Origin of the sequence: Hydrocarboniphaga sp., from assembly GCF_965279055.1 — a bacterium.
GTDB lineage: Bacteria > Pseudomonadota > Gammaproteobacteria > Nevskiales > Nevskiaceae > Hydrocarboniphaga.
Genome location: NZ_OZ257125.1, coordinates 112,741 through 168,681, shown reverse-complemented (window position 1 = coordinate 168,681; position 55,941 = coordinate 112,741). Strand labels below are relative to the sequence as shown.

Below are 55,941 nucleotides of genomic sequence, written 5' to 3'. Positions count from 1 at the left end.
TGGCCTGCGCCTTGTTGTTCTCGAGCCCGGCGCTGTAGGCGGCAAAGTCCTGCTGGCGCTTTTGGAACACCGCGTCGCTGTGCTGGCGGAATACGCTCCACAGGCGTTGATCCGCCTCGCGCGGTACCGGGCCCACGGTCCGCCACTGCTGCTGCAACTCCTTGATCGCGTCGATGGCCTTGCGACCGTCGTCGCTGGCGAGCAAAGCCTGGGCGCGCTCGATCAGCGCCTCCTTCTGCTTCAGGTTGCGCGCGTACTCCGCATCCAGACGAGCCTGCAGGCTGGCGAGCAGGGCCACGAACTTCTCCTGCTGCGGCTTGCCGGCAGCGCGGTCCACAGGCGAGCAGCGGCGCCATTGCTGTTTCATCTCGGGCAGCGCCCTGATGACGGCCCGCCAGTCCGGTCGCTCCCAGTCCTGTTCCGCCTCGAACGCGGTGAAACGGGCGATCAGGGCATCGCGCTGCCGCAGATTCTCCTCGCGAACCTGCGCCTGGGCGGCGAAATACTCGCTGCACGGCTGATACGCCTTCTGGGCTGCCTGCTGAAAGCCTTGCCAGTCGGCCTCGGCGTTCTCGCCGGCGCCCTTGCTCAGCGTGCGCCACTCGTCCTGCAGCGCCTTGATCTTCTCGGCGAGCGCCAGAGGCTCCAGGCCTGCGTCGACCAGCGACTCCATCGCCTCGATCAGCTCCGCGCGCTTGGGCGCCACGGAGAAACTCTTCCAGTCCCTTAACTCGTCGAGTTGCTTGTCGAGCTGTTGCAACTGGCTGACCAGGTTCGCCGGCAGGGGCGGAGCGCCCGCCCGCTTCTCCTCGATGGTCCGTCGCACGCCGGCCGCACGGGAGGTGCTGCCGTCGCTCAGCGCCGCCCGTGCCTTGCGTATCAATTCGGCAATCTGGCGAAACGGCAGCTGCTCGGCATCGTGCTTCTCGGCCAGCGCACGCTTGTGCTCCTCGAAAGCCTGCGCTTGCTCAGCCTCGGCCGCGGCGGATGCCTGTGCCTGCTGTTCGCGCAGTCGCCGTGCCTCTGCAGCCGCGTCCGCAGCGGCCTGCTGCTGCGATGCGCGAGCCGCAGACTCACGCAGATGTTCGGCAACGGTCTCCCGCGAGCGGGCTATCCATTGCCGGGCCTGGTCGCGCAGCTCCGCATCGGCCTGCGCCGCCACCGCATTCCAGCGACTCTCGAACTGATCCAGTCTCGCCGTGTACAGCACGTCGTAGGGGCGTCGGCTGTGGCGCTCCAGCGCTTCCGAAGCCGCATCGATCTCGGCGCGCAATTGATCGAGCTGGCGCGCCTGTTCGAGCAGCACATCGCGCTTGGATGTCAGGACCTTGTAGACGCTCTTGTCATTGCCGCCGCGCACATCGCGGATGAGTTGACGCAGCACATCCGGATCGTCGATGGCGTGAGCTGCCGCCTGGCGAAGCTTGGTCGATGTCCCCGCCACCACCAGCCGCGCCACGGTCTGGACATCCCGGGCATCGATGGCCGACTGCAAGGCCTTCTCCTCGGCAAGAGCGGCCAGCGCACGATCCACCGCTCGCGGCTTCGGATCGGAGGACGGCGGCCGGGCGACGGAGGATGCAGCGGGCGATAACGGTGGCGCCTTGGCAAACCAGCGCGAGAACAACGACATGATTGACCTGCACAGCAAAGGGGCCGGCACACATTCTATCGAATGCCTCGGTTCGCTGACCTGACACCTACACCGTGACCTGAGCGTTCAGCGCATCAAACCGTGGTCCGAGACAACGGCCCGACATCGCCCTGCAATCCGTGACGAAAAGCAGGGCGAGGTTCGTCGTTACGGGCTGCTATGCGCCCTCTGAGTGGTGTTGCCGTCAGCGTCCGTTTTGGTCACGGTGCGGGAGTAGCCTTCACTCTGGCTGCCACTGGCATTGACGCTGCGGCTAGCACCGCTGGCCGTGGTGGTGCCGGTGTCGCGGCTGTAGCTGCCGTTGCCGGCGCTGACCGATCCGTTGCGACTGCCGCCATAAGCGTTGTTGCCGGAGACATCGCGCTGATAACCACCGGACTGAGTGGCGCTGGCATTGACGCTGCGCGAGCCGCCGTTGGCGCCGTTGGTGCTGGACTGGCGGCTGTAGCCGTTGCCACCGCCCGCGCTGATGGCGCTGCTACGCGAACCGCCGTTGATGCCGCTGGTCTGCGCCGAACGCTGATAGCCCGCGCCCTGCGCAGCTTGCGCCTGTACGTTGCGATCCACATACGGACCGGAATGGCTGCGTGAGCGCTGGCCGGCTTCGGCCTGGGTGGCGATCAGCGAGGCGACGGCGAGGCTGCCGATGAGGATGAAACGCTTTTGCTTGTTCATGTGAATGACTCCATTGCGTGGTGTGCGTGATATGGGTGATGCAATCTGTTGGGTGGGCGACGTAAATCAGCCTGCGTCGAGGCCCCGTTCGGCGCGCTTGTGCAACAGGCTCTGCAGGCGCGTCAGCCTTGTGGCGAGAAAGTCGCGCATCTGTGCCTGCTGGGCCGGCGTGGCATCGGCGTAGAAAGTCGTGGCCATACTGCGAATGCGCTCGCGATCCGCTTTCGACTCCGCATCGGGTTCCGGCATCGCCATGCCGCCCAGGTCGGCTCCGGGCGTCTTCAGCGTCGTGATGGCGGAGGACAAGCGCCGGTCGGCACGCTGAAGGCCGTTGCGACGCGCCTGCGCCGTGGCGTCGATGATCTGCTGCCACTGCGCTTGCTGCTTGTCGCTCATGTGCATTGCTTCGCCCAGCTCGGTGAGCTGCTGGGTCGGATTAGCGCGCGAGAAGGCCTCGGCGCCGCCGTAGACTCCGAGGCCGGCCGCGGCAATGGCGACGATGGCCCAGGTTTTTTTGTTCATCGGGAAAACTCCTAGCGTTGGATGAATCGTTTGCGCAGTGCCGTTTGCGTCGGCGCCGTGCCGTGTTGTGGACGACCCCAAAGTAGCGCGCCGCAATCGGCGCAAGGTGAGCGCACCGACACATCAAATGAGCCTTGGTTAGCGCGCAGCCGATCTGTAACCAGCGCTAACAAAAGCGGCTCTGGCGCCCGTCACCGTCGCCGCGCTCTAATCTGCGGATGAATACAAACCGGCCCGCCGAGCGTTGCCCGCTGGTGTTCGTCGTTGACGACGACACCGAACTGCTGGCGATGCTCGACCAGTACCTCACGCGCCACGGCATGGAGGCGATGACCGCGGCCAGCGCTGACGAAGCCTTGAGGCGACTGCCGCGTCGGCGGCCCGATCTGATGGTGCTGGACCTGATGCTGCCCGGCACCGACGGCCTGACCGCGTTGCGGCGACTGCGTGCCGATGGCGATGATCTGCCGGTCATCGTGCTCACCGGCCGCGACGAGGACATCGATCGCATCCTCGGCCTGGAGATGGGCGCCGACGACTATCTGGGCAAGCCATTCAATCCGCGCGAGCTGCTGGCACGCATCCAGGCGGTGCTGCGCCGACGAGGCGGCCTGCCCGGTGGCACGCCGGTGGTGGACGGAGAACGCATCGCCATCGGCGGGGCGCTGCTGGACTCAGCCAGCCGCACGCTGATCCGCGGCGGCGTCACTCAGGCGTTGTCGACTGCGGATTTCGCGCTGCTGCAGGCATTGATCGGCCATGCCGGCCGACCACTGACGCGGGAACGCCTGATCGAGCTCACGCGCGGCAGTGCCGACGCCGACTGCACCGAGCGCGCCATCGATGTGCGCGTGCTGCGCCTGCGCCGGCTGATCGAGGACAATCCGCAATTGCCGCGGCTGATCCAGACGGTGCGCGGTATCGGCTACGTTTACGTGCCGGCTTCGGTGTGAGCGCCGCACCGTGGCGATGGAGGATCGGCCTGCCGCGCACGCTGGCCGGGCGACTGCTGCTGACCCTGACCCTGGCGCTGCTGAGCAGCTATGTGCTGCTGTTCCTGGTCTGGCGCGTGCAGGCCGATTCGACCGTCGCGCCGATCGCACAGGGCCTGCAACTGGTCGTGCACAGCCTGCGCGAGGATCTGCAGCGGCTGCCGCCCGAACAGCGCGCGGCCTGGATCGCGCAGCGCAACGCCAGCGGAGATTTGCAGCTGGAGCGCGATTACGCGCCGGGCGCGAACGCGCCGCATACGCCGCGCCTGCTGCTGGCGCGTGCGCTGGAACAGCAACTCAGGGACAGCCTGGGCGCCGACGTGGCAGTGAGTGTCCGATACCGCCCGACGCGCGCTCTGCGTCTGGGTTTCAGCGTCGCCGGCGAGCGGTATGCGGTCAACGTGCCGCTGTCGCGTTCGCAACGCGGCCTGCCGCTGCTGGCGCTGCTCATTTCATTGGGGGGCCTGCTGTGGGCGGCCTTGGCGTTCGTCATCTGGCAGGTCAATCGTCCGTTGCGGCAGGTCACCGCGGCGCTGGCGCTCAGCCGCGAGCGCGTCGAGCCGCTGACGATGCCGGCCGGCACGCCGGCGGAGTTTCGCGGCTTCGCCGACCAATACAACGCGATGGCCGGGCGGCTCGCCGCGCAGGAGCAGGAACGCCGCCTGCTGCTGGCCGGGATCTCGCACGACCTGCGCGCGCCGCTGACGCGACTGCGCCTGCGTGCCGAGTTGCTGGACGACACCGCAGCGGCAGCGGGGCTGGTCCGCGACACCGAGTCGATGCGCCGCATTATCGACCAGTTTCTGGACTACCACCGCGACCTGCGCATAACGCCGCGCGTCGATGTGGCGGCGCTGCTGGCGCGCGTGGTGCACAGCTTCGACGGGCTTGGCCACGCGGTCGCGGCGAGCGGCATAGAGGCGCCGCTCTATGCCGCCACTGATGCGCTGGCCCTGGAGCGCGTGCTTGGCAATTTGATCGACAACGCGCTGGCGCATGGCGCGCCGCCGGTAGAAGTGCAGCTGCGCCGCGAGGCATCCACGCTACACCTCAGGGTGCTTGATCATGGGCCCGGCATTGCCGATCACGAGATCGCGCGCCTGCTGCGGCCGTTCGAGCGCCTCGACAGCGCGCGCAGTGCCCAGGGCCATTGCGGGCTGGGGCTCGCGATCGTCGCGCGGCTGGTCGAGCAACTTCATGGAAACCTGCTGGTATCCAACGCCAAAGGTGGCGGTCTCAGCGTCACCGTGGAGTTGCCGCTTCCGGACTGATACTGATCCTCAGCGCAGCCGCGGCTGCGCCGACGATCCGGCAATGCCGCCTTGCTACGATTGAAGCAAAGGCGGCAACGCGGCTATCGCGCTCCCGGACCCCGCAACACACTCAAACCTGCCCATGGCGATGACATGACCACCCTCCGCTGCACGGCAAAGCTCGCCAAGGCAATGAAGCGCGAGTTACTCGCCAATCCGCCGCCGCCCAGTAACCGACTGGGCGAATGGACGGCCAACCTGATCCGCTTCGGCCGCAAGGCCCACATTTTGGCCGTGAATGAGCGCACCCGGCTGGGCCTGGTGGTGGACGCTGCGCCTTACAGCACTCTGCCGATTCGGTTCTCGGAGCATCTGTTCAAGAGCCTGCTGGCCTTGGGAGTGCCACCCGACCAGGCCGCAGCGGAGGCCGAAGCCTCGCGGCCCACGACGTTTGCCAAAAGCAATTCGGCTTCGGTGCTGGCCACCATCACCCGCTACTACTTCGATCTTGAGGCCATCGTCTACCACGACGGTCCTCAATCGGCCGCAGCCCTCAGCGCGCGACTACTCGACCAGATCGTCATAGACCCCAAGCACATCGGCTGCCCCGCCGATCGCGTGCGCGAAGCCTTTGGGCTGCCCTGCAAGCCGGCGCGCTTCTGGCGCCAGGCCTCCAACGACGCTCCGTAGCAACCGCGCTCGCGCGAAACCTTGCCTTTCCCGCGCCCCCCGGGATCACGCGAGCCATAAAAAAGACATGAAGCAATGATCACCGGGGAAATCAAAGTCGGGGCGATCGCATCTGGGATGCGTTCTGCAGCGGCGGCATCAGCAACCCAATGGAGGTTATCGAGCAGATGACCTACCTGCTGTTCATCAAGCGGCTCGACGAGCTGCACACCGTCAAAGAGAAAAAGGCCATCTCCGAAGCGCACTTTGCCCGCCTACCGCGAAATCACTGTAGGCCCGGTGACGTTCTCATTGGAACCCTTGGCGACCCGAACATCAGAGCCTGCATCCTGCCAAACTCAGTCGAAAAGGCATTGAACAAAGCAGACTGCATGCTATTGCGACCGAACACGGAAATCTGCACCGCCGAGTTTTTATGCGGCTTGCTGAACTGCCGCACTTTGATCGAATCAGCCAGCGGACTGGCGCTGGGCCAAACGCGTTTGCGCATCAGCTTGGGACGCTTGAAAGAACTCAGGATTCCCGTGCCCCCGATCAAGCTACAACAAGAGTTTTCGTTGGTGTGCACTCAGATTCATTCGCTGGTGCATCGATTGCTTCGACATACTGAATCGGTCGAGGGTTTGTTTTCGTCAATCCAAAAACAATCTTTTTGTGGCGCTCCTTAATCCTTCATCCCCGTCCGCTCCCTCGAAGACCTCTCACTCTTGCGCGAGTCGGTTGAACTCGAATGCAAGCTGGCGGCGGGCCACGACGGAACCGGCTCGGTGCCACAGGACTTCTGGCCCAGCTAACTCGCCTTCGCCGATATGGCGGCGGGCAGCGTGATGGTGCTGGGGCCACGCGAGAAGCAAGGCCAGTTCGAGGCCGCCGGTATTCAGAACGCGGGGCCGTGGGCCGATCGCCGTCCGCAACGTCCTGTTTCCGATCCCCGATTTCGCCCCGCCACTGCCCCGGCGGGCCACCGGATTTGGTCCAATTTAGCGATATTATCAAGTCTTTGTAATTTACCTAAACTGCCTATAAGCTCGCCGGCATGAACCCGATTACCAACCCCTACGCACCGGGTGCCGGCACGCCGCCGCCGGAGCTGGCCGGCCGTGATGCGCTGAGGGAGGCGGTCCATATTGCGGCCCAGCGGATCCGCGCCGGCCGCCCCGCCAAGAGCCTGTTGCTGGTGGGCTTGAGAGGCGTTGGCAAGACCGTGCTGCTCGACCGGATGCGCGACGATGCAGAGGCCGCTGGCCTGCACACGCTGCGGATCGAAGCGCCAGAAAGCCGCTCGCTGCCGGCCATTCTGGCGCCGCAACTGCGGCAGGCCCTGTTGCGCCTGTCGCGTACCGATGCGGCGCGGGAGCTTGGGCACCGCGCGCTGCGAGCGCTGGCGGGCTTTGCAAAGGCGCTGAAGCTCAAGTATCAGGACATCGAGGTGGGGCTGGACTTTGAGCCGGAGCCGGGGCTCGCCGACAACGGTGACCTGGAGCACGACCTGCAGGCCCTGCTGGAAGCGGCGGGCCAGGCCGCCCAGAAAGCCGGCACCGCGCTGATCCTGTTCATCGACGAGCTGCAATACGTGGAAGAAGAACAGCTGGCGGCCTTGATTACGGCCCTGCACCGCGCGGCGCAACGGCAGATGCCGGTGATGATGGTGGGAGCCGGTTTGCCGCAGTTGCCGGGCCGCATGGGGCGGGCAAAATCCTATGCCGAGCGGCTGTTCGACTATCCCGACGTGGGCCCCTTGAACGAAGCCGCCGCCCGGCTCGCGATCGAGAAGCCGGCGCAGGATCAGGGCGTGCAGTTCGTTCCCGCCGCACTGTCGCGCATCGTGCGGGAAACCCAGGGTTATCCCTACTTTTTGCAGGAGTGGGGCAAGCATGTCTGGGATGTGGCGGATGCCTCGCCCATTACCGAACAGCATGTGGAGGTGGCCTCGCGCGAGGCGACGGCCGCGCTGGACGAGAGCTTCTTCCGCGTGCGACTCGATCGCCTGACACCCGCCGAGAAGCGCTACCTGCGTGCGATGGCCGAGCTGGGGCCAGGCCCGCATCGCTCAGGTGATATTGCCGAGCAATTGCGGCGCAAGGTCACGGCCCTGGGGCCGACTCGCAATCAACTGATCGCCAAGGGCATGATCTGGAGCCCCAGCCATGGCGACACGGGATTTACGGTGCCGATGTTCGACGCTTTCATGAAACGCATCATGCCCGGCGACGATTGGCGGGCTGTCTAGCACTGCCAATGACATGACCTGTTGCTGCTTACACGGGATTGCCCCGTGTGCTGACTGAACGACTGACCGGCATTTGCGGTGGAATCCCACTCTTCATCAGCTTTTTACATGCGCTATTGCTGATCACCCGGGCTCGCGAAGAACTGCCCACAAATGATTAATTTTGCGTGAGCGTCAACACTCAACACGCTCGCCGGTCGCTTTGGCGCGCTGCTTGTCTTGGGAGACGAGGGCCTCAACGGTTTCCGTCCCGGTGCGAGTCTGGCCGCCGCACTACGTGGCCACCAAGATTTGGCGAAGCGAATACGGGTGGTACGAGTCACGTTTGACCGGATCGACGACGACTTCGTGCTAACCCGAAATGCTCCGGACCGCACCGCGCCTTTGGCGGACAAGCGTATTCACCTTATTGGCGCCGGTGCTGTTGGATCAACGCTTGCCGATCGCCTGGTGCAGGCCGGCGCGGGCAAGGGTCGAGGGCAGTTTCATATTTTCGATCCTGATCGACTGAATCCGGAAAACCTGGGAAGGCATCTCCTGGGTGTCACCTATCTTGGCCTGAATAAGGCGGAAGGCGTCGCGCATTATTTAAAACGTAATCGCCTCGCCATGAACGTCAAAGGCCATGCGCTCTCCGGCGCACAAGCTGATATGCATCGCGATGCAGACCTGGTCATTGACGCGACGTCAGCGCCTAACATTGGCGCGATGCTCGGCAACACCGCCAGAACTCTGCGACGCTGGTCCCTTATGTATGTGTTCGTCGAGGGCGAAGGCTGGGTAGCAGGCTCCTATCTCTATCGCGGCCGCGCAGGTGAGGCCTGCCGCAATTGTCTCGAGCCATGGATAGGCGGAACGGGATCACACGTACGAAAAACTTATGAGCCCAAACCGCGCGACAACGGCTGCGGTGGAAGCTATACGCCTTACCGCGCTGCCGCGGCAGATATCGCGGCCGCCTTGGCTAGCGAGCTGGCTTGCGACTGGGCGACGGATAGTGTTGTGAATCGGTATCGCTCGGTCAGACTTCCGAATGCACCTAAGCATGTCCGCGACGGCTACTACTCTTCGCCGCAATCAAAGGTCGATTGCATTTGTGGAGAGCCGCAAGCTAACTCAAGCGCAAAAAAGCCGTAAAAGTGTAGCTGCTGACACTGTCTTGACCAGACTGCTTATCGAGGAGGTGAGCAGCCTTGGCGCTGATTAATCGAGGACGATTAACCGCTTGGCCACATCCAGGCCGATTAACAGTCAACGAGCAGACCGACCTGGAAATGATTAATCCTGCGTCAGCGTCAACACCGCCGCCGCTCTTGTGGCGGTTTTTTTGGCTCTACCATTGTCACGAGACACGCCGAATCGGTCTGGGAATTGTCACCTGACGGGGTTAGCCATTGTCACGAGCGCGTTCCGGCGTTCGGGCTTCCCTCCGTAAAACCGCTTCTGGCGCTGTCACCTGTTAGGTGCCCCGACATTCGATGGCCGTGGTTTTGTTACGAGTTTTGCTAAAAAACTTACGAGTTTTACCAAAAACACCACTTGAATCGGCACCAACACCAACAACCGCTATTCCACCGTAACGCTCTTCGCGAGATTACGCGGCTGATCGACATCAGTCCCTCGAAGAACGGCGACGTGATAAGCCAGCAGCTGCAGGGGAATCGTGTAGATCAGCGGTGACTGCACCGGGTCGATGTGCTCGGGCATCAGCATCACTTCGACGCCGTCTTCTGCCTTGAAGCCGGTGTCCGGGTCGGCGAACACGAATAGCCTTCCGCCGCGGGCGCGCACTTCCTGAAGATTGCTTTTGAGTTTTTCCAGCAGCGCGTTGTTCGGTGCGATGGCGATTACCGGCATGTCGGCATCGACCAGGGCGAGCGGGCCGTGTTTGAGTTCGCCCGCTGGATAGGCTTCGGCGTGGATGTAGGAGATTTCCTTGAGCTTGAGCGCACCTTCTAGCGCGACCGGATAGGTCGGGCCGCGGCCCAGGAACAACGCGTGGCGCTTGTCGGCGAACTGCTTGGCCCACTCCTTGATCTGCGGCTCCAGCTTCAGCGTGTGCTCGACCATCTCGGGCACGTGCGCGATCTGGCGCACGTAGGCGGCCTCGGTGCTCGCGTCCATGCCGTTGTGTCGGGCGAGCACGATGCCGAGCAGGCTCAGCGCGGCGAGCTGCGTGGTGAAGGCCTTGGTCGACGCCACGCCGATTTCCGGGCCGGCCCGCGTCATCAGGCTCATGTCGGCTTCGCGCACCAGCGAGCTTTCCGGCACGTTGCAGATCGCGCACGTGGCGAGATAGCCGAGTTTGCGTGCTTCGCGCAGCGCGGCAAGCGTGTCGGCAGTTTCGCCGGACTGCGATATCGCGACGAACAGGGTGTTCGCCGGCACCACCGGGTTGCGATAGCGATATTCGCTGGCGACTTCTACCGTGCACGGCAGCTTGGCGCCCTGCTCGATGTAGTACCGCGCGATCAGCCCCGCGTGATAGCTGGTGCCGCAGGCGACGATATGCACATTGCGCACGCGCGGCAGCAGCAGCTCGGCTTTCGGGCCGAGCGCGGCCTCCAGCACGCGCTTGCCGGTGATGCGTTCGGCCAGGGTGTCGGCGATCGCGCGCGGCTGCTCGAAGATTTCCTTGAGCATGTAGTGCGCGTATTCGCCGCGCTCGACGCTCTCGGCCGACAGGCTGGATTCGCGCAGCGGGCGCTCGGCGGGCGCGCCACTCGCGTCGAAAATGCGAATGCCCTGCTGCGTGATTTCAGCAACGTCGCCTTCTTCCAGAAACTGGAAGCGGCGCGTCACCGGCAGCAGCGCCTGCACGTCGGAGGCGACGTAATTTTCGCCATCGCCATGGCCGACCACCACCGGCGCGCCGGCACGCGCGGCGACGATGCGGTCCGGATCGCGCGGCGACATCACCACGATCGCGTAGGCGCCATGCAGGCGCCTCACCGCGGTCTGCACCGCGGTCAGCAGGCTGCCGCTCTGCTTGAGGTATTCGTTGATCAGATGCGCGACGACTTCAGTGTCGGTTTCGCTGCTGAACTGGTAGCCCTTGGCGCGCAGTTCGGCGCGCAGCTCGTCGTGATTCTCGACGATGCCGTTGTGCACCAGCGCAACCTGGTCCTCGGAGAAATGCGGATGCGCATTGCGCTCGCTGGGCACGCCATGCGTGGCCCAGCGCGTGTGCGAGATGCCGCGAAAACCGGCGATCGGCTGCGCGCTGATCACATCGACCAGCTGCTGCACCTTGCCCTGGGCGCGGCGGCGTTCGAGCTTGCCGTCGGCGGTGATCAGCGCGACGCCGGCCGAATCGTAGCCGCGGTATTCGAGGCGACGCAGGCCCTCGACGAGGATGGGGGTCACGTCGCGCGCGGCGACCACTCCGACGATGCCGCACATGTCAGGAGGCCCGGCGGCGCGGCTGGGCGGCGACCGCCAGCACGGCAAGCAATGAATATGTCATGCGCGATTGTAGCGTGGCCGCCTGCGGCGCTTGCGGCGCCGGCCGCGGTGCTGGCCATGGCGCCGATCCGGCAAATCGAGCGCCAATCGATGGTGTCTAAGGAGCACAGCTCAATTGGCTCGTTGCCAACCGGCCCAAGGCTGGACCGCACCAGAATTTTTGGCTGTCCGGTCAAGGATGTAGCGCGAAAATCCTCTCGAAATTCCGAGCGCCTGGCGACCCGCTTCAGCCTGACCCTGGCCCGGCGCAAGGTGCCGGCGAGCATCGACCGCATGGAGCGCGACGGCTGGACCGGGCGCCGGTCCGAGCCTGACGTCCGCCGCAGCGGGTGATCGCCGAGATGTGGGCGCGCGCGGGCGCAGCGCTATCAGGACGTGGCGCAGCGCTAGCCCGGGCGTCGGTCATTCCCGCGAAGGCGGGAATCCAGAGATCAGGGCGCCGCGTTATCCGCACCGGATTCCCGCTTTCGCGGGAATGACGGCTGCCTTTATTTCGGCTGTTTTCGCGGCCGTTTCCAGCCCGCGATCGTCTTCTGATCACGCGCACGGCAGATCGCCAGCGCATCGTCGGCGACATTGCGGGTGATGGTCGATCCGGCGGCGACGAAGGCACGCGCGCCGATCGTGACCGGCGCGACCAGCTGCGTGTCGGTGCCGATGAAGGCGCCGTCGCCGATCGTCGTCACGTGCTTGTTGGCGCCGTCGTAATTGCAAGTGATCACGCCGGCGCCGATATTGACGTCGGCGCCGACCTGGGCGTCGCCGACATAGGCCAGGTGCCCGGCTTTGGTCAGCGCGCCGATGCGGCTTTTCTTGATCTCGACGAAGTTGCCGATATGCACCTCGTCGCCGAACTGCGTGTCCATGCGCACACGTGCGAACGGGCCGATGCGGCAAGCGGTGCCGGCATCGAGATTCTCCAGCACGCAGTGCGACAGCACTTCGCTACGAGCGCCGAGCTTGACGTTCTTCAGATGCGAATACGCGCCGACGCGCACGCCGTCGGCGAGCTCGACCTTGCCTTCGATGATCACACCGACATCGATGAACACGTCCTGCCCGGCGATCAGCTCGCCGCGCAGATCGAAGCGCGCCGGATCGGCCAGCTGCACGCCGGCGCGCATCAGCCGCTCGGCGTTGCGCAATTGCAACAGTCGCTCGGCGTGCGCCAGCTGCACGCGATCGTTGACACCTTCGACTTCGGCGGCGCTGGCCGCCGTCACCGTCCGCACGTCGACGCCTTCCGCCACGGCGAGCGCGACGATGTCGGTCAGATAGAACTCGGCCGCGGCGTTGTGGTTTTGCACTTGCGCGATCCAGCGCTTCAAGCTCGCAGCCGGCGCCGCGAGCAGGCCGGTGTTGATTTCGCGAATCGCGCGCTGCGGCTCGCTCGCATCTTTCTGCTCGACGATACCGGTCACGCGGCCGCTGGCGTCGCGCAGGATGCGGCCGTAGCCGGCCGGGTTTTCCAGCGTCACCGTGACCAGCGCCAGGCCGCTGGCCGCGGCGCCCTGCAACGCGGCCAGCGTCTGCGCGGACACCAGCGGCACGTCGCCATACAGCACGACGACCTGCGCCTCGTCCGGCACCGCCGGCAGTGCCTGCTGCACCGCGTGCGCGGTGCCGAGCTGCTCGGTCTGCAGCGCGACGGTCGGCGCGACGCCGGCCTGCTGCAGCCAGGCCTGCACCTGTTCGGCGCCATGCCCCAGCACCAGATGCTGCTGCGCGCCGAGCGCGCCCGCCGCGCGCAACACATGCGCCAGCATCGGCTGGCCGCCGACGGTGTGCAGCACCTTGGGCAGCGCACTGTTCATGCGCGTACCGCGGCCGGCGGCGAGGATGATGGCGTGAGTGTTCATGGCGTGGCGAGCTGTATTACCTTCAAGTGTCACTATTATGTCCCGGCGGCGCTGCCATATCAGGACAGGACGGCAATGGAAGATTTTCACCAGCAGCTGCTGCAATGGAATGCGTTTTTCTCGTCGACCGCGCAGGTCAGCGGAGGCCTCGTCGGCCTGGTGTTCGTCGCGCTGACGTTCAAGCCCGAGGCGATGGGCCTGTCCGGCGCCGACGGCGATATCGGTCTGCGCAAGCTGGCGCGGCAGACCTTTGCCGACTTCATCAACGTGCTGCTGGTGTCGCTGCTGATGCTGGTGCCCTACTCCGGCGTGCAGATCGGTTATTCGATGGCGCTGGTCGGCGGGCTCGGCCTGCAACGTGTCGTGCGCAGCGTCATCGCGGTGCTGCGCCATCGCGATGCGGCGAGCAAGCGCTCGGTGCTGCTGCGCTTCTGGCTATCGTTCCTCGGCAATACCGCGTTGACGCTCGCTGGCGTCGGCCTCGGCCTGGGACGCATCCGTGAGGACATTTTCTGGTCGCTGATGTTCGCCGCGCTGATCCTGCTGCTGATCTCCGGCGCACGCTCGGCATGGATGCTGGTGATGCACGACAGCGGCGACTGACAGCGCGGGCGCGGACTGCCCGCGCGGTCAGTCGTGCACTCAACTCAGCGCCTGCACCATGGCCCGGCGCCCGCCGGACTCGGCGCGCGCATCGAGCAGGCTGTCATCGGCGATCAGTTCGCGATTCGTCGCCGGCGCGGTGCGCTGCCAGTCGCGCAGCAGCACCAGGCAGGCGTGGTCGATGTAGCGCAGGCGTTCGGCGTCGAGGGTGAGCGTCGCGCCTTCCGGCACCGAGTCCAGCGCCTTTGCAATGCGCGGCACGCTGAGGAACGTCGCCGAGCCGACCAGGCGCAAGGTCCAGTGATTGTGCTGCTCGTCGTGCTGCTTCAGGTTGACGTGCAGCATCGCCGCGCGCAGCGACAGCCGCAGCAGCGACAGCGCCATGCCGGCGAGCACGCCCGTCAGCAGATCGGTGGCGACGATGACACCGGCGGTGGCGACGAACACCAGCACCGCGCCGCGGCCGTAGTCGGCGAACTCGCGCAGCTGCGCGGGGTTGATCATCTTCACGCCGGTGTAGACCAGGATGCCGGCCAGGCCGGCGATCGGCGTCATCCGCAGCAGCCACGGCAGCGCCAGCACGAACAGCAGCATCCAGCTGCCGTGCAGGATCGTCGACAGGCGCGAGGTCGCGCCGGCCTGCACGTTGGCGGCGCTGCGCACGATCACGCCAGTCATCGGCAGGCCACCGAACACGCCGCACAGCACATTGCCGATACCCTGTGCCGACAGCTCCTTGTCGTAGTGGGTGCGCGCGCCGTCGTGCAGACGATCGACCGCCGCCGCCGACAACAAGGTCTCGGCACTGGCGATGAATGCGAACGCGCCCGCCGCGATCAGCAGCGCCGGATCGAGCAGCAGCTTGAACGCGTCGCCGGTTATCGGCCTGATCGAGGCCAGCAGATCGGCCGGCAGATCGATACGCGCCACCGGCAGCGCCGCGAGCTGCGCCGTCAGCGTGACCGCGACCACCGCGAGCAGTGCGCCCGGCAGTAGTCGCAGCTTCGCAGGCCGCAACTTCTCCCAGGCGAGCATGATCGCGATCGTCGCCAGGCCGAGCGCGCCGGCGGTCATGCCGTCACCGTTGCTGATCGCGTTCCACACGCGGCCCGGCGCCGCCGCGAAGTTCTGCAGGCCGTTGGGCAAGGGCGCGGCGTCGAACATCACGTGCAGCTGCGAGCCGACGATCAGAATGCCGATGCCGGCGAGCATGCCGCTGACCACGCCCGGCGACACGCTGCGGAACCAGACGCCGAGCCTGGCGCGGCCGGCGATCCACTGGATCACGCCGGCCAGCACGATCACCGGGCCGAGCGCGATCAGGCCGTGATCGCGCACCAGATCGAACACCAGCACCGCCAGGCCCGCAGCCGGGCCGCTGACCAGCAGCGGCGAGCCCGAGAACAGGCCGACGATGACACCGCCGATGACGCCGGTGATCAGCCCCGCCACCGGCGGCACGCCGGAGGCGATCGCGATGCCCATGCACAGCGGCAGCGCGACCAGGAACACGACGATCGACGACAGCGTATTGCGCGCCAGGCCCGCGCGCGCGTCGCCGAACTTCTGCATGAGCGCGCTCATTGCAGCTCCTCCACGGTGTTGTGCAGGCGCGCCGGCGGCGTCGCCGACGGCCAGCCGGCGCTGTCGGCCATGACCTCTTCCAGCGGAACGAAATGGCGGCGCTGCGAGCAGTACGCCTTGATCGTGCCGGCCTCGATGTCATAGACCCAGCCGTGCAGGCCGAGCTGGCCACCGGCGATGCGCGCAGCGACCGAGGGATGCGTGCGCAGATGGTCGAGCTGCGCCACCACGTTCTCCTCGGTCAGCTTGCACAGCGTCTGCGCGGGATCTTCAAAGTGATAGTTGGTGTCGACCACCTGCTTGGCGACGTGGGCGTGACGCAGCCAGGCACTGACCGCGGGCAGCGCGTCGACCGCTGCCGGTTTCAGCGTGGCCTTCATCGCGCCGCAGTCGGAATGGCCGCAGACGACGATGTTGGCGACGCCGAGCACCGCCACCGCGTATTCGATCGCGGCTGACACGCCGCCGGTGAACTGCGCATAAGGCGGCACGATGTTGCCGACGTTGCGGCACACAAACAGCTCGCCGGGTTCGCTTTCGATGAACACTTCGGGCACCACGCGCGAATCGGCGCAGGTGATGATCATGGAGTGCGGATGCTGTGCGGCGGCGAGCTTTTCGAACAGCTCGCGCTTGTGAGGGAAAGAGACGCTGCGGAACTGCTGGAATCCCTGAATCAGGCGTTGCATGGCGGTTTACTCGTCTGGTTTGCGTTGAACGACATGCCGCGCGACGGGCGTCACGGCGGCAGCACAGCGGGCGGCGCGCATCGGCGCCGCGCTCGTTCAAACCAGGGTCGGAGGCCGCAACAAGGGCTTGGGTCCGCGGCCTCGCGGTTGGGGTGTGTCTCGGGGCAGACCCGGCGCGGTCAGCGGCGTGGCGCCGAAATCGCGCGTCGCGGTGTCGACGTCCTTGTCCAGATCGACGGAGGCCGGCTCGGCGTCGACGTCCCCGCCCGACGGTTCTGCTAATGCCACCTCCGGCAGGCCGGCGCTGCCGTCATCGCGCCGGGCCTGGCTGGAAGCCGCGATCAGCCAGACCGCCAAAGCGACCAGCAGCACGCCGCCGAGCATGCGACGCATCGCGTCGCGACCCAGGCCATCCATGGCTTGCGGGATGCAGAACATTGAAAGCAGTGACGAATTCCGTGACAGGTAATAAGTAGAACCGCTCATCGCGGCGCAAGTTCCGCCGAAAGTCCTGGCTTTTGCTGCACTGCGATTAAAGCGTACGAATAACGAACCGGAGTTGAACACAGCTGTACACATTTTGATCCGGACGCTTGCAATTTATTTCGTGTACGAAATATATTCTTCGCATACGCCGGCGTATTGCTTCGCCGGCGACATCCCCTCGGAGCCGCATCGCCATGACCTCGCACGCCATCGAATTCGCCGCTGTCGACGGCTATCGCCTGCACGGCACGCTGCACCGCCCCGCCGGCGCGGCGCGCGCGGCGGTGCTGATCCATCCGGCGACCGCCGTGCCGGAGCGGCTGTATCTGCCGTTCGCCGGCTATCTGGCCGAACAGGGCTTCGCCGTGCTGACTTACGACTACCGCGGCATCGGCCGCTCGGCGCCGAAACCGCTGCGCGAATCCAAGGCACGCATGCGCGACTGGATGGAGCTCGACGTCGGCGCCGCGACCGACTGGGCGCGCGCGCAATTCCCGCAACTGCCGTTGCTCGCGGTCGGCCACAGCGTCGGTGGCCACGCGCTCGGCATCAGCGACGCCACGCGCCATCTGCACGCGGCGGTGATGATCGCCAGCCACGCCGGCTACATCGGCAGCGTGACGCCGCGCAGCGAACGCCTGCGCGTGCGGCTGATGCTGCAGCTGGTCGGCCCGCTGGCGACGCGCCTGTTCGGCTACATGCCCGGCAGCCGGCTCGGCCTGGGCGAGGACATGCCCTCCGGCGTGATGCGGGAGTGGTGCGGTTGGTGCGCGAAGCCGCGCTATTTCTTCGACGATCCGTCGTTGCAGGCGCTGCGCCGTTTCGGCGAAAAGCAACTGCCGCTGCTCGCGATCGGCTTCAACGACGATCCCTGGGCGAACCCCGCCGCGATTTCCGCGCTGGTCAGGCACTTCACGCGTTGCGAGGTGCAGCGTCTGCAAATCGCGCCTCGCGAGGTCGGCGTAGAAGCCATCGGGCACATGGGATTTTTCCGCCGCGCGATGGCGCCGGTGCTGTGGCCGATGGTCGGCGAGTGGCTGTCGGCGCAGATCGAGCAGCGCGCCGCCGCGTGATGTTGGCCGATCTATCATGTCGCCATGCCCGCGCCCGATCGCCGTCTGTTCTTCCTGCTCAACGTCGGCCAGCGGCGCGTCAATCGCTGGATCGAATCGCGCTTCGGCGCCGAGGGCGGCGCCTCGGCGGCGCAGGCCGGCGCACTGTTCTATCTGGCGAAGAACGACGGCGCCTTGATCGGTGAAATCGCCGAGGCGCTGGATCTGGCGCCGTCGGCGATGACCGGCCTGGCCGATCGCATGAGCAAGGGCGGCCTGATCGAACGCCGCCGCGCCGAGCACGACGGCCGCTCCATGCACCTGCACCTGACCGACGCCGGCCGCGACAAGCTGCAGGCCGCGCGCCGCGGCCTGGAGCAGATCAACGCGAAAATCAGCGAAGGTTTCAGCGAGGCCGAGATGGAAGTCGTCGCGCGCTGGCTGGCGAGTCTGCAGACGCGGTTCGGCAACGACGACCGCGGCTGAGTCAGCTTCGCTCGCCGCATCAACCTAAGCCCGTTCGTCCCGAGTAGCGGGCTTGCCCGCGTATCGAGGGATCCGAACGGAGCGCCGTGACAAACAAAAAAGCCCCGGAAACCGGGGCTTTTTCTTTGCAAGCGCCGAACGCCTAGTGGTGTCCCGGCGCCTTCAGCTTGCGCACGAACTCGAGGCGGGCCGAGGCCTCGACCATTTCCTGCTGCGCCTTGGCCAGGTCCATTTCGGACGTGGCGCCGGCGAGCGCGGCTTCGGCGTTCTGCTTGGCTTTCAGCGCGGAGGCTTCGTCCGCATCCTTGGCGCGCAGCGCGGTGTCGGCCAGCACGGTGACCAGGTGCGGCTGCACTTCGAGAATGCCGCCGGAGACGAAGAACTGCAGCTCTTCGCCGCTGGGCGTGCGCACGCGCACTGCGCCCGGCTTCAGACGAGTCAGCAGCGGCGAGTGACGCGGCGCGATGCCGACTTCGCCCATCTCGGCCGGAGCGAAGACCATGCTGGCCTCGCCCTTGTGGATCTGGCCTTCCGCGGAAACGATGTCGACGTGGATCTGCGCCATGAATCTCTACCTCAATGTCTGCTTTCAAGTCCCCTCCCCCGCCTGCGGGGGAGGGCTAGGGTGGGGGCGGGACGACAGCGCCGCGCCTTCCGCCCCCATCCCGGCCTTCCCCCGCGAGCGGGGGAAGGAGACAAACTAGGCCGCCGCCATCTTGGCGCCCTTCTCGATGGCCTCGTCGATGGTGCCGACCATGTAGAACGCCTGCTCCGGCAGGTGATCGTACTGGCCGTCGACGATGCCGCGGAAGCCGCGGATGGTTTCCTTCAGCGAAACGTACTTGCCGGGCGAGCCGGTGAACACTTCGGCGACGTGGAAGGGCTGGCTCAGGAAGCGCTGGATCTTGCGCGCGCGGGCAACGACGCGCTTGTCGTCTTCGCTCAGTTCGTCCATGCCGAGGATCGCGATGATGTCCTTCAGTTCCTTGTAGCGCTGCAGCACGCCCTGCACGTCGCGGGCGGTGTTGTAGTGCTCGGCGCCGACCACGTCCGGGTCGAGCTGGCGGCTGGTGGAATCAAGCGGATCGACCGCCGGGTAGATACCCAGGCTGGCGATGTCACGCGACAGCGTCACGGTCGAATCCAAGTGCGCGAAGGTGGTCGCCGGCGACGGATCGGTGAGATCGTCCGCGGGAACGTAGACCGCCTGGATCGAGGTGATCGAGCCCTTCTTGGTCGAGGTGATGCGCTCCTGCAGCACGCCCATTTCTTCGGCGAGCGTCGGCTGGTAACCCACCGCCGACGGCATACGGCCGAGCAGCGCCGAGACTTCGGTACCGGCCAGCGTGTAGCGATAGATGTTGTCGACGAAGAACAGCACGTCGCGGCCTTCGTCGCGGAAGTATTCGGCCATCGTCAGGCCGCTCAGCGCGACGCGCAGACGGTTGCCCGGCGGCTCGTTCATCTGGCCGTAGACCATCGCCACTTTCGACTCCGACAGGTTGCCCTGCTGGATGACGCCGGCTTCGGACATTTCGTGATAGAAGTCGTTGCCTTCGCGGGTACGCTCACCGACGCCGGCGAACACCGACAGGCCGCTGTGCGCCTTGGCGATGTTGTTGATCAGCTCGAGCATGTTGACGGTCTTGCCGACGCCGGCGCCGCCGAACAGGCCGACCTTGCCGCCCTTGGCGAACGGGCACAGCAGGTCGATGACCTTGATGCCGGTTTCCAGCAGCTCGGTGGAGCCGGACTGGTCTTCATAGGTCGGCGCGTCGCGGTGGATCGACCAGCGCTCGCTGGTCTCGACCGGGCCGACTTCGTCGATCGGCTCGCCGAGCACGTTCATGATGCGGCCGAGCGTGCCCTTGCCCACCGGCACCGAAATCGGCGCGCCGGTGTTGTTGGCGACCAGGCCACGCTTCAGGCCTTCCGAGGAACCCAGCGCGATGCAGCGGACCACGCCGTCGCCGAGCTGCTGCTGCACTTCCAGCGTCAGCGCGGCGCCTTCGATGGTCAGCGCGTCGTAAATGTTGGGGATGGCGTCGCGCGGGAATTCCACGTCGACAACCGCGCCGATGATCTGAACAATCTTGCCGGTATTCATAGTCATTACTCTCAAAGCGGGGCCTGCGGCCCCGTCCTAAAAAATTGCACAAATTGTTGGAGCGTTCTTTCGTTTCTACGAAACGAAAAACGCTCTATACGGCTGCGGCGCCGCCGACGATCTCGGCGAGTTCCTTGGTGATGCTGGCCTGGCGCGCCTTGTTATAGGCGAGCTGCAGCCCTTGAATGATCTTGCCGGCGTTGTCGGTGGCGGCTTTCATCGCCACCATGCGCGCGGACTGCTCGGACGCGGTGTTCTCGATCACGGCCTGATAGACCTGCGACTCGAGATAACGCTGCAGCACGGTGTCGAGCAGCTCGGTGGCGCTCGGCTCGTAGATGTAGTCCCAGCTCTTGAGCAGGCCGTCGGCCGGCGTGGCTTCGATCGGCAGCAGCTGCTGCACGGTCGGGCGCTGCGTCATCGTGTTGACGAAGTTCGCGTAGACCACGTACACGCGATCAACGTCGCCGTTACGGAACGCGTCGGTGACGACCTTGATCGTGCCGAACACGCTCTCCAGCGTCGGCTTGTCGCCGAGACCGGACGCGGTCGCCAGCACCTTGCCGCCGATGCGCTTGAAGAAGCTGATGCCCTTGTTGCCGACGATCGCCAGATCGGCGTCGACGCCCTTGTCCTTCCATTCCTTGATCGAGCGGATCGTGGAGCGGAAGGTGTTGACGTTGATGCCGCCGGCCAGACCGCGGTCGGTGGAGATGATCAGGTAGGCGACGCGCTTGACCGGGCGATCGACCATGTACGAATGGCGATACTCGGGCTGCGCATTGGCCAGATGACCCATCGTGCGGCGGATCGCCTCGGCATAGGGACGCGCGGCCAGCATGCGTTCCTGCGCGCGGCGCATCTTCGACATCGCCACTTTTTCCATCGCACGCGTGATCTTCTGCGTGTTTTTCACGCTCTTGATCTTGGTGCGGATTTCCTTTGCGCCGGCCACGAGTGCTCCTGTTCTTCGCGACTACGCTTAGATCGCGCTCTGCTTCTTGAACGCTTCGAGCGCGGCTTTGAGCTCGCCTTCGATCGCGTCGTTCCAGTCGCCCTTGACGTTGATCTTGTCGACCAGCGGCTTGTAGGTGCTGGCCAGGAACTGCTGCATCGCGGCTTCCCAGGCGCCGACTTTCTCGACCGGCACGCTGTCGAGGTAGCCCTTTTCGGCGGCGTACAGCGAGGCGGCCATTTCGGCCACGCTCATCGGCGCGTACTGCTTCTGCTTCATCAGCTCGGTGACGCGCTGGCCACGCTCGAGCTGCGCACGGGTCGCGGCGTCGAGGTCGGAGGCGAACTGCGCGAACGCGGCGAGTTCACGATACTGCGCGAGCGCCAGCTTGGTGCCGCCCGAGAGCTTCTTGATGACCTTGGTCTGCGCGGCGCCACCGACGCGGCTGACCGAGATACCGGAGTTCACGGCCGGGCGGATGCCGGCGTTGAACAGATCGGTTTCAAGGAAGATCTGGCCGTCGGTGATCGAGATCACGTTGGTCGGAACGAAGGCGGAGACGTCGCCGGCCTGGGTTTCGATGATCGGCAGCGCGGTCAGCGAGCCGGTCTTGCCCTTGACTTCACCGTTGGTGAAGGCTTCGACGTAGTCGGCGTTGACGCGGGCCGCACGCTCGAGCAGACGGGAGTGGAGATAGAACACGTCGCCCGGATAGGCTTCGCGGCCCGGCGGGCGCTTCAGCAGCAGCGACACCTGGCGATAGGCAACCGCCTGCTTGGACAGATCGTCGTACACGATCAGCGCGTCTTCGCCACGGTCGCGGAAGTATTCGCCCATCGTGCAGCCGGAGTACGGCGCGATGAACTGCAGCGCGGCGGCTTCGGAGGCCGAGGCGGCGACGACGATGGTGTGCGCCAGCGCGTCGTTGGCCTCGAGCTTGCGCACGACGTTGGCGATCGACGACGCCTTCTGGCCGATGGCGACGTAGACGCACTTAATGCCGGTGGATTTCTGGTTGATGATCGCGTCGATCGCCAGCGCGGTCTTGCCGGTCTGACGGTCGCCGATGATCAGCTCGCGCTGGCCGCGGCCGACCGGGATCATCGCGTCGACGGCCTTGTAACCGGTCTGCACCGGCTGGTCGACCGACTGACGCGCGATGACGCCCGGCGCGATCTTTTCGATCGGGCTGGTGCCGGCGGCGACGATCGGGCCCTTGCCGTCGATCGGACGACCCAGCGCGTCGACGACGCGGCCGAGCAGGCCCGGGCCGATCGGCACTTCGAGGATGCGGCCGGTGGTCTTGACCGTGTCGCCTTCCTTCAGGTGCTTGTAGTCACCCAGAACCACGGCGCCCACCGAGTCGCGCTCCAGGTTCAGCGCCAGGCCGTAGGTCGGCGCGCCGGTCTTGTCGGCGCCGAACTCGAGCATTTCACCCTGCAGCGCATCCGACAGGCCGTGGACGCGGACGATGCCGTCCTGCAGCGAGACGATCGTGCCGGTGTTGCGGGCTTCGGTGGTCGCGTCGAAGTTCTGAATGCGGGCCTTGATCAGGTCGCTGATTTCGGAAGGGTTGAGTTGCATGGTTAATGCCCTGAGTGTCCGTAGGGACGCGGCGTTTTCCGCGTCCGGCTGATTCTTTACGGGCGCTTTCACGCCCGGCTTTTCTTTATTGCTTGAGCTTTACTGCGTCAGCGCGCTCTTCATGCGCTCGAGTTCGCCGCTGACCGAGCCGTCGATGACGAGATCGCCTGCGCGAACCACCGCGCCCGCGATCAGGCTCTCGTCCGTCTTCCAGTCGATCGCAACGATGCGCTTGAGGCGCTCGCCGATCGCCGCACCCAGGGCCGAACGCTGCGCGCCCGGCACTTCGGCAGCGGAGGTGATTTCGACGTCGACCCGCGACTCGGCCTCGGCACGCAGCGCCTCGAACTGTTCCGCGATCAGCGGCGCCAGCTTGAGACGGCCGTTTTCGGCGAGCAGCTGCGCCAGACCCTGGCCGTCATGGCCCAGCGATGCGCCCAAGGCTTTCGACAGCGCCTGCGACAACATCTGCCGCGTGACGCGCGGATGCCCGATCAGCGCAGCCGTTTCCGGCACCTGCACCGCGGCGGCGATCAACGCCAGCCGCTCGGACCAGTCCTTGAGCCCGCCGCTTTCGCGGCCGAGTTCGAAGACCGCCTTGGCGTAGGGACGAGCGAGGGTTTGCAGTTCGGCCATGAGCCCATCAGTCCCGTGTTAGATCCGCGCGGCCAGGTCTTGCAGGATGTCGGCGTGCGCGCTGGCGTTGACTTCACGCTTGAGGATGCGCGCCGCGCCCAGCACCGCCAGATCGGCGACCTGCTTGCGCAGCTCTTCCTTGGCGTGAGTCACCTGACGGGCGACTTCGCCGTTGGCATGCTCGACGATCTTCTCGGCTTCGTGCGTCGCGGTCAGCTTGGCGGCCTCGACCATCTGGGTCGCCTGCTTGTTCGCGGCCGTCAGAATCTCCTGGGCCTGAACGCGAGCGGCCTTGAGGGCCTCGTCGCTCTTGGCCGAAGCTTCCTTCAGCGAAGCCGCGCCACGCTCGGCAGCCGCCAGACCCTCGGCGATGCGCACGCGACGCTCTTCGAGCGCCTTGGTGATCGGCGGCCAGACGTACTTCATCGTGAACCACACGAAGATGAAGAACACGATCATCTGGCCAACGATGGAAGGGATACTTGCCTGCATCGCGATTCTCTTTAAAAACGAGTCAGTCGAACTTCGAAATCAAGACGCGGATCGCGTCTTAGCCGGCGGGCTGCAGAGCGGCCAGCAGCGGGTTCGCGAACATCATCAGCAGACCCATGGCGACGCCGATGATGGCGATAGCGTCGAGCAGGCCGGCGATGATGAACATGCGCGTCTGCAGCATGTTGGCCATTTCCGGCTGGCGGGCAGCGCCTTCCAGGAACTTGCCGCCCAGCAGGCCGAAGCCGATGGCGGTGCCCAGGGCAGCCAGACCAAAGATCAGGCCGATGGTGATGGCCGTGCTGGCCTGGATTGCTGCGATCAACTCCATGGGATGCTCCGTCTCTATATCTATTGCGGTGGTTTAGTAGCGGTTACGACGTACAGCGCACAACAAAATCGGTACAGCGGAAATCGGTCTGGCTTAGTGGTGCTCGTAGGCCATGCTGAGATACACGATCGTCAGCGTCATGAAGATGAAGGCCTGGAGCGTCACGACCAGCAAGTGGAACAGCATCCAGGCCAGGCCGGCGATGATCTGGCCGCCGAACAGGCCGATGCTCAGCGCGTTGGGGCCGCTCCAGGCCATGCCCAGCAGCGCGATCAGGATGAAGATCAGTTCACCGGCGTACATGTTGCCGAACAGTCGCAGTGCCAGCGACATCGGGCGGGCCAGGTATTCGACGACGTTGAGCAGCACGTTGGCCGGCAGCATGTACGGGCCGAACGGATGGGTCAGGAATTCCTTGGCAAAACCGCCAGCGCCCTTGCCCTTGAAGCTGTAGACGAAGATCAGGATGAACACCGAGATCGACAGCGCGAAGGTCGCGCTCATGTCGGCCGACGGCACCACGCGCAGGTAGGCGTGCGCCGGATCGTGGCCCATCGCCACGTTGATATAACCCCAGGCCAGCGGCAGCAGGTCGACCGGCAGGAAGTCCATGCAGTTCCACAGGAACACCCAGACGAAGATCGTCAGCGCCAGCGGCGCGATGAAGCTGCGGTCGCCGTGGAAAGCATCCTTGACCGAGTTGTCGACGAATTCGACGATCCACTCGATGGCGTTCTGCAGCTTGCCCGGAACACCGGCGGTGGCACGAACCGCAACGATGCGGAACAGCGTCAGGAAGATCAGGCCCAGGACCGTGGAGAACAGCAGTGTGTCGATGTGCCAGTTGTCCATCGTGATGAAGCCGCCGGCTTCGCCATGGACCAGATGGTGCAAATGGTGGGTGACGTATTCCGCTGGAGTCTGTGCCGCGCTCGCCATCACTCTTTCCAAAGCAGAGAGAACCAGTAAATTGAAATGGTCGCCAGATACGCCGTTATGAACGGCAGGAACTGGTGCCCGAATATTTTAATCGCCGCGACGAAAATCACGGCCGCCAGCCCATATTTCCAGGCCTGCGCGCGAAAGAAATCGGACAACATCGCGTGCGGGTCCTGATGCTTCCGCCCCAGCGCCTTGACGGCCGTATACCAGGTCAGAAGTCCGCTGGCGGCTCCTCCGGCGGCTGCGGCACAGGCGGCGTCGAAACCCGACCCCAGCCACCACAACACACCGACCCCCAGGCCGACCAGCAGCTGATACCAAGCGAGGCGCGTACCCAGTGACATCCGCGTTACCGTCTGCAAGGCATCAAGCCCATCAAGTATACGGGGCGATAAACGGTCAATTCAACTGTGAACGGTTACCAATGGAGTACGAACGGTTACAAAAACCGGTCATACGAGGGCACTGCTAGCGGCTCGCGATACGCCCGAGCAAAGCTTCCAGCTCCTTGGCGTTGCGGAAAACCACGGTCAGTTTGCCGCGGCCGGCCTGATTCTGGCTCAGCTTCACCGGAAGGCCGATCGTTTCACGTATCCGTGTTTCCAGCTCGGTGGCCGGCGGCGCCGTTTTGGCCGGCTGTTTCACCTCGCCGCGATTCTGCGCAGCCTGCACCAGGGCCTCGGTCTGGCGCACCGTCAGGTGCTCGTCGATGACCCGGTGCGCCAGCGCGGTCTGCGAGGATTTTGGCAGGCCGAGCAAGGCCTTGGCGTGGCCCAGCGTCAGCCGGTTTTCGCGCAGCCACTGCTGCACCTCGGCTTCCAGCTCCATCACCCGCAGCAGGTTGGTGATGCTGGCGCGCTTGCGGCCGACCGCGGTCGCCGCCTGCTCGTGGGTCAGGCCGCACTCCAGGATCAGCTTGTGCAGCGCCTCGGCTTCTTCCAGCGGGTTCAGGTCGGCGCGCTGGATGTTCTCGACCAGGGCCACGGCCATCGCGCCGCGCTCGTCGAGGTTGCGCACCACCGCCGGAATCGTCGCCAGGCCGGCCAGCTTGGCGGCCCGCCAGCGGCGTTCGCCGGCGACGATCTCGTAGCGGCCGTTGTCGGCCGGGCGCACCACGATCGGCTGGATCACGCCCTGGGCCTTGATCGAGCCGGCCAGTTCTTCCAGCGCCTCGTTGTCGAAGGCGCGACGCGGCTGGTGCTTGCCGGGCTGGCATTCGTCCAGCGCCAGCTGGCGCAGCTCTTCGCCGGCCTCGACCGGCGCGGCGACCGCATTGACGCTGCTCAGCAGCGAATCCAGCCCGCGTCCCAAACCTCTTTTCTTCAAGCTCAAAGTCTCCAGCTCCTCGTAGCCCGGGAGAAACCCGGGGACTCGATCGACACGGCCCCGGGTTGCACCCGGGCTACGGTGTTCATGCGACTTCTTCTGCGTTCAGACGCAACTGGCCGCCGTCGTGGCGACGCAGCACTTCGCCGGCGAGCGCCAGGTAGGCCTTGGCACCGGTGCTGGCCGAGTCGTAGAACATCACCGGCAGGCCGTGGCTGGGTGCCTCGGCCAGCCGCACGTTGCGCGGGATGATGGTGCGATAGACCTTGTCCGGAAAATGCTGCACCAGCTGCGCCGAGACGTCGTTCGCCAGATTGTTGCGCGGGTCGAACATGGTCCGCAGCAGGCCTTCGATCTCCAGCCTCGGGTTGATCACGCGCTTGATCTTCTCGACCGTGTCGACCAGCGCGCTCAGGCCCTCCAGCGCGTAGTACTCGCACTGCATCGGGATCAGCACACCGTCGGCGCAGACCAGCGCGTTGACGGTGAGCTTGGACAGCGCCGGCGGGCAGTCGAGGATGATGTAGTCGAACTGTCCGGCGACGTCGGCCAGCGCGGTCTTCAGCGCGAAATCGCCGGCCGGCATGTCGCGCAGCTTGATCTCGGCCTCGGTCATGTCGGCATTGGCCGGCAACAGCCACAGGCCGAGCTGCGGCAGGAACTGGATCGCGCGTGCCGGCGGGGTCTTCTCCAGCAGCACGTCGCGCGCGGTCAGCTCGAGCAGCGCCTTGTCCACCCCCACGCCCATCGTCGCATTGCCCTGGGCGTCGAGGTCCACCAGCAGCACGCGGCGCTTGGTGGCCGCGAGCGAGGCGGCAAGATTGATCGAGGTGGTGGTTTTGCCGACGCCACCCTTTTGGTTGGCGACCGCGATGACGTGGGTCATGGAGTTCTAAGGGTCAGGATGACGGCGTGCCGGTCTTCGGCGAGGCCCGGAATCTGCAGGCGATGCGTCGCCGCTACCTGGCAGTCCGCCGGCAGCGCCGCGCGTTCGCCAGCGTCTAGTTTGCCCTTCATGGCCACCCATTGACCACCCGGCGCCAGCAGATGCCTGGTCAGGCCAAGGAAATCGGCCAGGCTGGCGAAGGCGCGGCTGGTGATCTGCGGGAAGGTCTCAGCGGAGCCCAGGTCCTCGACCCGGCCCTCGATGACGCGGGCGTTGTCGATATGCAGTGCGCGCACCGCGTGGCGCATGAACCGCGCCTTCTTGCCGTTGCTGTCGAGCGCGACCACCGGCAACTGCGGGCGCGCGATCGCCAGCACCAGCGCCGGCAGGCCGGCGCCGCTGCCGACGTCGAGCAAGGCGCCGTCATTCAACAAGGGCAGCAGGCTCAGTGAATCCAGCAAATGCCGCGTCACCACCAGCTGCGGATCGCGGATCGCGGTCAGGTTGTAGGCGGTGTTCCATTTCAACAGCTCGGCTTGGTAGGCGAGCAGGCGCGCCGGCGCCTCGGCCGGCAGGCTCAGGCCGAGCGCTTGGATCCCCTCGGCGAGGATCTGCGGCGGGAAATGGGAACGCGTACTGACCACGAACGAAGGCGCCCGGCAATCCAAAGGGCGCGCAGTATGCCGCCTTCGATTGCCGGGCGCCTGAGGGTTTGAGCGCGGGAGACGGTCCTACCGATCTCCGTTCCTCCCGAGTAGCCCACCCAGTGGGCGTATCGAGGGACCGCGCCAAGCTTGCCGCCGGATACGTCCCTCGATACGCCGCAAGCGGCTACTCGGGAGGAACGGGGATCGCTTACTTCTTGGCGCCAACCACCAGCAGCACGATGCCGGCCAGCAGGATCGCGCCGGAGGCGATCGGCGTCACCGGGAACGAATGGGTCTGTTCCTTGTTGATCTCGACCGGGCCGATATCCGCGACCTTGTCGGTTTCCTTGAACTTGAAGCCGCCGAAGACGAAGCCGAGGATGCCGGCCAGAATCAGTACCACGCCGAGGATTTTCACGGTGATGCTCCCTTGTGAACGAATAAGTGCGAGGGAGTGTTGCCGACCGCGCCGAACCTCTACTGAACGCCGGCGGCAGGCAGCCACAGCCGTACTTCCAGCCCGCCGACCGCACGATTCGCCAGGGCGACCCGGCCGCCGTGGGCCTCGATGATTTCTCGGCACAGGGTCAGGCCCAGGCCGGTACCGTCCGGCTTGGTCGAATAGAACGGCAGCAGCGCGCTCGCCAGCACCGTGTCCGACATCCCCGGCCCGCGGTCGAGCACGCGGATCAGCACCTGGTCGCCCGATCCCGGCTCCGCTACGGCACGCACCTCCAGCTCGACGCCTTCGGCCGCGCCACCGGCCTCGTGCGCGTTCTTCAGCAGGTTGATCAGCACCTGCTCGATCTGCGCGCGATCGAAATGCGCCGGCGCGGTCGGTGCGCTGCCGATCTGGGTAAACGTCGCGGTGCGCTGCAGATGTGCCAGAAAGTCCGCCCAGTCCACCGCGGCCTTGCGCGGCTGCGGCAGCTTGGCGAAGCGCGCGTAGTTCTCCAGGAACTGCTTGAGCCGCGCGCTGCGCTCTTCGATGGTCAGAAAGATTTCGCTGAGCAGGTCGTGGCGCTGCGCCTGCACCGCGAGCCGGCCGGAATGCGCCAGCGAGGAGATCGGCGCCAGTGAATTGTTCAGCTCGTGGCTGATCACGCGTATCACCTTCTTCCAGGTCTGCAGCTCCTGGCGCGTCAGCTCGCGGGTCAGGCTGCGGAACTGGTAGAGCCGGTGCTCGCGCGTGTTCAAGGTGAAGTGGTTGCGCGTGACGTGCAGGATCTCCGCCTCCTCGCCCTCCTCCTCGACGGTGTAGAGGCCATCACGCTCGGCGTTGGCGGCTTCGCGCAGCGCCGGCGAGACCTTCGCCAGCAGCTCGTCGAACAACAGGCCTTCCATGCGCCGGCCGCGATGGAAGCGCTTGCGCGCCGCGGTGTTCGCATACAGCACGTGGCCGACGGTGTCGGTCAATACCAGCGACTGCGGCGAGGACTGGATCACCGTGTCCAGCAGCAGTTCGCGCTGGTACAGGTTCTGGCGCTCGCTGCGCAGGATGTCGCCGACGCTGTTGTAGACGCCGGCGAGTTCGCCCAGCTCGTCGCTGCGCGTGACCGCGAGGCTGACGCTGAAATCGCCGTCGCGCAGCGAGGAAACGCCGTCGACCAGCGCGCGCAGATGCCGCGACACCGGTGCCATGAACCGGCGCACGACGAGGGTCGACACCGGCAGCACGATCAGCGCGCCGATCAGCGCCGCCAGCACCGTGTCGGCGACATGCCGCGCCAGCCACACGCCGAGCAGCGCGCCAGCGACCGCCAGCGTGCTGCAGACGGCCAGCGTGCGGCCTTCGAGGGAGATGGTTTTCATCGGGCGGATGATGTCATGGCCTGTTCCCTTCTCCCCCCGGGAGAAGGTGGCGCGCAGCGCCGGATGAGGGCGTCGACGACCGCGCGCGCTGCGAGACCCTCACCCCTGCCCCTCTCCCGAAGGGAGAGGGGATCTTTCGTGCAGCCCGAACTTCTCCATGCGCCGGTACAACGCCTGGCGCGACAGCCCCAGCTCGCGCGCGGCGCTGGCGATGACGCCGCCGCTGCGGCTCAGCACCGCCTGCACGGTTTCGCGATCGGGCTCGGGCAGCGCATGTGAAGGCCCGCTCTCGACCATGCGTTCGCTGACCGCCGGCAGGCCGAGTTCGCGCGGCTGGATGATGTCGCCGGCCGCCAGCAGGCAGGCGCGCTTCACGCAGTTCTGCAGCTCGCGCACATTGCCCGGCCAGGGATAGGCCAGCAGCGCGCGCTCGGCTTCGAGACTGAAGCGATGCGCGTTGTCGAGGAAGGCGTTCGCGGTCACCAGGATATCGTCGGCGCGATCACGCAGCGCCGGCACGCGCAGCTCGATCACGTTGAGCCGGTAGTAAAGATCTTCGCGGAATGTGCCGGCTGAAATGCCGGCGCGCAGGTCGGAGTTGGTGGCACTGATCACGCGCACCTTGGCGCCGCGCGTCTGCGTGCTGCCGAGGCGCTCGAACTGTCCGGTTTGCAGCACGCGCAGCAGCTTGACCTGGCCTTCGAGCGACAGGGTGCCGATCTCGTCGAGGAACAGGGTGCCGCCGTCGGCCGCCTCGAAGCGCCCGGCGCGCGCCTTCTGCGCGCCGGTGAAAGCGCCGGCCTCGGCGCCGAACAGCTCGGCGCTCATCAGCTCCGCCGGCAGCGCGCCGACGTTGACGCGGATGAAGGGCCCGTCGCTGACCGAACTGTTGGCCTGCACGATCTCGGCGATCTTTTCCTTGCCGGCGCCATTGGGCCCGGTGATCAGCACCGGCACGTCGGCATGCGCGACGCGCGTCGCCAGGCTCACGGTCTCGTGCATCGCATCGGATTCGTAGACCAGGCCGCACAGGTCGAAGGCGCCGGCGACGCGCGTGCGCACCGCGCGTCGCGCCGAGCGCAGCCGGTGATTCTCGCGCGTCGCCTGGCGCAGCTTCAGCAGGTTGTGCACCGTGGTGATCAGCTTGGCGTCGTCCCAGGGCTTGCCCAGATAGTCGGCGGCGCCGGCGCGCATCAGGTCGACCGCGTGCTCCAGGTGGGTCCAGCCGGTCAGCAGGATCACCGGCATTTCCGGGTCGATTTCGCGAATGTCGCGGAACAGCTTGATACCGTCTTCGCCGGAGGTGGTGTCGGAGCGGAAGTTCATGTCCTGGATCACCAGGTCGATGTCCTCGCTCTCCAGCAGTTCCAGCGCCGCGTCGGGGGAGGCGCAGGCATGCGTCTTCAGTCCGTGCAGTGCGAACAGCACTTCGAGCGCCGTGCAGACGGCGCGGTTGTCATCGACGATCAGGATCGTGGCCATGGGGTCCGAAAGTTACGACTGCCGAGTGCAGGCACTTGCGCGACCTTAAGGGATCGCCTGCAGCCGGCGCGAGACGGGAAATGCCTCAGCTGCCCTGATCCCCGTAGCCCGGGTGAAACCCGGGGTAGCGCTCCCGCCGACATCATCCCGGGTTTCACCCGGGCTAAACGCTACGCGTGGCTAGAGCCGGCGACAGCCGCGACGCGCGCACCGCCGGGCCCATCACCGAGCCGACGCCGAGCAGCAGCAGCGCGACGACACCGACCGCCAGCCCCGGCCAGGGCAGCTGCGGCAGGCTCATCTGCCGCACCAGCGCGGCGTTGAGCAGCTGCGCGGCGATCGCGCCGCTGACGACGCCGGTGCCGGTGATGAGCAGGTTCTCGGTGACGAAGTAACGCACGATGTCGCCACGCGTCGCGCCGAGCGCGCGGCGCACGCCGATCTGCTTGCGCCGCAGGTTCACCCACAGGCTGGCCATGCCGACGATGCCGCTGGCGGTGACGATCAGCAGGAACACGGTGACCGCGATCAGCAGGCCGGCGACGGCGTGTTCGCCGCGATAACGCTTGGCGCGCAGCTTCTCGATCGAGGCGACACCGTCGCGGCCGACGACGCGGTCCGGATCGTTCTTGGCCAGCGCGTCGAGCACCGCCTGCTTGGTGGTCTCCAGCGCGCCGGGCTTCAGCCGCATCACATAGTAGTTGTAGGGCTGCAGAAGGCGCTGCGGAAACACCACGGTGTTCAGATGTTTTTCGCTGGTCTGCGCCCATGGCGTTTCGATATGGTCGATCACGCCGATGATGCTCGCTGCCGGAGAATCCGGTGTGTTGCCCTGGTAGATGGTCTTGCCGAGTACGCTGGCGTCGTTCGGAAACAGCGTCTTGGCCAGCGCGCGCGTGACCAGCACCACCGACGGGCTGTCGCGGCTGGTATTGGGATCGACCACCATGATTTCGTCGGGCGTGAAGTAGCGGCCTTCGATCATCTTGATACCGAGCGTCTTCAGCAGGCTGCCGTCGTCGAACACCATGCCGGCGTTGACGCTGGGCGCGGCGCGGGTGTTGCCGGCGGCCATGCTGCCGCTCCAGCCGCCGCCACCCAGCGGCACCTGGTTGGTGATCGAGGCGGATTCCACGCCGGGCAGGCCGCGCAGGCTGAGCAGGTCGCGCTGCTGTAACGCGTCGAGGTTCTGCGAGCTGGTCATGGTGTAGCGCACCGTGACCACGCGCTGCTCGTCGTCGACGCCGGACGGCCGCGCCGCGGTCGCCAGGCGATCGCGGATCACGTAGGCGGCGTTGACGGTGATCGCGAACGTCAGCGCGATCTGCGCGGCGATCAGGAAGGCGCCGGTCTTGTTGCGTGACAGCGCGGAAAGGATGGGACGGATTTCCATAGTGATTCCTACTGATATCGACCGTTGTTCCCTTCTCCCTCCGGGAGAAGGTGGCGCGAAGCGCCGGATGAGGGCGTCCGGGTGTGTGCCAAACTTCGAGGCCCTCACCCCTGCCCCTCTCCCGGAGGGAGAGGGGTCTCCCCTTACTGCGATTTGAGTTGCAGCGCCGGCACGACCTGCGTCGCACGCCAGGTCGGCAGCAGGCCGGCGAGCATCGCCGCGGCGATCGACAGCAGCACCGTCGTCACCAGCATCAAGGTATCCATCTTCGCCAGCGCCGCCAGGTCCGGCGACTGCGTGGCCATGATGTGCAGCATGCCGTAGGCGAGCAGCACGCCGAGCACGCTGCCGACCAGGCCGAGCACCGCGGCTTCGAGCAGGTATTGCGCAAAAATCTGCGCGCGGCTGGCACCGAGCGCGCGGCGCACGCCGATCTCGCCGGAGCGCGCGGTGAACTTGGCCAGCAGCAGGCCGATGGTGTTGACCAGGCAGACGCTCAGGAAGCCGAATGCGAGCCAGGTCTGCAGGCGCGTGTCGTCGTCGACGACGCCGACGAAGGCCAGCCAGTCACGCACGTTGTAAACCTTGCTCTTGTCCGGCCGCTGCATGCGCCCGCGCGCTTTCTGCTGGGCAACGTAGCCGCTGATGTAGTCACGGTACTCCTGACGATCGGCGGCCGATTTCAGCTCCACCCAGTAATGCATGAAGGTGCATTCCGAAGCGACCAGGCCTTTGAAACCGGGCTCCGCATCAGTCTGGCAGTTGACGTTGCCGTTGATGTCCTGCTCGGTGGCGATCGCGGTACTCAGCGGCATGAACACTTCTTCTTCATCCGACAGGCCTGGACCGGCGCCGCGGCCGCCGTTCTCCAGCAGGTAGAAGCGCGGCAGCATGCGCCACGGCCCGAGCACGCCGACGATGCGGAATTCATTGTTGTTGAACTTGATGCTGCGGCCGATCGGCGACTCGTCGCCATACAGCTTCTGCGACATCTCGTGGCTGATGACGACCACGCGCGCCTCGTCGCGATCGTCCTCGGGGCGCCAGGCGGTGCCGAGCTTGAAGTCTGCATCCATCATCGCGAAGAAATCGCGATCCACCGCGAGGCCCTGCGCGACGAAGTTCTTCACGCCGGCTTTCTGCGGCTCGACGATGCCGCCGGTGCCGTACATGCCGCTGCGACGCAGGCCTTTGGCGTCTTCACGCAAGGCCTTGACGTCGAGCCAGGACAGGCCGCGAGGAATGTCTTCCTCGGTGCCGTCGGAATCCGCCGGCGAGTTGTCGAACGTCACGGTCAGCAGGCGATCGCTTTTTTGCGGAATCGGATCGGCCGACATCATGTACAGAACGGTCAGGGTCGACATGCTCGCGGCGACACCGACGGCGAGCGTCAGGATCACCAGCGATGTCAGTACCGGCGAGCGACGCAGCTGGCGCAGGCCCAGGCGCAGGTAGTAGCCGAACATGGCGCGGCCTTACACGGCGGCCGCAGCGCGCGGCGCGATGCGGTCGACCGGCGCGTCGGAGCGATCTTCGAAGTCGCTGGCCTGGCCGTCCATGATGTGGATGTTGCGATGCATGCGCCGCGCGAGTTCCGGATCGTGCGTGACCATGACGATGGTCGTGCCCTGGGCGTTGATTTCTTCCAGCATGTTCATCACTTCGCGCGCCATCAGCGAATCCAGGTTGCCGGTGGGTTCGTCGGCGAACAGGATGCGCGGCGAGCCGGCCAGCGCCCGCGCGATGGCGACACGCTGCTGCTGGCCGCCGGACAGCTGCGACGGCAGATGCTTGAGCCGCGACGCCAGGCCGACGCGTTCCAGCGCGTCCTTGATGCGCTTGTCGCGATCGCCGCCAGCGAGCCCGCGATAACGCAGCGGCACGTCGACGTTGTCGTAGACGTTCAGATCCGGAATCAGGTTGAACGACTGGAAGATGAAGCCGATCTTGACGTTGCGGATCTTGCTGCGCTCGCGATCGGAAAGGCCGGAGACATCCTTGCCGTCGAGCGTGTAGCGGCCGCCGTCGAAGGTCTCGAGCAGGCCGGCGATGTTCAGGAACGTGGTCTTGCCCGAGCCGCTGGGGCCGGTCACGGCAACGAACTCGCCTTCTTCGACTTCCAGGCTCAAGGACCGCAGCGCATGCGTCTGCACCAGGTCGGTCCGGTAGATCTTCTGCACGCCTTCCATCTTCAGCATGGTGTTGCTCCTGAAATTCAAACTCATCTCGAAATATCGGTTGTAGGAGCGGACCCTGTCCGCGACTGAGTCCCAACCGGCACAGTCGCGGACAGGGTCCGCTCCTACAGGTTTGGCTATCTGATCAGCACACTCGTCGCGCTCTCGAACGCGTCGTCGCCCGATACCACCACGTGATCACCCGGCTTCAGGCCCGAGGTGATTTCGACGCGATCGATCGCGACCGCGCCGACGGTGACCGGCGTGCGCGTGGCGACACCGTCGCGGACGACGTAGGCGTAGCGCCCGCCGCCGGCGTCGATGAACGAGCCGCGCGGCAGCTGCACGACGCTGTCGCGCTGGTCGAGCACGATGCGCACCGAGATGCGCTGGTTCTGGCGCAGCTCCGGTGGCACCGTGTCGTCGAAGGCGACGCGGCCGGTGACGATGTTGTTGTTGACCTCGGGCGAGATCGCGGTCAGATGTCCGCGCACCCGTTTGCTGCCGACGAGCACCTCGGCCGGCATGCCGATGCCAAGGCTGTCGGCATAGGTTTCAGGAACCTGGATATCGATTTCCAAACGCGACAGATCGACCACCGTCATCAGCGGCGCATTGGCGGCGACCGCGGCGCGCTGTGCGATGTTGAGCGTGCCGACCACGCCGGCCACCGGCGCGGTGACGTTGAGCTCGTCGACGCGGCGGCGCAGGTTGTCGACGTTGAGTTTCTGCCGCTCGACTTCGAGACGGCGCGACTGCAGCTGAAAATCCAGGCTCTGGTTCTTCAACTTGTTTTCCTCGACCGAATGCGCGTACTTGACCTGCGCCACGCGCAGTTCGTCGGCACGACGATCGACTTCCATCACCGGCAGCACACCGAGCTGGTGCGCGTCCTGTGCGCGCTTGAGTTCACGCTCGGCACCTTCGACGCCGACCTTGGCGAGTTCGACGGTCTGCTTGTTCTGCAGGCGCGTGGTTTCGACGTCGATGCCTTCCTGCGCCAGCGTCGCGCGCAGGCCCTGCAGCTTGGAATCCTCACGCGCGTATTCGTTGGTGACTTCGGGGCTGTCCAGCGTCGCCAGCAGCTGGCCCTGCGCGACGCTCTCGCCCGCTGCGACCTTGAGGGTCACCGTGCCCAGCGCCGGCGCATAAAGCGTCGGGCTGACCGCGGCCACGACCCTGCCCTGCGCCGACAGGTCGGAGACGAAAGCGGCCTGGGTGACTTCGGCGATCCGCAGCCGGTCGCCGGACACCGAGCGATGGGTGCCGCTCAGGAAATGGCTGTAAGCCCAGATCAGCAGCGCGACCGCGGCGATCGAGCCGACCGCGATCGGCAGCCAGCGCCGACGCGGCTTTTCGACCGGAATGTCCTGGCCGGAGGTGTCACGGATGATGCCGGAGAGCGGTGCGTTCATGCCGCTTATATGGCAAGGCGCGTGCAAAGCTGCGCGCCGGATTACAAGTGCTTGTCGCGGCTGGCAATCTGGCTGCATGGAGGCAAGGCGATGCCGTCCTTGCGACTGTCCGAACGCCGATATCGGACACCGTCGGACACCTGCGATGCGTCCGCCCTGTAGGAGCGGATCCCATCCGCGACTCAGGCTTCGACGGCGCAGTCGCGGATAGGATCCGCTCCTACAGCTCCAGCTCTAGCGTTTCAGCGAGCCGAGCAAACCACGCAGCAGCGTGCGCCCGATCTCGCGGCCGAGCGTGCCGCTGAGACCGCGCACCGCGCTCTTGATCGCGGCGTCGGCGACGCTGTCGCCGCGACGCGCGGCAGGAGCGCGCGGTTTCGAGGTCGGCTTGCCCCAGGCATCTTCGACATCCTGCTTCCAGCCGGCATCGGGACTCGCCGCCGCGGGCTTTTCGGCCCGCTGCGCCAGCAACTCGTAGGCCGACTCCCGATCCACCGCCTGCTCGTAGCGCCCACGCAGCGGGCTCGCCGCGATCAGCGCCGCGCGCGTCGCCTCGTCGAGCGCGCCGATGCCGGAGCGCGGCGGGCGGATCATCGTGCGCTCGACGATGCCGGGCACGCCGCCTTCGCCCAGCGTCGACACCAGCGCCTCGCCGACGCCGAGCTGGGTGATGGCCTCGGACACGTCGAAGGCCGGATTCGCGCGAAATGTTTCGGCCGCGGCGCGCACCGCTTTCTGGTCGCGCGGCGTGAAAGCGCGCAGCGCGTGCTGCACGCGATTGCCGAGCTGGCCCAGCACCGAGTCCGGCAGATCCAGCGGATTCTGCGTGACGAAGTAGATGCCGACGCCCTTGGAGCGGATCAGCCGGATCACCTGCTCGACCTTGTCGACCAGCGCCGGGCTCGAGTCCTTGAACAGCAGGTGCGCCTCGTCGATGAACACCACCAGCTTGGGTTTATCCGCATCGCCGGCCTCGGGCAGATGCTCGTAGAGTTCGCCGAGCAGCCACAGCATCACCGCCGCGTACAGACGAGGTTGCAGGAACAGCTGGTCGGCGGCGAGCAGGTGCACCAGGCCGCGGCCCTGCGCATCGACGCGCAGCAGATCGTGCAGGTCCAGCGCGGGTTCGCCGAAGAACGTGCCGGCGTCGCCGCCGTCCAGGCCCAGCAGCGCGCGCTGGATCGCGGCGACCGAGGCGCTGCTGACCAGGCCGTAGTCGGCGCCGAGCGCCTTGGCGTTGGCCGCGACATGCGTGAGCAGCGCGCGCAGGTCCTTCATGTCCAGCAACAGCAGGCCCTGGTCGTCGGCGTAGCGGAACACCAGTTGCAGCACCGAGGCCTGTACCTCGGAGAGTTCCAGCAGCCGCGACAGCAGCAGCGGGCCGAGGTCGGATACGGTCGCGCGCAGCGGATGGCCGCGGCGGCCGAACACGTCCCAGAACAGCGTCGGGCAGGCCTGCTGCGTCCAGCCGTCCATGCCGGCGCGCGCGGCGCGTGCCTGGATTTTTTCGCTGTCGACGCCGGCACGCGCGATTCCCGACAGATCGCCCTTGATGTCGACCGCGAGCACCGGCACGCCCAGCGCCGAGAAACCCTCGGCCAGCACCTGCAGGCTCAGGGTCTTGCCGGTGCCGGTGGCGCCGGCGATCAGGCCATGACGGTTGGCGTAGCGCGGGTCCAGCGCTTGCACGCTGGCGCCCTTGCCGATCAGCAGGGGAATGTTCATCGGCGCATGTTGATGCCTGCAGCCGGGCCGGACAAGCCGCCGGCCGCGGTTTTGCAGACAAAAAGCTCCGTCGGTCGGCGGGCGATAACCATCGCTCAGGCCGGAGCGACGGCATTCTTACTGTAGGAGTGATCCTACGGGCATACTTCATCAATACGAATGATCGTGTCAGCATCGGGAGCTTGGGAAACCCTCGCTGATCAACTGGTCGCCGCCCTGGAAGGCCCTGGTCATGTTTCCGTGAAGCTCAAGTACTACTTCGCCGTCGCGGTCATCGCCACCAGTGCCCTGGTCGCCGCGGTGATACTCGGCTGGGTCGAAGGCAACGTGTCGACGCTGGCCACGGTGTCGGTGCCCTTGTTCCTGATCGGTGCGGCAGCGGCCTGGTTCCTCGACGCGCTGGACCGTCGATTGTCGGAGCTGTCGAAAACCGCGCATGCGATGGCCGCACCGGCCAACGCGCAGGCCGCAGGCCTGGCGCGCACCGACGATTCGGTGACCGTGATCGCGCGCTCGCTGGACAGCGTGCAGCAGCGCATGAGCGAGTTGCAGACGCGCTTCGAGCAGCAGCGCGCGATTGCCGAACACGCGCCCGACGCGATGTGGGTGCTGCACGTCGAATCCGGCTGCATCGCCGACGTCAACCAGAGCTTTGTCGATCTGTGCGGCCTGCCGCGCGAGCAGATCATCGGCGTCACGCCGCGTGTGTTCGGGCCGCGGCTGCAGGACGACGGCACGCCGTCGACCAATTTCCTGCGCGGCCTGATCGAGCACGCGCTGGCCGGCGAAAGAGTCATCGCCAACTGCACGCTGCTGACCAGCAGCGGCGAGCGCATGCCCTGCGAAGTGCGCGCGGCCAAGCTGCCTTCGCTGCCGGGCCGCACGCTGGTCGGCGGCACCCTGATCGATATCAGCGACCGGCTGCAGGCCGAGCGCGCGGTCAGCGACCGGCTGGCGTTCGAGGCACTGATCTCGAAGCTGTCGACCGAGATGATCAATTACAACTCGATGCAGATCGACGAGGGCATCGACCGCGCGCTGGCCCAGATCGGGCAGCTGATGCAGGCCGACCGCTGCTACGTTTTCACCTATGACGACAGCGATCGGCTGCTGGCGATTTCGCACGAATGGAGCGCGCCCGGCGTGCTGTCGTTCCGCGAACACGGCAGCAGCGCGTCGCCGGCGGATTTTCCGTGGACGCAGTCGCTACTGCAGCGCGGCGAGATCGTCAACGTCGCGCACATGTCCGACCTGCCGCCGCAGGCCGAGAAGGAGCGCAATGCCTGGGCGCTGGCACAGGTGCGCTCGGTGGTGATGGTGCCGCTGCGGCCGCGGCCGAGCGTGCCCGGCCTGGTCGGCTTCGAATGGATCCGGCACGAACGCGCCTGGCCGCCCGAGCTGGTGTTCCTGCTGACCGTGTTCGGCGAAATGATCAGCAATCTGCTGGCGCGCCAGGTGGTGGAGCGCGAACTGGCGCGCCAGCGCGAGACACTGGAGAGGAGCATCGGCGAACTCACCCGCAGCAACTCCGAGCTGCAGCGTTTTGCCTACGCTGCCTCGCACGACCTGCAGGAGCCGCTGCGGGCGATCTCCGGTTTCTCCGAGCTGCTGGCGCGGCGCTACAAGGGCCGCCTCGACGCCACCGCCGACGAGTACCTGGACTTTGTCCGCGACGCCGCCGGGCGCATGCGCGGCATGATCACCAACCTGCTCGACTACTCGCGCATCGACGCCAGCCCGCGGCCCTTCAGCGTCTGCGACTTGAACGAAGTGATGAGCCTGGCGCTGGCCAACCTGCACGCCTCGATCGAGGAGCTTGAAGCGCGCATCGACTGCGAGCGTCTGCCGCAGGTGCTGGGCGATCCTTCGCAGCTGCTGCAGCTGCTGCAGAACCTGATCAGCAACGCGATCAAGTTCCACAGCGAGGCACCGCCGCACGTGCGCATCGAGTCCCGGCAGCACGGCGGCGAATGGCGCATCAGCGTGCGTGACAACGGCATCGGCCTGCGCGAGGAAGACAGCGAGCGCATCTTCGAAGTGTTCAAGCGCCTGCACTCCGCCGACCGCTATCCGGGCAGCGGTATCGGCCTGTCGGTATGCAAGCGCATCATCGAACGCCATCGCGGCCGCATCTGGGCGCAGCCGAACGAAGCCGGTGGCGGTGCGACCCTGTGGTTCACGCTGCCGGTGATGTCCGCGGCGGTCTAGGTCGGCAAGGCATCTGCCGGCTCAGGATCCTTAGCCTCCCGCCAGCTTCACCACCGTGCGCCCGCGCGTCTCCGCGGCGATCATCGTCGCGCACGCCGCCGGCACTTCATCCAGCGTGATCGTGCGCGTCGCGATCAGGCCGTCGAGTTGCGAAGGCTTCCAGTCGCCGGCGAGCTTGTCCCACAAATCCAGCCGCCATTGGCGCGGCATTTCCACCGAGTGGATGCCGAGCAGCGACACGCCGCGCAGGATGAAGGGCATCACCGTCGCCTGCAGATCAGCGCTCGCCGCCAGGCCGACGCTGCCGACATTGCCCCAGGGCTTGGTGGTGCGCGTCAGCCAGGCGAGCATGTCGCCGCCCAGGTTGTCGACCGCGCCGCCCCACAACACCGACTCCAGCGGCTTGGTCCCGAGCGTCAGCTCCTGGCGGCCGATCACCTCGTCGGCGCCGAGCTGCTTCAGATAATCCTCGGCGCTGGCCTTTTTGCCGGTGATCGCGGCGACGGTGAAGCCGGCGCGCTTGAACAGCGTGATCGCGACCGCGCCGACACCGCCGGTGGGGCCGGTGATCGCGATCGTGCCGTTTTCCGGCCGCTGGTGATTTTCGAGCATGCGGCGCAGCGCGATCGCCGCGGTGAAGCCGGCGGTGCCCAGTGCCATCGCCTCGAACAGGCTCAGGCCCGCCGGCAGCGGCACCACGGCGGACGCCGGAATGCGCACGTATTCGGCCAGACCGCCATCGAGCAACTCGCCCATGTTGCAGCCGGTGACCAGCACCTTGTCGCCGGCTTTGAACGCGGCATCGCCGCTGGATTCGACGACGCCGGAGCAGTCGATACCGGCAACACGCGGCAGCTGGCGCATGATCCGGCCCTTGCCGGTCACCGCCAGCGCGTCCTTGTAGTTCAGGCAGGAATACGCGACCCGGATCACCACCTCGCCCGGCGTCAGATCGTCGATGCTCAGGGTTTCGAAGCGCGACTCGGTGCGCTTGTCCACGCCGTGCACGCGCAAGGCCTGGAACTGACTCGGACTGCTGCTCATGTGGTCTCCGGTTGTAGGGTTTTATCGAGCTCGTATACGGATTCTGCCATGCGCGCATCGCGGACCGGACCACGGTCACGGGACGTTTCAGTACACTGCCAGCCCAACGTCAACCGTCTCGCCGCACCATGTCGCAGACACCGAAGCAATACACCCTGAACCCGCCGCTGGACGAGGCCGACCTGCTGGCCGAGCCGATCGATCAGTTGCGGCTGTGGATCGACGCCGCGCGCGAAGCCGGCATGATCGAACCCACTGCGATGACGCTGGCCACGGTCGGCGACGACGGCCAGCCTTCGGCGCGCATTGTGTTGTGCAAAGGCTTCCATGATGGCGGCGTCTGCTTCTACACCAACTACGAAGGCCGCAAGGGCCGCGAACTCGACGCGCATCCGCAGGCCGCCCTGGTGTTCTGGTGGGACAAGCTGGAGCGCCAGGTGCGGCTCGAAGGCCGCGTCGAAAGGCTCAGCCGCGAAGCCTCGCTGGCCTATTTCCGCGAGCGCCCGAGAGCATCGCAGATCGGCGCGTATACCTCGCGGCAGTCGGCGGTCGTGGCGACACGCGGCGAACTCGACGCGCGCATGCAAGCCAATGAACAGGCTTTCGCCGGTGGCGATGTTCCGCTGCCGGAATTCTGGGGCGGCTACGTGCTGCGGCCGCAGGCAGTCGAGTTCTGGCAGGGCCGGCGCGACCGCCTGCACGACAGGCTGTGCTATGTGCGCAGCGCGGCGAGCTGGCGCGTCGAACGCCTCGAGCCCTGAGTTTTCTGCATCACTTTTTTTGGCGCATTGGGGAATATCAGAATGATGTCGAAGTCGCGAATCCTGTTGCCGCTGCTCGGCGCCGCCGTGCTCGTCGCCTGCGCCACGTCGCCGCTGGGCCGCAGCCAGCTCAAGCTGGTGTCGGATTCCGAAGTCAGCCAGATGGGCATCAACTCGTTCACCGAGCTGAAGCAGAAAACCCCGGCAACCAAGGACACCAAGGAGGCCGCCTACGTGCAGTGCGTGGCCGGCGCGATCACCCGCGTGATTCCGCAGATGAAGTGGGACGTGAGCATCCCGACCAGCTGGGAGGTGGTGACCTTCGAGAGCAAGGACGTCAACGCGTTTGCGCTGCCCGGCGGCAAGATCGGCGTCTACACCGGCCTGCTCGACGTCGCCACCACGCCGGACCAGCTCGCCGCGGTGATCGGCCACGAAGTCACGCACGTGCTCGCCGGCCATTCGGCCGAGCGCGTGTCGTCGGACGCGGTCGGCAGCCTCGGCACCGCGGTGGCCTCGGCGTTTACCGGCATCGACGCCAGCACCTTGAGCGTTGCCACCAAGACGCTGTTCCTGCTGCCGTACTCGCGCGCGCATGAAAGCGAGGCCGACCTGCTGGGCATGGACCTGATGGCCAAAGCCGGCTTCGATCCGAGCCAGTCGATCGTGCTGTGGCAGAACATGTCGGCCAAGGCCGGTGGCCAGGCGCCGCCGCAGCTGATGTCGACGCATCCGTCGAACAGCACGCGCATCCATGACCTGAGCGCGCGCCTGCCGCAGGACGCCGCGGTGTATCAGCAGGCCAGGGCTGCCGGCCTGCGGCCGAGCTGCTCGCGCTAGCGTCGGCGTCGCAGCCGCGCTGCGATCACGCGCGTCGGCAGCACGCGAATCACCAGGCCGGCGAGCGCATCGCGCCAGCCCGGCGTCACCGTCGCGCGATTCAGCCGCACCGCTCGCAGGCTGCGTTTCACCAGGGTTTCCGGCGACGTGCTCGCTGACAGGCCCAGCCATCGCGCCGGCGCCGGACAGATCGCGACGACGCGCAGGCCCTGCGGCCGCAGCTCGGCGCGCAGCGCCTGCGTGAACGACAGCACGAAGGCCGCGACGCCGCCGGCGACGCTGGCATAGGGCCGTGGCTGCGAACCACCCGCAGCGGCGACATTGATGATGGTGCCGGAGCGCTGCGCGACCATCGCCGGCGCCAGCACCTGGCACAGATCGACCATCGCCGCGCATTGCAGGGTGATCTGCGCCTGCGCCGTTTGCGGCGCCTGCTCGATGAAGTCGCCGACATGATCGGCGCTGGCGGCGTTGACCAGCACGTCGACCTTCATTCCCAGCGCCATCACCTGCTCGGCGACGCCTTCACCGGAATCCGGCGCGCTCAGGTCGGCGACGATGATCTCGATACGCCCGCCCTGGTTCTTGCGCAGCTGTTTCACCAGATCACGCAGCGCGGCTTCCGAGCGCCCGACCAGGATCAGATCCTGGCGGTGATGCGCCTGCGCGTATTCCCGCGCGAAAGCCAGGCCGATGCCGCGCGTGGCACCGGTGATCAGCGCGACGCGTCTGGCCGCTTCCATCGCCTCAGGCCGGCGCCGCCATGCCGACGAAATGACAGGCCGCGTAACCGCCATGCGCGACGCGGCGCAAGGTCGGCATCGAGCGGTTGCAGGTCTGGTCGGCCATCGGGCAACGCGTGACGAATACGCAGCCCGGCGGCGGGCTCAGCGGGTTGGGCACCTCGCCTTCCAGCGCCGGCTGCACGTATTCCAGCGGCAAGGTCAGATCTTCCGGCGGCATCGCCGCGAGCAAGGCGCGCGTATACGGATGCACCGCCTGGCCAAACAGGACCTCGCGCGGCGCCTGCTCCATGATGCGGCCGAAGTACATCACCAGCACGCGCTGCGACAGATGCCGCACCACGGCCAGGTCATGCGCGATGAAGATCATCGCCAGGCCGTATTCGGCCTGGCAGTCGGCGAGCAGGTTGATGATCTGCGCCTGCACCGACACATCCAGCGCCGACACCGGCTCGTCGCAGATCAGCACGCGCGGCTTGACGATCAGCGCGCGCGCGATGCCGACGCGCTGGCACTGGCCGCCGGACAGCTCGTGCGGATAGCGGTCCGCATGTTCGGCGCCGAGGCCGACACGCTCGAGCATCGCCAGCATGCGCGCGGTACGCTCGGTCTTGCCCAGTTCCGGGAACATCGTCTTCAGCGGCTCTTCGACGATGCGGCCGATGCGATGACGCGGGTTCAGGCTGGACTGCGGGTCCTGGAACACCAGCTGTATTTCGCGGCGCAGCGGCCGCCAGGCTTTCTTGTCCAGCCGCGACAGATCGACGGTATGGCCATTGGCGGTGGTGTATTCGATCGCGCCCGAGGTGACGCCCTGCAATCCGGCGAGCGCGCGCGCGACACTGGACTTGCCGCTGCCGGATTCACCGACGATGCCGAGCGTCTCGCCGGCATGCAGGTTGAAGTCGACGCCGTCGACCGCCCGCGCCACGCCACCACGCCGCCACGGCAGCCAGCTGCGCAACGGGTAATGGATTTTGAGACGACGGATCGCGAGCAGCGGGGAGGACGGGTTCACCGCGCCATTTTAAGGGCAGGAGCGTGACTGCGCGCCGTTCGGGGGGGCGGCCCGGCAAAAAACTTTCGTGAACGGGAATTAATCTGCGGCCGACCGCGCTACCGCACGGTGGCCGACGGAACCGTCCGGCGCAGCGCGTCGCCCATCGTCATCGCGCCGGTGGCGTCGAGTTCTTCGCGCGTGACCACCTGGCCCGCGGCGTTCACGCAATGGCTCTTGCTCGGCAATCGCGAGCCGGTCTGCAGGCAGGGCCGCGGCCTGTCGCCGTCGAGCTTGAGCTGCTCCGGGCTTTGCGCGGCCGGGTCGGCAGAAGGCGCGGCGGCAGCGGCCGGAGGTTGCGCCGCCTGGACAGCAACACTGCTGAGCAACAGCAGGGCGGCGGCAGCGAGTCGGTCGATCTTCATGATGTTCACCTGTTCCAAACACATAGGATCAGACCGGCTGCCGCCGAGGAAGTGCCCGGGCGCGCTTATTCCAGCAGGCTGCGCAGCATCCAGGCGGTCTTCTCGTGCAGCTGCATGCGCTGCGTCAGCAGGTCGGCGGTCGGCTCGTCGCTGACTTCCTCGGCGGCCGGGAACAGGCTGCGCGCGGTGCGAGTCACGGTTTCGTGGTCGGCGACCAGGTTGCGCACCATGGTCATCGCTTCCGGATGCGTGCGGTCTTCCTTCACCGCGGCCAGTTCGGCGTATTCGCTGTACGAACCCGGCGCGTTGAAGCCCAGCGCGCGAATGCGCTCGGCGACCAGATCCACGGCCAGCGCGGCCTCGGTGTACTGGCCCTCGAACATCAGGTGCAGCGTGTTGAACATCGGCCCGGTCACGTTCCAGTGATAGTTGTGGGTCTTCAGATAGAGCGTGTACTCGTCGGCGAGCAGCCGCGACAGGCCTTCGGCGATCGCCTGGCGGTTGTCCTTGGGAATGCCGATATCGACTTTCGGCGCCTTGCTCGCGGGACGGTCCTTCTTGCTCATCTGATAGCTCCTTATGAGGTGATCGATTGAAACGATGTGCGCCAGCTTACGGAAGCGCGGGCGATTACCGAAGTGAAACTTTCATAACAAGTTGATTGGCCTTGCCTATGGGTCGCGGCCCGCGATCAGGCGCCGCCGGCGGGCAGTTTCTGCCGGCGGTAGTAGCTGAAGATGTCATTCAGGCTGCGCCGCGGCTGCCAGCCGAAGGTGTCGCGGAAATGCTTGCCGTCGATGACCACCGGGTACTTGAAGAAATCGACCATGTAGCCGGGGAAGAACGCATTCCAGTTGAGCAGCTTGCTGATCGTGCGCGGCACCGCCGGCGGCACCGACGGAATCGGCAGGCGCTTGCAGCCGCATTGCTCGGCCGCGTCCTGGTAGGCGATCCAGTCTTCCGGCGCGACGTTGTAGATGCCCGGCTTGTTCTGCTCGAACGCGAGCTTGATCGCATCGGCGACGTCGTCGACGTGCACGAACTGCATCAGCGGCGAAAAGCCGATCAGCACCGGCACCACCGCCCGCGCCAGCAGGATCGACATGGTGTTGCGCACGCCGGGGCCGAGCACCGTGCACGGCCTCAGGATGGTGATGTTGAGTTCCGGGTGCTTCCACAAAAAGATGTTGGCCAGGGACTCCAGCTCGACCGAATCGACCAGCTCCTGCGTGATTTCGGCGGCTTTCAAGGGCTGGTCCTCGTCGAGCAGCGCCGGGTTGTAGGCCGAGGCGCCGTACACCAGGTGCGTGGAGTAGACGATCATCTGGCCGACCTCGTAGCGCTTGGCCAGCTCCAGCAGCTTCTTCATGCCGAGCACGTTGGAGTTGTAGCGCCGGTGGCGGTCGGATTCGTGGGCGAAGATGCGGCCGATATGGATGATCGCGTCGATCTTATGGTTGCGGAACACGTCCTCGAAATCGCGTTTGTGAGTCTCGACTTTGTAGGACGGAATGCCGCCGTCGACCTCCACCTTGTGGCGGAAGTCGACCGCGATGACCTTGTATTGCGGGTACAGCCGCGCGATCACGCGCTTGGCCAGCGAGCCGGCGGCGCCGGTGACCAGCACGGTTTTCGCGGTCGCAGCGGGTTTCTTGCGGGCAGCCATCGAGCGGGGTGACTCCTAGAAGATGGTGGTGCGCTGCTTCAGGCCGACATCGATCAGCCCGCGGATCGCGTCCTTGACCTCGTCGACATGTTGCTGCACTTCGGATTCGCGGGTGACGCAGCCAGTGAAGTGCAGGGGCTTGCCGAAGTTCAGGTACACCCGCGCCGGCAACGGCAGCAGCGGACCTACCGGGAAGTACGGAATGCCGAGCAGCTTCGCCAGCGGCCAGAAATTCAGCAGCGACGGCATGGTTTCTTCGCAGCCGACCACGCCGACCGGAATGATCGGGACGTTCTGCGTCACCGCCATGTGCATGAACCCATGGCCGAAGCGCTGCAGTTCGTAGCGCTTCTGGTAGGGCTTGCCGGAACCGCGTACGCCTTCGGGGAATACGATCAGCAGTTCTTCGGACTCCAGCATCTTGTGCGCGTTCAGCGGATCGCCGATCACCGAACCCCAGGCGCTGAAGGTATTGCCCAGCCACGGCACGGTCGGGAAGAAGCGCTCGATCATCGAGCGCGGCACACGCGGCCCGTTGTCGTTGGTCGCCACCGCGACCGAGATCATCATGCCGTCCATTGGCAACTGGCCGGAGTGATTGGCGATCAGCAGCACACGCCCCTGCGCCGGCACGTTCTCCAGGCCGGTGGAGGTGACGCGGAAATAATGGTCGTACAACAGCTTGGCCAGGCCCAGGCCGACCTTGGCCTGATTCTCGTTGTAGCCCCAGGGGTCGTAGCCGAAACTGCCGACCGGCTTGGGCATGCGCGCCATGTAGGCTTCGATTTCGGGCGTGACCACGCGGCTCAGCAGGGCTTCCTTGAAGCCGTCCGGTGTCAGCAGTTTCAGCGATTCACGCAGGTTCATTGGCGACTTTTCTAGCGTCTCCTCCGACGCCCGCCGAAGTTAAGTCATATTGCCGCGCAGGAGAAGGGCAACGCCGCTGCTCCGCGCGTTCAGCCAACAGACGGACGCCCCGGTCTACGCGCGCGCCTAGCACCGCCACGCGCGCCGCCATGCTAAACCGGCGCGACTATTCCGCGACGAGTACGCCCGAGCCGCCCATCTCGGCCGGTAGATCCTTCATTTTCGGCAGGCCGTCCTTCATCCGAAGCCGGCTTTCCTGGTAATGGACGTGGACGCCGGCTTCGAACGGAAAGCCGGGAATCGTCGCCGCGTAAACGTCGGTAAGGCCCATGCCGGGATGTTCGGTAAACAGATGTCCGCCGCAGTTCTTGCACCATTTGCGGTAGCTGTTCGGCGTCAGGTTGTAAGTGCCGATGTGCTCGACGCCGCGTGTGACCCTCACTGCGGCGGGATTCCACAGCGTGAAAGCATTGACCGGCCCTGCCGACCAGCTGCGGCAGGACCCGCAATGGCAATAGCCCATGCCGGCCGGATCGCCACTCACGCTCAATTGAACCGCGCCGCAGAAGCAGCGGCCCTCGTAGGTCTTCTGCTCGCTCATGAAGAAACTCCCTGTTTTTTGGCTTACACCTGAAGCATTGCAGCGCGAAGCACTGCGGGCGTTGTTAGTATCCCGGGCGTCCGGCCCGTCGTCCTTGCCGAAACCCCGCGGTTTTTGACCGAAACGCCATGGATGCTCTCTCCGACCTACTCAAGTCCGTGCGCCTCGAAGGAGCGGTGTATCTCAACGCGGAGTTCACCGCGCCATGGTGCATACGCGGCGAGTGCAGCGTGACCAGCGTGCGCCGAAAGCTCGCCCATGCCGAGCAGCTGGTGTTCTTCCACATGCTGACCGCCGGTCGCTGCAAAGTCCGGCTGACCGGCGGCGTCGACGTGCTGGACGCCGTCGCCGGTGACCTGATCCTGATCACGCGGGACGAGCCGCATCTGCTCGGCAGCCATCTGCATCTGGCGCCGACCGAAGTCGACAGCATGGCCGAAGTCGAGATCACCGCGAGCGGCGATTTGGTCCATCTGCGGCACGGCGGCGGCGGCGAGGCGACGCGCTTCGTCTGCGGCTACCTGGCCTGCAGCCGCAGCGTCTGCCGGCCCCTGTTCGACGCGCTGCCGCGGGTGCTGCGCATCCCGATCGGCGACGGTCCGGCGACCTCGCTGCTGCGCGAGCTGCTGCGCGTCGGCGTTCGCGAATCGTCGATGTCGGCGCCCGGCGCCGATTCGATGCTCGCCAAGCTCTCCGAGCTGATCTTCGTCGAGGCCATGCGCCGCCACGTCGAGCAACTGCCGCAAGGCGCCAAGGGTTGGCTGGCCGGCGTGCGCGACCCGCAAGTCGGTACCGCGCTCGCGCTGCTGCACCGGGAACCCGGTCGCGGCTGGACCGTGGACGAGCTAGCACACGAAGTGGCGCTGTCGCGTTCCGCACTGGCCGAACGCTTCAATGCGTTGGTCGGCGAGCCGCCCATGCAATACCTGACGCGCTGGCGCCTGGCGCTCGCGGCGCAGCAGCTGCGTGCTGGCCGTGCCGCGATTTCGCGTATCGCCGAACACAGCGGCTACGAGTCGGAAACCGCTTTCAGTCGCGCTTTCAAGCGCGAGTTCGGCGTACCGCCGGCCGCCTGGCGCAAATCGAATCCGCAGACGCCCGACGCAGCGCGGCCTGCCTAGGTCATCGCCGCTTCGGCTGCCGGCCGTTCGCGCTGTTGCAGCCGCCACAAGCCGGCATACGCGCCGCTGGCCGCGAGCAGGTCCTGATGACGGCCCTGTTCGATCACCCGGCCCTGGTCGAGCACGACGATCTGGTCGGCATGCACGATCGTCGACAGCCGGTGGGCGATCACCAGGGTCGTGCGACGCGCGGCGACTTCTTCTATCGCATGCAGGATCGCGCGCTCGGACACCGAATCCAGCGACGAGGTCGCCTCGTCGAAAATCAGGATCGCCGGATTTTTCAGCAGCGCGCGCGCGATCGCGACGCGCTGCTTCTCGCCGCCGGACAACTTCAGCCCGCGCTCGCCGACCGGCGTGTCGTAGCCCTGCGGCAGCTGCGCGATGAAGCTTTCCAGATGCGCCAGCCGCACCGCTTCCTCGACCTCGGCGCGGCTCGCATCCGGACGGCCGTATTGCAGGTTGTAGAACAGCGTGTCGTTGAACAGCACCGTGTCCTGCGGCACCACCGCGATGGCCGCGCGCAGGCTGGCCTGAGTGAATTCGCGCAGGTCGTGGCCGTCAATCGTGATGCGGCCGCTATCCGGATCGTAGAAACGGAACAGCAGACGCGCCAGCGTGCTTTTGCCGGCGCCGCTGGCGCCGACCACGGCAACGGTCCTGCCGGCCGGAATCTCGAAGCTGACGCCTTTGAGAATGTTGCGATCGGTGTTGTAACCGAAGCGCACATCCTCGAAGCGCAGCGTTGGCGAACCGACCACCAAAGTCTTCGCATCGGCCGCGTCCTGCACTTTCGGGGTCACGTCCATCAGCGCGAACATGCGGTTCATGTCGGTCAGCGCGCGGCGGATTTCGCGGTAGACGAAGCCGAGGAAGTTCAGCGGAATGAACAGCTGGATCACGTAGGCATTGATCGCGACGAAATCGCCCAGGCTCATGCCGCCGCTGGATACGCGCTGCGCGGCCAGCACCATCATCAGCGTCAGGCTGCCGGCGACGATCAGCGACTGGCCGACGTTGAGCAGGCCCAGCGACATCCGGTTCTGCTGCTGCGCGGTTTCCCACTCGGCGAGGAAGCGATCGTATTCCGCGGCCTCGTGCGCCTCGTTGCCGAAGTACTTGACCGTCTCGTAGTTCAGCAGCGAGTCCACCGCGCGCGTATTGGCGCGCGAATCGAGCTGGTTGGCCATGCGGATGAAATGCGTGCGCCATTCGGTGACCACGACCGAAAACGCGATATAGATCGTTACCGACACCGCGGTGATGATCGCGAACAACGGCCCATAGGCCCACAGCAGGATGCCGGCGACCAGCACCAGTTCGAAGATGGTCGGCAGGATGTTGAACAGCATGAAGCGCAGCAGGAAGCTGATGCCGGCGACGCCGCGCTCGATGTCGCGCGACAGCCCGCCGGTGCGGCGACTCAGGTGGAAATCCAGGTCCAGCCCGTGCAGATGGCGGAACACCTGCAGCGCGCCGCGGCGCACCGCGCGCTCGGCGACGCGGCCGAACACCACGTCGCGCAACTCGCCCATCAGCACGTTGACGAAGCGCAGGCTCCCGTAAGCGAGCAGCAGCGACAGCGGCACCGCGATGATCGCGTGATGGCGCGTGTCGAGGCTGTCGACCATGTGCTTGAGCACCAGCGGCAGCGTCACGCCGGACAGCTTGGCGATCACCAGGCAGGCCATCGCTAGCGCGATGCGGCCCGGATAGTCCTTCAGGTGCGGCAGCAGTGCCGGCAGCATGCGCCAGTCGGGGGCTGCGGCTTGGCTGGCGTCGGACGCGGGGTCTACGGCTGGCAATCGGTTGGGGCGCGGCATGTCGAGTCTATTGTAGTGAAGCCGCCGGACTGCGTAGCAAAAGCACCTATGGCGGGGGTTATTGCCCAGTTCAATACAAGGTCTGGCGGCTAAACTTCGCCGCATCGCCGAACCACCGGGATCCACCGTGCGCCAGCCCTTTCGCTCATCGACGTCCACCGCTTTGACCACGCTGCTGCTGACCAGTCTGCTGCTGGCCTGCGGTGGCGGCGGCGGTGGCGACAGCGGCAATGACGAGGGCAGCGACAACCCGTATGTGCAGCGCACCGCCAGTGCCAACGGCAAGGCCGCGATCTGCGCCGCACCGCGGCGGGGCAACGACCCGTACAACGGCAACCAGCCGTATCCGGATCGCCAGGGCAGCATCGACGACGAGAAGAAATGGGTACGCGCCTTCATGGGCGACATCTATCTGTGGTACCGCGAAATCCCCAGCGTCAATGCGGCGCCGTACACGGCCTCGAATTACGGCAGCGTGACCGACGCGCTGGACGCCTACTTCCAGGATCTGAAAACGCGGCAGACCACGGCCTCCGGCCGGCTCAAGGACGAATTCAGCTTTACCTACTCGACCGCGCTGTTCAACGCGCAGTCGCGCTCCGGGGTCGAGATCGGCTACGGCATGCAGGTGGCGCTGCTGGCGACGCAACCGCCGCGCGAAGCGGTGATCGTCTACACCGATCCGAACACGCCGGCCGCCGGCCAGCACATCGATCGCGGCGCCGAAATCCTCGCCGTCGACGGCGTCGACCTGGTCTACGACGACAGCCAGAGCGGTATCGACACGCTCAACGCCGGCCTGTTCCCGGAAGTGCAGGGAGAAAGCCACCAATTCACGATCCGCGACTACGGCAGCGATTCCAGCCGCAGCGTCACGCTGACCGCCGTTGCCGCGAATTCGGTACCGGTGCAGAAGGTGCAGAGCTATACGGCCGGCAGCAGCAAGGTCGGCTACCTGCTGTTCACGCAGCACATCGCCACCGCCGAAGGCGAGCTGATCAATGCGATCACGCAGCTGCGCGATGCCGGCATCAGCGACCTGGTGCTGGACATGCGCTACAACGGCGGCGGCTATCTGGATATCGCCAGCGAACTCGCCTATATGATTGCCGGGCCGGCGCGTACCACTGGCCGAACCTTCGAGAAGCTCAGCTTCAACGACAAGAATCCGCTGGCGACGCAGACCGACACGGTCACGCCGTTCCACACCACCGCCCAGGGTTTCGATCCGTCCGTCACCAGCGGCAGCAGCCTGCCTACGCTGAATCTTCCGCGGCTGTTCATGCTGACCGGTAGCGGCACCTGCTCGGCCAGCGAGGCGGTGATCAACGGCCTGCGCGGCGTCGGCGTCAACGTCGTACTGATCGGCGACACCAGCTGCGGCAAGCCCTACGGATTCTTTCCCACCGACAACTGCGGCCTGTCGTACTTCGCGATCGAGTTCGCCGGCGTCAACGACCAGGGCTTCGGCGACTATGCCGACGGCTTCGACCCGAACTGCTACGTGTCCGACGATTTCGGCCACGCGCTGGGTGATCGCAACGAAGCGCTGCTGGCGACCGCGCTGGGCTATCGCAGCAGCGGCAGCTGCACGACCGCGTCCAGCCGCGCTGCGTCCTTCGATGAAAACCACGGGGCGCATGAGCCAATGAAGCTGCTGCGCAGTCCGCTGCGCGAAAACCGGTTTTTCAGGCGACGCTGAGCCGGTCTCCTTCCCCCGCCTGCGGGGGAGGGAATTATTTTGTTAGGAGCGAACGACCTTCTCGACACCATCCAGCCGATGCAGGCGCCGCATCACATGCGCCAGGTGCACGCGCGATTTCACCGTGATGATGAAGCGCATCTCGATGGTCTCGCCGCCGGCGCGGTCCGGCATCTGCACGTTCTCGATGCTGGATTCGCTGCTGGTGATCTCGGCGGTGACACGCGCCAGCAGGCCGCGCTGATTGAGCGCGTGCACACGGATTTCGGACAGGTAATCGCCCTGCACCTTGTCGGCCCAGATCAGCGGCACCCAGTCCTGCGGCCTGGCCTTGGCATGCTTGCAGTCGATGCGGTGAATGACGATGCCGCGGCCGACGCTGACGTTGCCGCGGATGTCGTCGCCCGGAATCGGCCGGCAGCAGCGCGCGTAGTCGACGACCAGGCCCTCGGTGCCTTCGATCGCCAGCGGCGCCGCGGTGGAGGTATCCGAATCCGGTGAATTCTGGTCCGGCAGGAAATGCCGCGCGACCAGCGGCGCCAGGCGCTCGCCGGTGCCGATCGCCGCGTACAGCTCTTCCATGTCCTTCAGGCCGTAGGCCTTCAGTACCGGCTCGGCGGCTTCCTCGCGCAGCTTGGCCAGCGAGATGCCGAGATCGCGCAGCGCGATTTCGATCAGCCGGCGGCCCAGGCGCACTGCCTCGTCCTCGCGCTGGTTACGCAGGAAGTTGCGGATATGGCTGCGCGCCTTCGCGGTCTTGACGAAGTTCAGCCAGGCCGCGTTCGGCCGCGCATGCCGCGCGGTGATGATCTCGACGGTCTGGCCGCTGCGCAGCGGCGTATTCAGCGGCTCCAGGCTGCCGTCGATGCGCGCGGCGACGCAGCGGTCGCCCAGTTCGCTGTGCACCGAGTAGGCGAAGTCCACCGAGGTCGCGCCCTTGGGCATGCGCCGGATCAGGCCCTTGGGCGTGAACACATAGACCTCGTCCGGGAACAGGTCGACCTTGACGCCCTCGATGAACTCCAGCGATCCGGCGGTGCCGAGTTCGTCGAACAGGCCGCGCAGCCATTCGTTGGCGCGGACCTGCGGCGCCGACGAGGCGCCGTCCTTGCTGCCCATCTTGTACTGCCAGTGCGCGGCGATGCCGGAATCCGCGATGTGGTGCATCTCGCGCGTGCGGATCTGGATTTCGATCTTGTGGCCTTCCGGCCCAATGCACGTGGTGTGCAAGCTCTGGTAGCCGTTGGCCTTGGAGTTGGCGATGTAGTCGTCGAAGCCGCCGGGCACCGGCTTGTAGACGTGGTGGACCACGCCGAGCGCGCGATAGCAGTCGTCGAGCTTGGCGACGACGATGCGGAAACCCAGCAGATCCATCACCTGCAGCAGGCGCATCTTCTTGCGCCGCATCTTCTGGTAGATGCTGTAGATGTTCTTTTCGCGGCCGACCACGGTCGCGCCGATGCCCTCGTCGCGCAGCGCCTTGGCGATCTTGCCCTCGACGTCCTTGATCAGGTTCTTGCTGTCGCCGATCTGGTCGTCGATGGCGCGCTCGAGCACGCGGTGACGCTCGGGATACATGTTGGCGAAGGCCAGATCCTCGAGCTGCGTGCGGATCGTATTGATGCCCAGGCGCTGCGCGATCGGCGCGTAGATCTGCAGCGTCTCCTTGGCCACGCGCACGCGCTTCTCGGGCTCGGTGGCGCCGAGCGTGCGCATGTTGTGCAGGCGGTCAGCGAGCTTGACCAGGATCACGCGCAGATCCTGGGTCATCGCCAGCAGCAGCTTGCGGAAGCTCTCGGCCTGCAGCTCGGCGCGCGACAGGCCCTCGACCTTGCCGATCTTGGTCACGCCTTCAACGATGCTGGCGACGTCCTTGCCGAACACCATCGCGACGCGTTCCGGAGAGACCTCGGTGTCCTCGACGACGTCGTGCAGGATCGCGGCGATCAGCGTCGTTGCGTCCATGCGCAGGTCGGCCAGAATCCGCGCCACCGCTAGCGGGTGGTAGATGTAGGGCTCGCCGGAGGTGCGGTTCTGGCCGGCGTGGTACTTGGCGCCGAACTCGTAGGCGCGGCGCACGTCGGCGATCTGGTCTTCAGGCAGGTACTCGTCGAGCACCTTGACCAGCGCCTCGATACCGAACTCGCGCACGACGCTGCGCTTGTGCAGCGCATTGCTCAGGCGATTGATGACCGGGAGATCCATGCGACGACTATAACAATCCCACCTGACGGCGGCAGTCGGTGCGCGAAGTTTTCGCGCATCGGCGCTACGCCAGCCGATAACATGGCGGCATTCCTCCGGCTTTCAATCGAATCGTGCGCGAACCCACCGTCAGCCGAACCGGCGTCGCCTATGCGGTGCTCGCCTGTTGCGGATGGGGTTTCGCCTTCGTCGGGCCGCTGATGCTCGGCGACTGGCCGGCGCTGGGCGTCGCCGCCGGCCGCTACATCGCCTACGGCCTGGCCTCGACCGCGACCTTGATGCTGCTGGCGCGGCGCGACCCGGCGCGGCGGCGGTCGTGGCTCGCCTGGCGCGACGCCAGCCTGCTGAGCCTGTCCGGCAACCTGCTGTATTACGCGCTGCTCAGCATCGCGGTGCGGCTCGCCGGCTACGTGATGCCGACGCTGATCATCGGCCTGCTGCCGGTGACCGTGTCGCTGGCCGGACGGCTGCGCGCCGGCCACGCGATCACGCCGCGCTACGGCCTGGCGCTGGCGCTGATCCTCGGCGGCCTGTGGCTGGCGCATGCACCCGATGCGGCGACCGCGGCGCGCAGCGCGGCGACGGCGCGCGACTACGCCGTCGGCGTCGCCTGCGCGTTCGCGTCGCTGGCGCTGTGGACGGTGTACGGCGTCGCCAACAGCGAGCGCCTGCGCGCGCATCCCGGCATCGGCGGCCTGGAATGGTCGTCGCTGCAGGGTGCGGCGGCGCTGCCGTTCGCGCTGCTGCTGTTCGCGGCGACCCCGTCGCTGCCGCGGGCGGCGCCGGAC

At 66.1% G+C, this 55,941-nt stretch carries 55 protein-coding genes and 1 pseudogene (2 of these 56 cut by a window edge); 18 read left to right on the top strand and 38 right to left on the bottom strand.

Features of this window, described 5'->3' with window-relative positions; genetic code table 11:
• Window positions 1-1,495, bottom strand: partial view of a DUF349 domain-containing protein gene (locus ACQZF9_RS00850; protein ID WP_428311388.1) — the 5' portion only. It extends 689 nt beyond the left edge of the window; the window shows 1,495 of its 2,184 coding nt (coding positions 1-1,495); it begins with the start codon at window positions 1,493-1,495; its stop codon lies off the left edge, out of view.
• Here ACQZF9_RS00850 and ACQZF9_RS00845 point away from each other — a divergent pair.
• A complete protein-coding gene (locus ACQZF9_RS00845) occupies window positions 1,482-1,697 on the top strand; it encodes a hypothetical protein (RefSeq protein ID WP_428311387.1) in 216 nt (71 codons plus the stop codon). The genes ACQZF9_RS00850 and ACQZF9_RS00845 overlap by 14 nt on opposite strands.
• Window positions 1,698-1,801: 104 nt before the next feature.
• Here the strand turns inward: ACQZF9_RS00845 and ACQZF9_RS00840 are convergent, their stop codons facing one another.
• Together ACQZF9_RS00840 and ACQZF9_RS00835 are read right to left on the bottom strand one after the other, a co-directional pair.
• Complete coding sequence (locus ACQZF9_RS00840) at window positions 1,802-2,329, bottom strand: hypothetical protein (protein ID WP_428311386.1); 528 nt, start codon at window positions 2,327-2,329, stop codon at window positions 1,802-1,804.
• A 66-nt stretch (window positions 2,330-2,395) separates the two neighbouring features.
• On the bottom strand, window positions 2,396-2,851 hold the full coding sequence (locus ACQZF9_RS00835; RefSeq protein WP_428311385.1) for a hypothetical protein: 456 nt from the start codon (window positions 2,849-2,851) through the stop codon (window positions 2,396-2,398).
• Window positions 2,852-3,069: 218 nt separating this feature from the next.
• Here ACQZF9_RS00835 and ACQZF9_RS00830 point away from each other — a divergent pair, with 218 nt between their 5' ends.
• From ACQZF9_RS00830 to ACQZF9_RS00800, 7 genes and pseudogenes are all read left to right on the top strand, one after another.
• A complete protein-coding gene (locus ACQZF9_RS00830) occupies window positions 3,070-3,804 on the top strand; it encodes a response regulator (protein ID WP_428311384.1) in 735 nt (244 codons plus the stop codon).
• Window positions 3,801-5,114 (top strand): ATP-binding protein, encoded by a 1,314-nt coding sequence (locus ACQZF9_RS00825; RefSeq protein ID WP_428311383.1) that lies wholly within the window; start codon window positions 3,801-3,803, stop codon window positions 5,112-5,114. The genes ACQZF9_RS00830 and ACQZF9_RS00825 overlap by 4 nt, the downstream gene beginning before the upstream one ends.
• Before the next feature lie 135 nt (window positions 5,115-5,249).
• On the top strand, window positions 5,250-5,786 hold the full coding sequence (locus tag ACQZF9_RS00820; RefSeq protein ID WP_428311382.1) for a DUF6933 domain-containing protein: 537 nt from the start codon (window positions 5,250-5,252) through the stop codon (window positions 5,784-5,786).
• 75 nt (window positions 5,787-5,861) lie between these two features.
• Window positions 5,862-6,016: pseudogene (locus ACQZF9_RS00815) on the top strand (type I restriction-modification system subunit M N-terminal domain-containing protein); the annotation flags it as partial.
• A 141-nt stretch (window positions 6,017-6,157) separates the two neighbouring features.
• Window positions 6,158-6,454, top strand: coding sequence for a hypothetical protein (locus tag ACQZF9_RS00810; protein ID WP_428313489.1), 297 nt, complete (start codon window positions 6,158-6,160; stop codon window positions 6,452-6,454).
• A 368-nt stretch (window positions 6,455-6,822) separates the two neighbouring features.
• Entirely contained in the window at window positions 6,823-8,016 is a 1,194-nt protein-coding gene (locus ACQZF9_RS00805; protein WP_428311381.1) for an ATP-binding protein, read from the top strand.
• A gap of 291 nt (window positions 8,017-8,307) precedes the next feature.
• A complete protein-coding gene (locus tag ACQZF9_RS00800; RefSeq protein WP_428311380.1) occupies window positions 8,308-9,153 on the top strand; it encodes a ThiF family adenylyltransferase in 846 nt (281 codons plus the stop codon).
• Window positions 9,154-9,582: 429 nt separating this feature from the next.
• Here the strand turns inward: ACQZF9_RS00800 and glmS are convergent, their stop codons facing one another.
• Window positions 9,583-11,418: a glutamine--fructose-6-phosphate transaminase (isomerizing) gene (gene glmS / locus ACQZF9_RS00795; protein ID WP_428311379.1), complete on the bottom strand. Its 1,836-nt coding sequence runs from the start codon at window positions 11,416-11,418 to the stop codon at window positions 9,583-9,585.
• A 51-nt stretch (window positions 11,419-11,469) separates the two neighbouring features.
• Here glmS and ACQZF9_RS00790 point away from each other — a divergent pair, with 51 nt between their 5' ends.
• Window positions 11,470-11,814: a hypothetical protein gene (locus ACQZF9_RS00790; RefSeq protein ID WP_428311378.1), complete on the top strand. Its 345-nt coding sequence runs from the start codon at window positions 11,470-11,472 to the stop codon at window positions 11,812-11,814.
• Between the two features lie 155 nt (window positions 11,815-11,969).
• Here the strand turns inward: ACQZF9_RS00790 and glmU are convergent, their stop codons facing one another.
• Entirely contained in the window at window positions 11,970-13,340 is a 1,371-nt protein-coding gene (gene glmU, locus ACQZF9_RS00785) for a bifunctional UDP-N-acetylglucosamine diphosphorylase/glucosamine-1-phosphate N-acetyltransferase GlmU (protein ID WP_428311377.1), read from the bottom strand.
• Between the two features lie 75 nt (window positions 13,341-13,415).
• Between glmU and ACQZF9_RS00780 the strand changes: the two genes are divergently transcribed.
• Window positions 13,416-13,943, top strand: coding sequence for a hypothetical protein (locus tag ACQZF9_RS00780; protein WP_428311376.1), 528 nt, complete (start codon window positions 13,416-13,418; stop codon window positions 13,941-13,943).
• 39 nt (window positions 13,944-13,982) lie between these two features.
• Here ACQZF9_RS00780 and ACQZF9_RS00775 read toward each other — a convergent pair whose 3' ends face one another.
• The 3 genes from ACQZF9_RS00775 to ACQZF9_RS00765 all read right to left on the bottom strand — a co-directional run bounded on the left by ACQZF9_RS00775 (window position 13,983) and on the right by ACQZF9_RS00765 (window position 16,633).
• On the bottom strand, window positions 13,983-15,527 hold the full coding sequence (locus tag ACQZF9_RS00775; RefSeq protein ID WP_428311375.1) for a SulP family inorganic anion transporter: 1,545 nt from the start codon (window positions 15,525-15,527) through the stop codon (window positions 13,983-13,985).
• Window positions 15,524-16,216 (bottom strand): carbonic anhydrase, encoded by a 693-nt coding sequence (locus ACQZF9_RS00770; protein ID WP_428311374.1) that lies wholly within the window; start codon window positions 16,214-16,216, stop codon window positions 15,524-15,526. Before ACQZF9_RS00770 ends, ACQZF9_RS00775 begins: the two co-directional genes overlap by 4 nt.
• 96 nt (window positions 16,217-16,312) lie before the next feature.
• Window positions 16,313-16,633 carry a hypothetical protein gene (locus ACQZF9_RS00765; RefSeq protein WP_428311373.1) on the bottom strand — a complete coding sequence of 107 codons (321 nt, stop codon included), beginning with the start codon at window positions 16,631-16,633 and terminating at the stop codon, window positions 16,313-16,315.
• A gap of 263 nt (window positions 16,634-16,896) precedes the next feature.
• Here ACQZF9_RS00765 and ACQZF9_RS00760 point away from each other — a divergent pair, with 263 nt between their 5' ends.
• Window positions 16,897-17,775, top strand: coding sequence for an alpha/beta hydrolase family protein (locus ACQZF9_RS00760; protein ID WP_428311372.1), 879 nt, complete (start codon window positions 16,897-16,899; stop codon window positions 17,773-17,775).
• A gap of 24 nt (window positions 17,776-17,799) precedes the next feature.
• Window positions 17,800-18,240, top strand: coding sequence for a MarR family winged helix-turn-helix transcriptional regulator (locus ACQZF9_RS00755; protein ID WP_428311371.1), 441 nt, complete (start codon window positions 17,800-17,802; stop codon window positions 18,238-18,240).
• Window positions 18,241-18,382: 142 nt separating this feature from the next.
• On the opposite strand, the gene ACQZF9_RS00750 is transcribed toward ACQZF9_RS00755, so the two are convergent.
• The 20 genes from ACQZF9_RS00750 to ACQZF9_RS00655 form a co-directional block, all read right to left on the bottom strand.
• Window positions 18,383-18,805: a F0F1 ATP synthase subunit epsilon gene (locus tag ACQZF9_RS00750; RefSeq protein ID WP_428311370.1), complete on the bottom strand. Its 423-nt coding sequence runs from the start codon at window positions 18,803-18,805 to the stop codon at window positions 18,383-18,385.
• A gap of 135 nt (window positions 18,806-18,940) precedes the next feature.
• Complete coding sequence (gene atpD / locus ACQZF9_RS00745) at window positions 18,941-20,347, bottom strand: F0F1 ATP synthase subunit beta (protein ID WP_428311369.1); 1,407 nt, start codon at window positions 20,345-20,347, stop codon at window positions 18,941-18,943.
• A gap of 94 nt (window positions 20,348-20,441) precedes the next feature.
• On the bottom strand, window positions 20,442-21,302 hold the full coding sequence (atpG, locus tag ACQZF9_RS00740) for a F0F1 ATP synthase subunit gamma (protein ID WP_428311368.1): 861 nt from the start codon (window positions 21,300-21,302) through the stop codon (window positions 20,442-20,444).
• A gap of 27 nt (window positions 21,303-21,329) precedes the next feature.
• Window positions 21,330-22,886 (bottom strand): F0F1 ATP synthase subunit alpha, encoded by a 1,557-nt coding sequence (gene atpA, locus ACQZF9_RS00735; RefSeq protein ID WP_428311367.1) that lies wholly within the window; start codon window positions 22,884-22,886, stop codon window positions 21,330-21,332.
• A 99-nt stretch (window positions 22,887-22,985) separates the two neighbouring features.
• Window positions 22,986-23,522: a F0F1 ATP synthase subunit delta gene (locus ACQZF9_RS00730; protein WP_428311366.1), complete on the bottom strand. Its 537-nt coding sequence runs from the start codon at window positions 23,520-23,522 to the stop codon at window positions 22,986-22,988.
• A gap of 18 nt (window positions 23,523-23,540) precedes the next feature.
• Window positions 23,541-24,014 carry a F0F1 ATP synthase subunit B gene (locus tag ACQZF9_RS00725; protein ID WP_428311365.1) on the bottom strand — a complete coding sequence of 158 codons (474 nt, stop codon included), beginning with the start codon at window positions 24,012-24,014 and terminating at the stop codon, window positions 23,541-23,543.
• A gap of 58 nt (window positions 24,015-24,072) precedes the next feature.
• Window positions 24,073-24,345 (bottom strand): F0F1 ATP synthase subunit C, encoded by a 273-nt coding sequence (gene atpE / locus ACQZF9_RS00720; RefSeq protein WP_428311364.1) that lies wholly within the window; start codon window positions 24,343-24,345, stop codon window positions 24,073-24,075.
• 93 nt (window positions 24,346-24,438) lie between these two features.
• Entirely contained in the window at window positions 24,439-25,284 is an 846-nt protein-coding gene (gene atpB, locus ACQZF9_RS00715; RefSeq protein WP_428311363.1) for a F0F1 ATP synthase subunit A, read from the bottom strand.
• Complete coding sequence (locus ACQZF9_RS00710; protein ID WP_428311362.1) at window positions 25,284-25,631, bottom strand: ATP synthase subunit I; 348 nt, start codon at window positions 25,629-25,631, stop codon at window positions 25,284-25,286. The genes atpB and ACQZF9_RS00710 overlap by 1 nt, the downstream gene beginning before the upstream one ends.
• Before the next feature lie 124 nt (window positions 25,632-25,755).
• Window positions 25,756-26,619, bottom strand: a complete 864-nt coding sequence (locus ACQZF9_RS00705; RefSeq protein WP_428311361.1) for a ParB/RepB/Spo0J family partition protein — start codon at window positions 26,617-26,619, stop codon at window positions 25,756-25,758.
• A 79-nt stretch (window positions 26,620-26,698) separates the two neighbouring features.
• Window positions 26,699-27,499, bottom strand: a complete 801-nt coding sequence (locus tag ACQZF9_RS00700; RefSeq protein WP_428311360.1) for a ParA family protein — start codon at window positions 27,497-27,499, stop codon at window positions 26,699-26,701.
• Complete coding sequence (rsmG, locus tag ACQZF9_RS00695; protein ID WP_428311359.1) at window positions 27,496-28,143, bottom strand: 16S rRNA (guanine(527)-N(7))-methyltransferase RsmG; 648 nt, start codon at window positions 28,141-28,143, stop codon at window positions 27,496-27,498. The genes ACQZF9_RS00700 and rsmG overlap by 4 nt, the downstream gene beginning before the upstream one ends.
• A gap of 211 nt (window positions 28,144-28,354) precedes the next feature.
• On the bottom strand, window positions 28,355-28,564 hold the full coding sequence (locus ACQZF9_RS00690) for a DUF3185 domain-containing protein (protein ID WP_428311358.1): 210 nt from the start codon (window positions 28,562-28,564) through the stop codon (window positions 28,355-28,357).
• Window positions 28,565-28,623: 59 nt separating this feature from the next.
• Complete coding sequence (locus ACQZF9_RS00685) at window positions 28,624-29,958, bottom strand: sensor histidine kinase (protein ID WP_428311357.1); 1,335 nt, start codon at window positions 29,956-29,958, stop codon at window positions 28,624-28,626.
• A gap of 99 nt (window positions 29,959-30,057) precedes the next feature.
• Entirely contained in the window at window positions 30,058-31,440 is a 1,383-nt protein-coding gene (locus ACQZF9_RS00680) for a sigma-54-dependent transcriptional regulator (protein WP_428311356.1), read from the bottom strand.
• A 163-nt stretch (window positions 31,441-31,603) separates the two neighbouring features.
• The gene (locus ACQZF9_RS00675) at window positions 31,604-32,833 is read right to left on the bottom strand and encodes an ABC transporter permease (protein WP_428311355.1); all 1,230 of its coding nucleotides are present in this window, start codon (window positions 32,831-32,833) and stop codon (window positions 31,604-31,606) included.
• 143 nt (window positions 32,834-32,976) lie between these two features.
• Window positions 32,977-34,299 (bottom strand): ABC transporter permease, encoded by a 1,323-nt coding sequence (locus ACQZF9_RS00670; RefSeq protein WP_428311354.1) that lies wholly within the window; start codon window positions 34,297-34,299, stop codon window positions 32,977-32,979.
• 9 nt (window positions 34,300-34,308) lie between these two features.
• Window positions 34,309-35,031, bottom strand: a complete 723-nt coding sequence (locus tag ACQZF9_RS00665) for an ABC transporter ATP-binding protein (protein ID WP_428311353.1) — start codon at window positions 35,029-35,031, stop codon at window positions 34,309-34,311.
• A gap of 116 nt (window positions 35,032-35,147) precedes the next feature.
• The gene (locus ACQZF9_RS00660) at window positions 35,148-36,425 is read right to left on the bottom strand and encodes an efflux RND transporter periplasmic adaptor subunit (RefSeq protein WP_428311352.1); all 1,278 of its coding nucleotides are present in this window, start codon (window positions 36,423-36,425) and stop codon (window positions 35,148-35,150) included.
• Between the two features lie 234 nt (window positions 36,426-36,659).
• The gene (locus ACQZF9_RS00655; RefSeq protein ID WP_428311351.1) at window positions 36,660-38,150 is read right to left on the bottom strand and encodes a helicase HerA-like domain-containing protein; all 1,491 of its coding nucleotides are present in this window, start codon (window positions 38,148-38,150) and stop codon (window positions 36,660-36,662) included.
• A gap of 240 nt (window positions 38,151-38,390) precedes the next feature.
• On the opposite strand from ACQZF9_RS00655, the gene ACQZF9_RS00650 reads away from it, so the two are divergent.
• Window positions 38,391-40,358: an ATP-binding protein gene (locus ACQZF9_RS00650; RefSeq protein WP_428311350.1), complete on the top strand. Its 1,968-nt coding sequence runs from the start codon at window positions 38,391-38,393 to the stop codon at window positions 40,356-40,358.
• 30 nt (window positions 40,359-40,388) lie between these two features.
• On the opposite strand, the gene ACQZF9_RS00645 is transcribed toward ACQZF9_RS00650, so the two are convergent.
• Window positions 40,389-41,402, bottom strand: a complete 1,014-nt coding sequence (locus ACQZF9_RS00645; protein WP_428311349.1) for a YhdH/YhfP family quinone oxidoreductase — start codon at window positions 41,400-41,402, stop codon at window positions 40,389-40,391.
• A 128-nt stretch (window positions 41,403-41,530) separates the two neighbouring features.
• On the opposite strand from ACQZF9_RS00645, the gene pdxH reads away from it, so the two are divergent.
• Window positions 41,531-42,163 carry a pyridoxamine 5'-phosphate oxidase gene (gene pdxH / locus ACQZF9_RS00640; protein ID WP_428311348.1) on the top strand — a complete coding sequence of 211 codons (633 nt, stop codon included), beginning with the start codon at window positions 41,531-41,533 and terminating at the stop codon, window positions 42,161-42,163.
• 45 nt (window positions 42,164-42,208) lie between these two features.
• The gene (locus tag ACQZF9_RS00635) at window positions 42,209-43,003 is read left to right on the top strand and encodes a M48 family metallopeptidase (protein WP_428311347.1); all 795 of its coding nucleotides are present in this window, start codon (window positions 42,209-42,211) and stop codon (window positions 43,001-43,003) included.
• Here ACQZF9_RS00635 and ACQZF9_RS00630 read toward each other — a convergent pair.
• From ACQZF9_RS00630 to ACQZF9_RS00600, 7 genes are all read right to left on the bottom strand, one after another.
• Window positions 43,000-43,746 carry an SDR family NAD(P)-dependent oxidoreductase gene (locus ACQZF9_RS00630; protein ID WP_428311346.1) on the bottom strand — a complete coding sequence of 249 codons (747 nt, stop codon included), beginning with the start codon at window positions 43,744-43,746 and terminating at the stop codon, window positions 43,000-43,002. The genes ACQZF9_RS00635 and ACQZF9_RS00630 overlap by 4 nt on opposite strands.
• Window positions 43,747-43,750: 4 nt before the next feature.
• Window positions 43,751-44,764, bottom strand: a complete 1,014-nt coding sequence (locus ACQZF9_RS00625) for an ABC transporter ATP-binding protein (protein WP_428311345.1) — start codon at window positions 44,762-44,764, stop codon at window positions 43,751-43,753.
• 98 nt (window positions 44,765-44,862) lie between these two features.
• Window positions 44,863-45,168: a hypothetical protein gene (locus tag ACQZF9_RS00620; protein ID WP_428311344.1), complete on the bottom strand. Its 306-nt coding sequence runs from the start codon at window positions 45,166-45,168 to the stop codon at window positions 44,863-44,865.
• Between the two features lie 65 nt (window positions 45,169-45,233).
• Complete coding sequence (locus ACQZF9_RS00615; RefSeq protein WP_428311343.1) at window positions 45,234-45,734, bottom strand: Dps family protein; 501 nt, start codon at window positions 45,732-45,734, stop codon at window positions 45,234-45,236.
• Between the two features lie 125 nt (window positions 45,735-45,859).
• Window positions 45,860-46,834, bottom strand: coding sequence for an SDR family oxidoreductase (locus ACQZF9_RS00610; RefSeq protein ID WP_428311342.1), 975 nt, complete (start codon window positions 46,832-46,834; stop codon window positions 45,860-45,862).
• A gap of 15 nt (window positions 46,835-46,849) precedes the next feature.
• Complete coding sequence (locus ACQZF9_RS00605) at window positions 46,850-47,701, bottom strand: lysophospholipid acyltransferase family protein (protein ID WP_428311341.1); 852 nt, start codon at window positions 47,699-47,701, stop codon at window positions 46,850-46,852.
• 166 nt (window positions 47,702-47,867) lie between these two features.
• Window positions 47,868-48,302 (bottom strand): GFA family protein, encoded by a 435-nt coding sequence (locus tag ACQZF9_RS00600; protein ID WP_428311340.1) that lies wholly within the window; start codon window positions 48,300-48,302, stop codon window positions 47,868-47,870.
• Window positions 48,303-48,430: 128 nt separating this feature from the next.
• Between ACQZF9_RS00600 and ACQZF9_RS00595 the strand changes: the two genes are divergently transcribed.
• Complete coding sequence (locus tag ACQZF9_RS00595; RefSeq protein WP_428311339.1) at window positions 48,431-49,423, top strand: AraC family transcriptional regulator; 993 nt, start codon at window positions 48,431-48,433, stop codon at window positions 49,421-49,423.
• Here the strand turns inward: ACQZF9_RS00595 and ACQZF9_RS00590 are convergent.
• Window positions 49,420-51,171: an ABCB family ABC transporter ATP-binding protein/permease gene (locus ACQZF9_RS00590; protein WP_428311338.1), complete on the bottom strand. Its 1,752-nt coding sequence runs from the start codon at window positions 51,169-51,171 to the stop codon at window positions 49,420-49,422. The two genes, ACQZF9_RS00595 and ACQZF9_RS00590, sit on opposite strands and share 4 nt — an antisense overlap.
• Window positions 51,172-51,373: 202 nt before the next feature.
• Between ACQZF9_RS00590 and ACQZF9_RS00585 the strand changes: the two genes are divergently transcribed.
• The gene (locus tag ACQZF9_RS00585; RefSeq protein WP_428311337.1) at window positions 51,374-52,948 is read left to right on the top strand and encodes a S41 family peptidase; all 1,575 of its coding nucleotides are present in this window, start codon (window positions 51,374-51,376) and stop codon (window positions 52,946-52,948) included.
• Window positions 52,949-52,990: 42 nt separating this feature from the next.
• Here the strand turns inward: ACQZF9_RS00585 and ACQZF9_RS00580 are convergent, their stop codons facing one another.
• Window positions 52,991-55,153, bottom strand: a complete 2,163-nt coding sequence (locus ACQZF9_RS00580; RefSeq protein ID WP_428311336.1) for a RelA/SpoT family protein — start codon at window positions 55,151-55,153, stop codon at window positions 52,991-52,993.
• Window positions 55,154-55,266: 113 nt separating this feature from the next.
• Between ACQZF9_RS00580 and ACQZF9_RS00575 the strand changes: the two genes are divergently transcribed.
• Window positions 55,267-55,941, top strand: partial view of a DMT family transporter gene (locus ACQZF9_RS00575; protein WP_428311335.1) — the 5' portion only. Its footprint extends 246 nt past the window's final position; the window shows 675 of its 921 coding nt (coding positions 1-675); its start codon is at window positions 55,267-55,269; its stop codon lies beyond the right edge, outside the window.

Coding starts and splice junctions, on each gene's coding strand:
- ACQZF9_RS00635 (WP_428311347.1), top strand. CDS start 42,209: ATGTCGAAGTCGCGAATCCTGTTGCCGCTGCTCGGCGCCGCCGTGCTC.
- ACQZF9_RS00765 (WP_428311373.1), bottom strand. CDS start 16,633: ATGGATGGCCTGGGTCGCGACGCGATGCGTCGCATGCTCGGCGGCGTG.
- ACQZF9_RS00845 (WP_428311387.1), top strand. CDS start 1,482: ATGGCCGACTGCAAGGCCTTCTCCTCGGCAAGAGCGGCCAGCGCACGA.
- ACQZF9_RS00590 (WP_428311338.1), bottom strand. CDS start 51,171: ATGCTGCCGGCACTGCTGCCGCACCTGAAGGACTATCCGGGCCGCATC.
- ACQZF9_RS00770 (WP_428311374.1), bottom strand. CDS start 16,216: ATGCAACGCCTGATTCAGGGATTCCAGCAGTTCCGCAGCGTCTCTTTC.
- pdxH (WP_428311348.1), top strand. CDS start 41,531: ATGTCGCAGACACCGAAGCAATACACCCTGAACCCGCCGCTGGACGAG.
- ACQZF9_RS00615 (WP_428311343.1), bottom strand. CDS start 45,734: ATGAGCAAGAAGGACCGTCCCGCGAGCAAGGCGCCGAAAGTCGATATC.
- ACQZF9_RS00605 (WP_428311341.1), bottom strand. CDS start 47,701: ATGAACCTGCGTGAATCGCTGAAACTGCTGACACCGGACGGCTTCAAG.
- ACQZF9_RS00725 (WP_428311365.1), bottom strand. CDS start 24,014: ATGCAGGCAAGTATCCCTTCCATCGTTGGCCAGATGATCGTGTTCTTC.
- ACQZF9_RS00655 (WP_428311351.1), bottom strand. CDS start 38,150: ATGAACATTCCCCTGCTGATCGGCAAGGGCGCCAGCGTGCAAGCGCTG.
- glmS (WP_428311379.1), bottom strand. CDS start 11,418: ATGTGCGGCATCGTCGGAGTGGTCGCCGCGCGCGACGTGACCCCCATC.
- ACQZF9_RS00675 (WP_428311355.1), bottom strand. CDS start 32,833: ATGGAAATCCGTCCCATCCTTTCCGCGCTGTCACGCAACAAGACCGGC.
- ACQZF9_RS00665 (WP_428311353.1), bottom strand. CDS start 35,031: ATGCTGAAGATGGAAGGCGTGCAGAAGATCTACCGGACCGACCTGGTG.
- ACQZF9_RS00790 (WP_428311378.1), top strand. CDS start 11,470: ATGAATATGTCATGCGCGATTGTAGCGTGGCCGCCTGCGGCGCTTGCG.
- ACQZF9_RS00805 (WP_428311381.1), top strand. CDS start 6,823: ATGAACCCGATTACCAACCCCTACGCACCGGGTGCCGGCACGCCGCCG.
- ACQZF9_RS00630 (WP_428311346.1), bottom strand. CDS start 43,746: ATGGAAGCGGCCAGACGCGTCGCGCTGATCACCGGTGCCACGCGCGGC.
- ACQZF9_RS00835 (WP_428311385.1), bottom strand. CDS start 2,851: ATGAACAAAAAAACCTGGGCCATCGTCGCCATTGCCGCGGCCGGCCTC.
- ACQZF9_RS00830 (WP_428311384.1), top strand. CDS start 3,070: ATGAATACAAACCGGCCCGCCGAGCGTTGCCCGCTGGTGTTCGTCGTT.
- atpA (WP_428311367.1), bottom strand. CDS start 22,886: ATGCAACTCAACCCTTCCGAAATCAGCGACCTGATCAAGGCCCGCATT.
- ACQZF9_RS00780 (WP_428311376.1), top strand. CDS start 13,416: ATGGAAGATTTTCACCAGCAGCTGCTGCAATGGAATGCGTTTTTCTCG.
- ACQZF9_RS00730 (WP_428311366.1), bottom strand. CDS start 23,522: ATGGCCGAACTGCAAACCCTCGCTCGTCCCTACGCCAAGGCGGTCTTC.
- ACQZF9_RS00700 (WP_428311360.1), bottom strand. CDS start 27,499: ATGACCCACGTCATCGCGGTCGCCAACCAAAAGGGTGGCGTCGGCAAA.
- ACQZF9_RS00680 (WP_428311356.1), bottom strand. CDS start 31,440: ATGGCCACGATCCTGATCGTCGATGACAACCGCGCCGTCTGCACGGCG.
- ACQZF9_RS00750 (WP_428311370.1), bottom strand. CDS start 18,805: ATGGCGCAGATCCACGTCGACATCGTTTCCGCGGAAGGCCAGATCCAC.
- ACQZF9_RS00685 (WP_428311357.1), bottom strand. CDS start 29,958: ATGAAAACCATCTCCCTCGAAGGCCGCACGCTGGCCGTCTGCAGCACG.
- ACQZF9_RS00595 (WP_428311339.1), top strand. CDS start 48,431: ATGGATGCTCTCTCCGACCTACTCAAGTCCGTGCGCCTCGAAGGAGCG.
- atpB (WP_428311363.1), bottom strand. CDS start 25,284: ATGGCGAGCGCGGCACAGACTCCAGCGGAATACGTCACCCACCATTTG.
- ACQZF9_RS00660 (WP_428311352.1), bottom strand. CDS start 36,425: ATGAACGCACCGCTCTCCGGCATCATCCGTGACACCTCCGGCCAGGAC.
- ACQZF9_RS00775 (WP_428311375.1), bottom strand. CDS start 15,527: ATGAGCGCGCTCATGCAGAAGTTCGGCGACGCGCGCGCGGGCCTGGCG.
- glmU (WP_428311377.1), bottom strand. CDS start 13,340: ATGAACACTCACGCCATCATCCTCGCCGCCGGCCGCGGTACGCGCATG.
- ACQZF9_RS00820 (WP_428311382.1), top strand. CDS start 5,250: ATGACCACCCTCCGCTGCACGGCAAAGCTCGCCAAGGCAATGAAGCGC.
- ACQZF9_RS00755 (WP_428311371.1), top strand. CDS start 17,800: ATGCCCGCGCCCGATCGCCGTCTGTTCTTCCTGCTCAACGTCGGCCAG.
- ACQZF9_RS00710 (WP_428311362.1), bottom strand. CDS start 25,631: ATGTCACTGGGTACGCGCCTCGCTTGGTATCAGCTGCTGGTCGGCCTG.
- ACQZF9_RS00620 (WP_428311344.1), bottom strand. CDS start 45,168: ATGAAGATCGACCGACTCGCTGCCGCCGCCCTGCTGTTGCTCAGCAGT.
- ACQZF9_RS00645 (WP_428311349.1), bottom strand. CDS start 41,402: ATGAGCAGCAGTCCGAGTCAGTTCCAGGCCTTGCGCGTGCACGGCGTG.
- ACQZF9_RS00580 (WP_428311336.1), bottom strand. CDS start 55,153: ATGGATCTCCCGGTCATCAATCGCCTGAGCAATGCGCTGCACAAGCGC.
- ACQZF9_RS00600 (WP_428311340.1), bottom strand. CDS start 48,302: ATGAGCGAGCAGAAGACCTACGAGGGCCGCTGCTTCTGCGGCGCGGTT.
- ACQZF9_RS00670 (WP_428311354.1), bottom strand. CDS start 34,299: ATGTTCGGCTACTACCTGCGCCTGGGCCTGCGCCAGCTGCGTCGCTCG.
- ACQZF9_RS00760 (WP_428311372.1), top strand. CDS start 16,897: ATGACCTCGCACGCCATCGAATTCGCCGCTGTCGACGGCTATCGCCTG.
- ACQZF9_RS00610 (WP_428311342.1), bottom strand. CDS start 46,834: ATGGCTGCCCGCAAGAAACCCGCTGCGACCGCGAAAACCGTGCTGGTC.
- atpD (WP_428311369.1), bottom strand. CDS start 20,347: ATGAATACCGGCAAGATTGTTCAGATCATCGGCGCGGTTGTCGACGTG.
- ACQZF9_RS00810 (WP_428313489.1), top strand. CDS start 6,158: ATGCTATTGCGACCGAACACGGAAATCTGCACCGCCGAGTTTTTATGC.
- atpE (WP_428311364.1), bottom strand. CDS start 24,345: ATGGAGTTGATCGCAGCAATCCAGGCCAGCACGGCCATCACCATCGGC.
- ACQZF9_RS00840 (WP_428311386.1), bottom strand. CDS start 2,329: ATGAACAAGCAAAAGCGTTTCATCCTCATCGGCAGCCTCGCCGTCGCC.